Here is a 57671-nt window from a genome sequence, read left to right on the forward strand (position 1 = left end):
TAGAAGGCGTCAAAGCTATGGTCACACTCACTGAATCAGGACGCACCGCATTAATGACCTCAAGGCTCAATTCCGTATTCCCGATTTTTGCGATGTCTGCCAACCAAGCAACCCTTAATCGCTGTGCGTTATTGCGTGGAGTCATCCCTTTCTACTTCGATACCAAACAGGCCAGCGGCCTGGAAGCTGCGATTGCAGCATTAGATGCCCTCAAAGAGCGAAACCTACTCGAAGAAGGTGACCTAGTCATCATTACCCAAGGCGATATTATGGGAGTCGAAGGCTCCACCAACTGTATGCGCATCTTACCTGTGTATTAGTCATAGCAAGAAGAAGGCTACATAGCCTTCTTCTCTTTACCTCACATCCGATTGTGGGGTAGAGCTTTACGGAAAGTCTCAGCTTCACTATACGCTTTTAAAAAGCGGTAGCCCGCTTTCAGTCCCAGTTCATAGTCATATTGCAGCGCCTCTGGTGAACTCAATAACGAATTCGAGTGCAACGGCTCACTTGGCATAATTTGCGCGATAAATGTATCGTCATGATGTGCGTCAAGAAACTCAGAAGTCAGCGTATAGGTTTGATAGTGGACCATTAATAAATCCGCCAGTCCCGCATCAAACTTGCTACCCAATAAATGACTGAGCCGATAAATATCATCAGCCCCAAATAACCAGCGCCCACCATTCAGGGCATCCAGATGCTTCTGCTCTTTTTTCTGCTCTTTTGCACGCAGCTTTTGTTGTTGCAGGAATTCATTCCACTCTTGACGCCATCCTGACCACTTATGCTGCAATTGGTGCTGAAAGTGGCTCAGTGGCTCACGCAACCACAGTGGTAATTCTGTCGCTGAGGGAGATGGCATTTCTTCCTCCTTCGGCATAAATTCGGTTCGGATCACCGTGATAAAGCGAGCCTCTTTACGCCATGCTTCTTGCACCGGAACTGATGCTGAAACCCCCCCATCAATATATTGCTTACCTGCAAGCGTAACAGGCTCAGGATAAAGGCCTGGGATCGCACAGGTTGCCAAAAGTACTTGCTGCCAATCTGCGTCTAACATAGGGAAATAAGCATCTTTTAAGTCATCTGCGGATGTGACTGCCGCATAAGCTTTGCGCTTACCTAAAGCCTGACGCGCCATGTCCAAATCTAAGCGATAAGGGTATTCACCGATCCGATCCAGCGCCCACTGCATATTCATATATTGTTTACGTCGGATGTAGCTAAATAGATGGAAAAACTCTGCGCGAGTGGTCAGCTCTAAGATAAAGGCTTTACTTAACCCGGTTTGGCGAGATAAAAAGGCGCACAAATTCAAGGCACCTGCTGAGGTACCATAAAATTCATGGTAAGGATCAAAATTAGATAATAAAAAAGCGTCCAGTACACCAGCAGTAAAGATGCCTCTTTGGCCGCCCCCTTGAGCAACCAGCGCATGTTTACCATCAATGTATTTGGCTAGACGCTGAGTATCGAGCTCAGTCCTTGCATCAGAAACAACGCCACCACTCTTCATTTGCAGGACCACCCAAGACTAGTGTGTAATTGCAATTACTCCGAAGCCGATCAACACAGCAAAGGTGATCGCAACAATCGCTAACGCAAACTTCAGGTCTTGTTCCATAGAAACCTCCTTGGTTATACAACAAAGTAATAACATCGGTGTGAAGTATCTTCAAGATTTGCTGATTTTTCGTGCACGATTATGCAGTTACTATCACAATACCTTGGTCGTCAAACACTTGGCTAGGATCTGCATATGCGTCAAATAAATCTATTTATTCTCAACACGTTATTTCTGCTCTTTGCGCCACTTTCTGCCGCAGAGTGGATGGTGACACCTTCCGTCGGTTACACTTTAGGAGGAAGAGTTCTCAATCAAGCTGGCCATCAATATGATCTTGAGAACTCCAGCAGCTATGCTTTCGCAATTGAAACAACCTACGACAAAGGCCGAATTGGCTTGTTTTATTCTACGCAACCTACCGAAGTCCAGACCTTAGTCAGTCAAGATGCCTCTATTCATTATCTGCATTTTCAAAGTAGCATTTACTATCCATTAGCAGAAAAGCTCTCTTCCTTCATTGGCCTGGGTATTGGTGGAGCTTATACCGATGTAACGTGGGCAGATAAGAAGTTCGGTTTTTCTGCCAGCGCATTTGGTGGTGTTGAATACAGTATTGCCTCCAACGTCGCACTGAATGCTCAGTTACGTTGGCTAGGCACTATGGTTGATAATGATTCAAGCGCGATATGCACCCTGCCTTCGTCAGAAAACTGCGTGATAAAATTTAAGTCAGATTGGCTTAATCAAGCCTCAGCGAATGTTGGGATAACCATTCGCTTCTAATGACCGCTTTTTAGTCCCCAATTTTAACAAACTCGCAAAACTGGGCATATCCTCTAAGGAGTGGCTGTTTTTTAGACAGACACTCTTTCTTTTATATTAGATAGTTCTATCAGTTCAATTTGCCGAACTCAGTGAGATTCACTAACTCTCATCAATCAAACACCATAATCCTCGACAAAGTCACTAAAACCCAAAGAACACAACCTACAATTAACAAATGAATAACCTATATGATCTATTGCCACCTACAAAATAAAACGGTAGTCTCGTACCATTGCGTAGCTGATTATTTCAGATTTCGCAAACACACATCGCGTAACTAAGAATGAAATTCTAGGTTTTCGAGCAGCAACCAATATATATAACTAACTTTTTGCAGAATCATGGATGATAGAGCAAAAGTTAGCCGCGCAAATGTTGCACGGATAACTTTGTTTCCTTTTCCCCAGATTCAGCGACTGCTGACGAAAAGCTTCATACCCTAGATATGACAAGGAGTTGTTTATGAAGCGAGAACAATGGGGATCCCGTGTGGGATTCATATTAGCCGCAGTAGGGTCAGCAATTGGCCTTGGTAATATTTGGCGTTTTCCTTATATGGCCTACGAGAATGGTGGAGGCGCGTTTTTTATCCCTTATCTCTTCGCCATGATCACTGCAGGCATTCCATTTATGATCCTAGAGTTCAGTATGGGTCAGAAGCATCGTGGTTCAGCACCGACGACACTTTCCAAAATTCATTCGAAATTTGAGTGGTTAGGCTGGTTCCAAGTCGGTATTGCAGCAGTGATTGCCGTTTATTATGTCGCGGTGATTGGCTGGGCGATTTCCTACTTTGGTATGTCTTTTAACCAAAGTTGGGGCACTGATACTAACGCTTATTTCTTTAGTGAATACCTGAAGTTAGGGGATAATTCACCCACTAATTTAGGCAACATTCAGTGGCACATCGCGTTTGCTATGTTAATCGCGTGGGCAATCACCTATGCAGCAATCTTTGGCGGAGTCAAAAAAGGCATTGAGCGCGCTTCAAAAATTATGATGCCTGTATTACTGGTAATGGTTCTTATCTTGATCGGCCGGATGATTTTCCTTCCTGGAGCATTAAATGGCGTCAACTACATGTTTGAACCTGACTTCAGTAAAATTTGGGATGTTAAGGTATGGGCAGCCGCCTACGGTCAGGTGTTTTTTACCCTGAGTATTGGTTTTGCCATCATGCTTGCCTATTCAAGTTATCTACCTGAAAAGTCAGATATTACCAATAACGCATTTATGACAGTGTTACTTGATTGCGGCTTTTCCATTTTAGCTGGGATCATGATCTTTTCAGTGCTTGGTTATATGGCTCAGGAACAAGGCGTCGCCTTAACTGAGGTCGTTTCTGCAGGGGTTGGGTTGGCTTTTGTTACTTTACCTGCGGCAATTAATCTACTGCCTATTCCATATATCCTTGGTCCTCTTTTCTTCCTTGCTTTAGTGGTTGCTGGCCTAAGTTCGCATATCTCAATCATTGAAGCCGTCACTTCAGCGTTGATGGACAAGTTGTCTTGGAGCCGGAAAAAAGCCGCGAATATTGTGATCGGTACTGGCGTTATCGTATCAATGGCATTTGCGACCAATGGCGGTCTATTGCTACTCGACCTTGTAGATCATTTTGCCAATAATGTCGGGATTATGGTCAGTTGCTTTATCGAGCTACTTTTAATGACTTGGTTAGTAAAAATCTCTGATGTTCGCAAATACGTGAATGCCACTTCAGATTTTTCAATCGGTGCTTGGTTCGATATTTGTCTACGCTTTGTTTCACCAGTAATTCTAGCCATTATTGTTGCAACAAAATTTTTATCTTTATTCACTGATGGCTATGGCGGCTATGACCTAACTTTAGGTTGGATCATGATTCTCACTCTGCTGGTTATTGGTATCATTATTAACGTTAAAACTCACAGGGAAGCGTAATTATGACTCTTAGCGCAATTATCATCATGGTCATCGGTTTGTGTATAACATGGGGTGGCGCTGCCATCTGCATAAAGAAAGCGATGGATAAGGCTTCATCCTAAGTATTTATACCCAAATCATTTGGAGTTACAGGTAGACGGAAAGTGAGTGGCCATGTTGCACAGCCTTGGGCTGGCCTTTGGTGAGAACCAAGGATGGCGCTCATTATTCCCATAGGCATACACAAAACATGCTATTGGGGGTCACTTCCACTGTAGAAGACTTTCATCTCTTAGGGCACGCCATATTCGGCGTGTGATAAAAACAATGCCGCTCATTGAGCGGCATTATAATTTTTGAGACTGAGTTAAAACAGCTTGTGACGCCCCAACAGCGAATGAGATAAGGTCGTGCCATCCACCAACTCAAGTTCGCCGCCCACGGGAACACCATGTGCAATGCGGCTTGCGGTGACTCGATGTTCACGACACAACTCGGCAATGTATTGCGCGGTCGCCTCACCTTCCACCGTCGGGTTAGTGGCGAGGATCACCTCACTGATATCACCGCGTTGCAAGCGATAATCCAGCGTATCGAGGCCAATATCGCTCGGACCAATACCATCCAGCGGTGATAAGTGCCCCATCAACACAAAATAGCGACCAGAAAATTGACCGGTAGCTTCTAGCGCCGCAATATCTGCTGGGCTTTCAACCACACACAACTGACCATTTTCTTTACGTTTTGGGTTGCTACAGATGTGGCAAACATCCTGCTCAGTAAAAGTTCGGCACTCCTGACAATGGCCGATTTCGACCATCGCCTGACTCAGTGCCTCAGCCAGTTGTAAACCACCTTTACGATCGCGCTGTAACAGATGGAATGCCATACGCTGCGCTGATTTTGGGCCAACACCCGGCAAGCAGCGTAATGCTTCCATCAAATGTTCCAGCATATGACTGGTACGCATAAATTCAGCTCAGATTAAAATGGCATTTTCATGCCCGGAGGCAGTTGCATTCCACCGGTGATTGAAGCCATTTTTTCTTTTTGCGTCTCTTCGATACGACGAGCGGCATCATTGAATGCGGCAGCAATCAAATCTTCCAACATCTCTTTGTCATCTTCCATCAGACTTTCATCGATGTTGACACGGCGCACGCTGTGGCTGCCCGTTACGGTCACTTTCACAAGGCCAGCACCGGATTCACCGGTCACTTCCATGTTTGCGATCTCTTCTTGCAGCTTTTGCATACGCTCTTGCATTTGTTGGGCTTGCTTCATCAGGTTGCCCATTCCGCCTTTACCAAACATCTTTATCTCTCTGGTTATCGTTGAATGTTTCACATAGTGTGGGGGTGAGACACTTAGGTTTCAACCCCAGTTAAATGGGTCGTACGCTGTCGCTATCGAGCTGCGCATTAAATCGACGCTCAATAAACTGCACGTTGGGATCAGTTTGTAAACTGTGCAGCGCGGACGTGAGTTTCTGTTGGTAGAGCCGTTCACGCAGCTCAAGGGGGGTTTCACCCTCTTGCCCCACGGTAATGTTCAATGAACAAGCTTCACCAAGCACATGATTCAATGCCTGTTCTAACTCTTGCTGCGCTTTTTCGTTGTGCAGATGGGCATGACTTGGACGCAGCGTTAGAGAAATCTGATCGCCTTGACGAACAAAAGCGGAATTCAGCGCCAATTGCTCAACCATTTTGGCAGTCTCTAGCCGTTGAACCAATGCCGACCACGCGTCTTGCGCGACCGTTTCTTCAATCAACTTCGCTACCATTTCCGGCGTTTTTTCATGCTCTAACGCTTTTTTCAGTTGCGTTGGCGTGACTTCACTTTTTACCGCCACTTCGATAGGTTGCATTGGGCGCCATTGATAGATTTCCTCTTCGGGCTCCAACTCATCTTCATCATTGCGTTCTGGCGACACCTGCACTTGCTGTGCTCTCTGCGCAATACGCTCTAGCGCCGATGCTGGAGTAGCAGATGTCGCGTCAGACTTTTTTCCATCCGCGCCTTTGTTTTGTACTTCTTGTCGCTTAGAGCGCAGTTGATGACGCAACCCTGCTAGGGCTGGCATGCTGGCTTGACTCTGCGTGTCGGTATTGGTGACAACAGAGACTTCTGGAGCGTTTATCGAGTGTGATGCTTCTCGCTGAGTGACTGACACCGCGCTTTCTACCACAGGCTGTGCTGCCATCATTGGCGGTGCGACAGGGTAAGGCATCGCTTGCGAGGCAGGTTGCGATACGTTTGACTGAGCAACGGGTTGTGGTTGCGGTGCTGAAGCCGCCATTTGAGAAGTCGGTGCCGTGATTGTTGAGGTAGTCACTGCCGTATTGGGTGGAACAATCACACTCGCCAAGGAGACATGAGATGGACGAAACGCCATCATACGCAGCATCAACATTTCAATGCCAATTCTAGCCGTGGGTGACAGTGGTAAATCTTGTCGACCTTTGAGCGCAATTTGGTAGTAAAGCTGCACATCTTGCGGCGCTAAGGTTTTGGCCAACGACTCAATACGCGATGCCTCTGGCAGCGATTTATCCAAGGTGGCAGGCAGCGCTTGGTACATAGCAATTCGATGCAGTTGAGTCGAAAGCTGTTGCAGTAATCCATCCCACTCTACGCCATTTTGGGCAAGCATTTCGATGCAATCCATAACCGCTTGTGGCGTTTGCAGGCTGATGGCTTGTAAGAGATGCAGGGCATGATCCGTGTCTAGCGTGCCGAGCATGTGCGCGACGATGTCACTTTTCACTACGCCATTGCCCAAAGCAATCGCTTGATCGGTCAAACTAAGAGCATCGCGCATACTGCCATCCGCAGCATGGGCGAGCAGATTGAGTGCTTTGCTGTCGCTTGAGATCTGTTCGGCGTGCAGCACGTTATCGAGCTGCTGCTGGATATTTTCTACACTGATCGGTTTGAGATGGAACTGCAAACAGCGCGACAAGATGGTCACAGGCAGCTTTTGTGGATCAGTGGTTGCCAGCAAAAACTTCACATACTCAGGCGGCTCTTCAAGCGTTTTGAGCAGTGCATTGAAGCTGTGACGCGAGAGCATATGCACTTCGTCAATCAGGTAAACTTTGAAACGTCCACGCGCAGGTTTGTACTGCACGTTGTCGAGCAATTCGCGCGTATCTTCCACTTTGGTGCGTGATGCCGCGTCAATCTCGAGCAGATCCACAAAGCGTCCCTGATCAATTTCTTGACAGGTTGCACACTGGCCGCAAGGCGTAGCCGTTATGCCCGTCTCGCAGTTGAGCCCCTTCGCAAACAAACGACCTATGGTGGTCTTACCCACGCCTCGAGTGCCACTAAACAAGTACGCATGGTGCAAACGGTTTTGCGCCAAAGCGTTCTCTAAAGCGGTTAAAACATGGGATTGTCCGACCACTTCGCTAAATCGTGTCGGACGCCATTTGCGTGCTAAAGCAAGATAACTCATTCCAATATCCGTTGTCGGTTAGTGACCTTCAAATTCACAGATGCTGTAAACCTGCAAGCCTAACCCTTCAAGGCGCTTATCACCACCAATTTCTGGCAAGTTGATCACGAAGGCAGCGTGCTCGACTTCTCCACCCAATTGACGGATGAGCTTAGTAGTCGCTTCAATCGTTCCACCAGTCGCCAGCAGGTCATCCACCACCAGTACTTTGTCGCCCGGTTTGATCGCATCCACATGAATTTCCAGCGTATCAGTACCGTATTCCAGCTCATAAGATTGAGCGACGGTTTGACGCGGCAATTTACCCGGCTTACGCACAGGCACAAAGCCGACACCCAGTTCTAGTGCCAGAGGAGCACCAAACAAGAAACCACGCGCTTCTGTGCCCACAACCTTGGTAAAACCCATGTCTTTGTACTTTTCAACCAGAAGTTGAATGGTCGCTTGATACGCTTTGGCATCTTCCAGCAAGCTGGTCACATCACGAAACAGAATGCCTTTTTTCGGGTAGTCAGGAATACTTTTGATGCTGGATTTGATCAGTGAAAGAGTTTCAGTTGTCATAGTTACTTTAACTTCAGTTGCTTCATCACCTTAGGTGATGACAGAACAATTTCGGAGCCGTCTGCCACAAGGGAACGACAGCACTGAAAAAACAAAGCCCACTCGAAGAGTGGGCACACTTCCCGCTAATGCTAGTGATTTTCTTGTTGGTTAGCAACCAGCTCATGGGTTGGTAAACGGATAAACCAAGTGATCAAAAGCACAAGCCAGATAAACAGCGCAACCTTGAGCCACAGCCAAGGAACCATCCAGATCGAAAAGGCAAAACTCAGCACGATAAAGAGTGTGGCGCGCTTTTTCACCGCTTTACTGACCGCGCCATGTTGCTGCCAGTTTTGAATCATAGGCCCAAATGTCGCATGTTGGTTTAACCAGCGATAAAATCGAGGGCTACTGCGCAAAAAACAAGCACTAGACAGTAAGATAAAGGGAGTGGTAGGCAGAAGAGGAAGAAAAATGCCCAGTATCCCTAGGCATAGACTGATTATTCCAATAACACTGAACAAAAAGCGTGATAAGGATGAACGCATTAAAAACCAGCGTAACCGTTAAATACACGAATCCAAGTCAGTGTCGCAGGCAAAGTTGGGATCAGCAGTACTGCAACCATGCCTAGAAAGTAATAGATATTAAAGGGTTCTTTGAACTCTTGGTTTGCCATTGTAATCTTCTCTTCGGGGTGACTTTAGAACGGGCAACTCTAGGGTAGCCTCATTGATTTTGTGCTCCGAACTATAGCGAAACCGAGCTACAACAAACACTGACAATATATAAGGTTATTAGCCCCTCGATGCAAAGTTACAATCACACTCACATTTTAGTCGGTAAAATCACCCCAAGGCTCCTTGATAAAGATCCAAAGTAAAACTGTAGGCACTGGGTTTACTTAAACTGATTTGACAAGCCGAACGGATCGGCAAATCTTTGGTGATGAAATTGCGTAAGCTGTTATCACCTAGCTGAACGCCAGAAGTAATCCGATTGCTTACATAGCCGTTTGACCACTGACAATTTAACCCTGTGGGCAATAGGGATAACGTACCATTAGCTAAATCTGCCACCCCAAATAGTGCAGAGATTTTACCAATACAATCGGAACAGCGCAGGCCTCGTTCAACAATTTCAACCAGATCTTTCAGCTCAACCCGAAAAGTGCGCAAGTTGCGTACATAATCGTGGAACAAGGCACGCACAAGCAATGTGGATGCGGCACCACACTCACGATGACTGGCTGCATCAACCATATAGAACACAAATTGACCATTCATGAGCCAAGCGTAGTCAAAAACCAGTGGCATCAATTCGGCGGACTGTAGTAATCGATAGCTGCATTTCCAGTTCCCAAGCTGAGAATCTTTTTCTGGTAATAATGCTTCGAGTAACTCTTTGGCAGCATTAGGGTTGTCTTTTAAATATTGTAAATGCCAATGTAATTCTTGCTCTTCAGGAATGCTTCCTTGACGATCAGCGCCATACCAACAACTTGCAAAATCCCGTTGATGGTCATCATCATTGGCCAACACATTTTCTATTGCGCTGGCAAGGTGCGAATGATTGGTGATCGGTTTGGGTAGAAAATCTTTAATCCCAAAACGCAGCGCTTTGGCCACATCGGCGATTTCCTCGGTGGCTGAAACAACAACCAGAGGCAAAGAAGGATAGGACGAACTGACCTCTTCAACGAACTCAATCCCGTTAAGTACAGGCATGGACAAATCACACAGAATCAAGTCTGGACCATGGTCACGTAATTTTCGCAAGCCATCTAAGCCATTTTCAGCTTCGATCACTTGATAGCCATATTTCTGAAGATAACCTTTGGTCATGCGTCGGAAAACAGGGTCATCATCCACCAGCAAAATCAGTTTTGCTGCCGTTAGCTGCGCTTCTTCTTCGCAGTCTTCCGGTATGTGAGATTTATACATAAACATCGACCTCACTCATAAAGTCTACCGCACAAGTTACCAATAGCTTGCGACGGAAAAGTTGAATTATTGATTAATTAAAAAGTAGCTGTGAACTGTGTATTACACAAACAGTAGGGCCTGAAATTTAATCAATCACAAGATGTATGGTTTTCAATAAATCGTCTTACAAGTTGACATCACGCAAAATTTATCGGCTTATATGTGTATAAATTAGCGATAGTTGCAACATAATGTGTCAGAAACGATGAAACTAGATGACCTAAACCTCTTTCGACTGGTTGTCGAAAATGGAAGCTATACCTCAACTTCAAAAAAAACCATGATCCCTGTGGCAACGATCACAAGACGGATCCAAGCCTTGGAGGATTCCCTAAACCTTAGGTTGCTCAATCGTCACGCTCGTAAACTAACTCTGACCGAAGCAGGAGAACGATTCTATAAAGATTGCTCCCCTCTTTTAGAGCGCCTTGCTGCAATGACAGAGGAAATCACCGATGAGTGCCGTGGAGCCGCTGGGCGCATCCGTATCTCAGCGCCAACCAATCTGACGAAACGCATGATGATGCCGGTGTTTAACGATTTTATGACCCGCTACCCCGACATCGACATAGAATTAATGATGGATCATCAAGCCGACGAGTTGGACCCTACCGAATGGGATGTGATTTTCCGAGTTGGTCCGCAGCGTGATTCCAGTTTGATCGCTCGTAAAATCGGTGAAGTGAAAGATATTTTGGTTGCCAGCCCTCAATATTTAGCGAGCAATCCGCAACCGACTCACGCAGAAGAGTTACACCAACATCAACTACTCAAAGGCTATCCATTGCTCAAATGGCAGTTAACCAACAGCCAAGGTGAAACCATAGTCAATACCGACCGCGGCCGATTTCAAGCCAGTGCACTGAATGTGGTACGCAGTGCTTGCTCACAAGGATTAGGGATTACGTTGATGCCGGACGTGATGCTGCGTGAGTTTCTTGAAGATGGGAGCTTGGTACAAATATTGGCTGATTGGAGTTCAAATCCGCGGGATATCTATATGCTGTATAATCACAAAGATCACCAGCCAGAAAAAGTTCGGCTATTTATAGACTTTGTGATTGGCTACCATTTGCAATAGTCACGAGGATTTTTATCGCACATTGGATCAGAAAAAGAGCTTCGTGCTCTTTTTCTTTAGCGTAAGACGAAACGACAGCGTTTAAAGATACTCAACAAACTTACTCAGATCGCGCTCAGGCACTTTCATCGCACTGCATCCCGGGGTTCCGAGATAAAGAAATCCAACAATTTGATCCTCTCCTTGCACATTGAAAGCACTACGCACAACCGGATGGAACATCCAACTTCCAGAGCGCCAAATCCCCTGAAACCCTTGTGCTACGGCCGCCATTTGCATGGCTTGTACTGCACAACCGGCAGATAAATGCTGTTCAAACACAGGAATTTTGTCACTGTGAGACACTTTTGCAATCACAGTAATGACCATAGGTGCACGAAAAGGCGCATTCTTGGCTCTACTGATCACCGCTTCATCACTGCCATTGGTCATCTCAGCTTGTTCTAAAATCGCCGCCAGCTTTGCCAAACCATCACCATGCGCAACCACAAAACGCCATGGAGTCAAAGCACCATGATCTGGAGCGCGTAAACCCGCACGCAGTATATTTTCTAATGCCTCACCTTGTGGTGCCGGCGCATCCAGTTTGGCGATTGAACGACGGTTGAGCAATAAATCGAGGGCTTCCATTTTGAATTCCTTGTTACTTCTTGATTTTATGTTTCATCCTAGCACATTTTTTTGAGAATCCCTCGCAATAAGAAAGAGGCACTAGGCCTCTTTCTGTCGCTGATCATTGGATGTTGCCGTCTGATATTAGGAATAGAACTTCTCACCCAACCCAGCTCTGGTCAACAAACCATCGCATGGAGCAAACCGCTCTCCATACTTCTCAGTATGTTGATTCATCATTTCCACCAGTTTGGTTAAACCAAGCGTGTCCATGTAACGGAAAGGTCCACCTAAGAATGGCGGGAAACCGATGCCAAAAATCGCGCCCATATCGCCATCACGTGCACAGCGAATGATACCTTCATCGAGACAACGAACCGCCTCATTGAGCATAGGCAACAAACAACGCATCGCGATTTCTTTGTCGTTTAGCTTAGATTCCGGGGTTAATTTCAGCAGTTTATAGACGGATTTATCGACCCCTTCCTTCTTGCTACCTTTGTAGGTGTAGAAACCTTTACCACTTTTCCGGCCTTTACGGTTATCTTTCAACAGCACATCGAAGACATCAGGTCCTTGGAAACGCGGCCCAAGTTCTTTAACCAAAATTGGCATGATCTTGGCTCCGATATCGACCCCGACTTCATCAAGCAAGGTGATAGGCCCCACTGGAAAACCAAAATCCAGTAACGCAGCATCGAGTTTTTCGATAGGTTCACCCGTCATCAGCACTTGCGCGGCTTCATTCATATAAGGCGCTAAAATGCGGTTGACATAAAAACCAGCACAGTCTTTAACAACAATCGGCGTTTTGCCCTGCTTACGTGCCAATGTCACCACGGTCGCAATGGTTTCATCCGAGGTGGTCGCGTGAGGAATCACTTCCACCAACGGCATTTTTTCAACTGGGCTGAAATAATGTAAACCCACAATATTTTGCGGACGCTGCGCTTGGCTCGCGATCTGATGGATCGGCAGCGAGGATGTGTTGGTCGCAAAAATCGTTGTCGGTTTGGCATTCGCTTCAATATCCGCCACCATTTGTTGCTTAAGTTTCAGGTCTTCAAACACAGCCTCAATCACCACATCACAGCGATCAAAACCCACAAAGCCAGTCCCACCCGAGAGCTGCGACATCTGCGCTTGCAGCTGTGCTTTAGTCAAAATCTTGCGCTGTCTCTGCTTATCAAACAGCTTGTAGTTGTAATTGAGGGCATTGAGCACACCATCATTCGCCACATCTTTGATGCGCACCGATGTTTTGGCTTTCGCCACAGTAACGTGACTGATGCCAGCCCCCATCAAACCACCACCGAGCACGCCTACTGCCGCTACAGGTAAAGGTTTGGCATCCGCACCGAGATCTTTTTTCATCTCAGTGGTTGCAAAGAAAATGGAGCGCAGTGCTTTCGATTCTCGGGTCATCACCAATTCAGCGAAACGCTTGGCTTCATATTCCAAGCCGGCATGCATCCCTTTTTCTAGGCCATATTGAATGACCTCTAAAATGGCTTGCGCTGCGGGGTAGTTACCACGCGTTTTCTGCTGCGTTTTCTTGGCCGCTTGGTCAAAAATCAACTTACGCCCCAAGCCGGTATTGGCGAGCAGTTTTTCTTTGATCGGTAGCGTAACTTGAGCGCGCTTTTTGTGCCCTTTTTCTTCTAGAAGACGTTTGGCCACATCCAACAGTACTGAATGCGGAACACATGCATCAACCACACCCAATTTTTTGGCTTTTTTGGCACGCAATTGTTTGCCCGTTAAGATGAGATCCAGCGCAGGCAGTAAACCAATCAAACGTGGTAAACGCTGCGTACCGCCAGAGCCCGGAAGCAAACCCAACATCACTTCTGGTAAGCCTAGACGTGTTACCTCATCTTCAGTACAGACACGATAATCACACGCCAGAGCCAATTCTAAACCACCGCCTAAGCAAGGGCCGTGAATCGCCGCGACCACAGGGAAAGGCAAATCGGCAAGCTGCTGGAACATCTGTTGCCCCTGCGAGGCTAACGCTTGTGCTTCATGTACCGATTGGCAAGCTTCCAACATGCGGACATCCGCACCCGCAATAAAGTTATCCGGCTTAAGAGAGTGGATAATCAGCCCTTTGATCTGTCCTCGCTTTTCATTGAGCGTTGCAAAAACGGCTTGCATCTCTTCTGCAAATGCCGCTTGCAGGGTATTCATTTTTTCGCCCGGGACATCAATCGCCAGCCAAGCGTAATGCTGCTCATCAAACGAGAGCTGAAATGCATTGTTGTTATCCATTATTCCACCTCCAGAATCATAGCAGCCCCTAAGCCACCCGCAGCACAAGCCGTATTTAAGGCTAAACCACCGCCACGGCGTTTTAATTCACGCAAAGTTTGAGTGATCATACGCGCACCTGTCGCCGCGAATGGGTGACCATAAGCCAATGAGCCACCCAGCACGTTAAATTTACTCATGTCCACTTCACCAATCGCTTGTGCGCGACCTAGCTGCTCTTGAGCAAACTTGTCACTGGCGAACATCTTCAAGTTCGCTAAGGTTTGCGCGGCAAAGGCTTCGTGCATATCAATCAAGGTGAGATCATTTAAGGTGATGCCTGCGCGATCCAAGGCTATCGGAGTGGCGTAAGAAGGCCCCATCAGCATATCTTTTTCTACGCCAATCGCGGCAAACGCATAAGAGCGGATATACCCCATGATCTCAAGACCAAGCTCTTTCGCTTTACCTTCACGCATCAACATAATCGCGGCGGCGCCATCCGTCAGTGGGGTTGAGTTTGCTGCGGTCACCGTACCGTATTGACGGTCAAAGGCAGGACGCAACTTCGCATAGCTCTCTAGCTTGGAGTCCATGCGAATGTTGTTATCCATATCCAGCCATTTTTTGTATGGCTCAGGAAAAGCCGTCATCACTTCATCGCGAATTTTGCCCTCTGCCCATGCTTGAGCCGCTAAAGTATGTGAACGATGTGCTAACGCATCTTGCTCAGCGCGCGAGATCGTATAGCTTTTGGCCATCTGCTCAGCAGTTTGCCCCATCGAAAGACCCGTTGAATATTCCGCGACCGCAGGAGGTACGGGCATCAAGTCTTTAAAAGAGAGGTTACTGAGCAGTTTAAGTTTCTGCCCGACCGTCTTGGTTTTACTCAAGGCTAATAAAGAAGCTGCCAGTTTTTTAGAAACACCAATCGGCAGAACAGAAGAAGAATCCGCACCACCTGCAATACCAATATCTATGCTGCCAGCCATGATACTTTCGGCCACATTGACGGCGGCTTGAAAACTAGTGGCGCAAGCGCGAGTAACGCTGTAGGCATCCGTGTTAATCGACATTCCGGTACCTAGTACAATTTCTCGAGCAATATTCGGCGCTTCCGGCATTTGTACCACTTGGCCAAACACCACTTGCTCAATTAATTTGGGATCGATAGCGGTACGAGCCATCATCTCTTGTACTACCATTTTGCCGAGATCGACTGCGGGTACTTGACCAAACTCGGTGCTTTGACGCGCAAAAGGCGTACGTAGCCCGGCCACAATCGCCACTCGTTCTCCAGAACGAGTCCTGACTTCCTGTTTGCCCATGATTTCTCCTTCGAATAAGAGGTCTGACCTGGCGCATTGTAACGAGAATGTTAAACAAATCAAACGGCCGTTTAAATAATCGTGATTTAAACAATCCTTTCGAGATGAAAAACACTGGCAAACCGGTGTTGGTAGGATTTTTTGCAAAAAAAAACCACACAGAACTGTGTGGTCGGAATGGGTAAAGCAATTAACTTACGCCAATTGAAAAATCAGTTTCCTGATTAGGAGAAAGTAAAGTCAGCCTTCAAAAGGAAGTGTCATCTTTGCTCAACAATGTCAGTCGTAATGACTAACGAGATGACAGGAGCTACTATAACGGCTTCAGAGTATGAGATTTTGAATTAGATCAAGTTTAATGCGATTAAACGACTTGTTGAGGTAGAGAGCCATAACACGCTGAAACTTCATAAGTCGTGAACTCCTTCGCATAATTTCTGTCCTATCACCATCTTCGAGTCAAACCGCATAACGCAACAGGAGTTTGGCAAAATGAATTGGAATAACACGACGCATACAGGGAGTCCTTGGTGTCGATATTGAATCTGTTTGGAAAGAAAGTTTCCCAACGTCCGGTCAATAATGACATGGACAGACAAAGAAAATACGAAGCACTGGTGCGAGCTTATCATCGCGACCTTTACCGATACGCCTATTGGTTGTGTAAAGATCGCTCGATTGCCGAAGACTTGGTGCAAGAAACCTGCTTGAGAGCGTGGAAATCGCTCGATAGCCTGCTGGATGAAAAAGCAGCCAAAGCTTGGCTAATTACGATTTTGCGCCGAGAAAATGCTCGCCGTTTTGAGCGTAAACAGTTTGACTTAGTCGACATCGACGATCACGACTACGAAGCCAAATATAGCGATGATGAGCACCATCAAAATGAGTGGCTGCAAAGGCAAATTTTGAAGTTGGATGTCGAATATCGCGAGCCCCTCTTTTTACAAGTGGTGGGCGGATTCAGTGGTGAGGAGATCGCAGACATCCTTTCACTGAATAAAAATACGGTGATGACCCGTTTGTTTAGAGCACGTAACCAACTTAAAGAGATGATGGATGGTTCAGAACACTACCCGGAGCAGCAAAATGGATGAATTGGAATTTCGCCGCAAAGTCATGTCTGATCCTAAACAGCGCGATAACGACACACTGGATATGATGACCTCAAGTGAGGCTAACGCTAAGTTTGTCGATGATGTACTTCAGCTCGATAAACAGATCGCTCAGGCCTTCAAAGTCGATGTGCCGGATGATTTGGCCGATAAAATTTTATTCAAACAAACGACTTTAGTGGAAGATGAGAAAGTCATCCGCCCGCAGTTTGTTCGAAAAGCTATGGCGATCGCGGCATCGGTTGCCTTTACTGCTGGGCTGCTTGTTGGACAAATCCAGTGGGGCAACCTTTTGATCTCTCCCGCGCAAGCCAGCCTGTCTGACATGGCGGTGCAGCATGTCATTCATGAAGAAGGGTTTGTCAACCGATTGGATGAGCAAGCGAACATGCAGCAAATCAATGCCAAGATGCAGCCTTTTGCCTACAAAATGGAAGGCGATTTTCCTTATCACGTCTATTACCTCAACCATTGTGGTTTTGGTAAAGACAATGCCGTACATATGGTATTTCAAGGTGAAAAAGGCAAAGTAACCCTGTTTTTTACGCCCATCCACAGCGCGCAAAGCAGCCTATTTAAGCAAGATGGGATGGCAGGCATCATTAAACCCGTCGGGAATGCCAGTTTGATCTTGGTCGGCGAGAAGGATGAAAACCTGACCAACATTGCCAATAAGCTCATGCCCATGATCCAATCATCCATCTAATTTTTGCATACTCAACATGACACTAACGCATTGTTGTGAATAGTTAAAATAGAGCGAAAACTCTAAGTTTTAGAGTTTTCGCCTAAATTCCTGCCAAATAGCCATCATTTCAGTAATTTTCTCGCTCAATTAGACAATGGTCGGATTTCTATCTCCTATACTAGCGTCTAGGATCAGCCACCACTGAGCAATTGCTCAAATCAAGCAAAAGCTCATACAACAACGCCCATAAGAGGCGAAACCAAAAAGGAAAAGTCTAATGAACAACATGCGTCTGTTTAAAAAATCTCTGCTTGCCGTGACGGTAACGCTAGCCACACAACAAGCGTTTGCAGCAGGTTTCCAGCTCAACGCACAATCTGCTACCGGCCTAGGTCGCGCTTTTGCGGGTGATGCCGTTATCGCCGATAACGCAGCCGTAATGTCTCGCAACCCAGCGGCGATGGCACTGTTTGATGAGATGGCGCTCTCTCTTGGTTTTGAAACCATCATTACTGATATTAAAGTCAAGGATGCCACATACAAGTCATTACCCGGAACACCATTAGAGAAATCCAGTAACGCTAATTATGACGACGCAGGTGGCACATCTGTGGCACCAAATATTCATTTAATCGTACCAGTAAACGAACAATTTGCATGGGGTGTTAACGCATACTCTAACTTTGGCACGCGTACTGATTTTGGCTCCAACTACGCTGGTGGCGAATATGGTGGAGAAACCGAAATTCTCAGCGTTAATTTAGGCGTTTCTGGTTCTTACCGCATTGATAACCAATGGAGTATTGGTGCTGGATTGGATCTAATCTATGGACAAGGTACTTTAAAACGTTCACTTAGCCCTACATTAGGTGGAAGTAAAGTAGTCGATATTAATAAAGCTGACGGATTTGGCGTCGGTTTTAATGTGGGTACTGTTTACGAATTAGATGAAAACAATCGTTTCGGTCTCTCTTATCGTTATAGCCCTGAAATCACAGCTAAAGATGGCAATAAAGAGGTTAAGTTACCATTACCTGACCTTGCTGAGTTTTCTGGTTATCACCACATTGAAAACACTGCTTTTGCTGTCCACTATAGTATTCAGTACATTGGTTGGAGCGCTTTCGACAAACTTGAATTCAAAAACCAAAGTATTAATGAGAAATCTTACCAATGGCAAGATGGCTGGCACTACTCGATTGGCGGTACTTACTACTTAAATCGTGATTGGACACTGCGTGCGGGTTATATGTACGACACCAGTGCTCAAGATAAGATTACTTCAATTTCAGTACCTGATTCCGATCGTCAATGGCTATCAGCAGGCTTTACTTATCATATTGATGATAAGTCAAACATTGATCTAGGTTTAACTTACTTAATGGGTAAAGACGTTAAAGTTAATGAAAACACCAAGAATCCATTCTTTGGTGCACCAGGTCAGCCTGAATATCTATCCTCAATATCAGGTACCACTCATGCAGACGCGATTCTGTTCGGCTTACAATACAGCCGTACGTTTTAATTAAAACGTCACAACATATCATTACTAAGGGGCTGATTTATCAGCCCCTTTCTTTTGCTGACTGCCTAGTTTTGCTTAATGTCAGCGTACAAGCGTGCGATTAACCACCTCAATATCACTACATCTGTACGCTGAATCTTTAATAACCTTTGTTTAATAAATAGAAATATCATCTATAAAATATCCATTTTACAGGCTAAAACTTCAAATCATGCACTTTCATTGATTTGAAGTTTTAAAGCAATTGCTCTAGCCGTAGACTTGCCGCAACAAAAACTAGCAAATTTCAGCGAACAATCCCGATGAAAACCAATAAGACTCTCCTCTCCTGTGCTGTGGCTTTCGGTTTAGCCAGCGTTTCTACTTTTACTCAAGCGGCGGGCTTCCAGCTTGCTGAGTATTCAGCAACAGGTCTTGGCCGTGCTTACGCCGGTGAAGCCGCGATGGCAGACAATGCCAGCGCACAATGGCGCAACCCTGCAATGCTGACCTATTTAGAAGGCACTCAAGTTTCTGCAGGCGCAATTTACGTGAATCCAAACGTAGATGTGGATGGAACCGTCAATCAAAAACTCCCAGCGTATTCAAAAGATTTTGCACACGATGCTGTGATTCCGAATTTCTACCTGTCACACCAGTTAAACGAACAAGTGGCACTGGGTTTTGCTCTTGGTACTAACTACGGTATGGAAACCGATCTGGGTACTGAGTTTGCGGCCTCTCACTTTGGCAACCAAGCGAGCGTGATCAGCAAAGAAGCCAACCTCAACATTGCTTACCAAGTTTTGCCTCAATTGAGTATTGGTGGGGGTGTACGTTATGTGATGGGTGAAGGTCATTTCGGTGCAACTGCGCCAGCTAAGAACGCTCTAAAACTTCCTCAAGGCACGACTTTGAAATATATGGAAGGCGAAGATAACTCTTGGGGTTGGCAAGTAGGCAGTGCATGGCAAATCAATCAAGATCACCGCTTAGGTTTCGCCTATAAATCGGAAGTGGTGATGGATTTTGAAGGCCATGCAGAAGGTGTCAGTTACGGTAGTTATAAACCCGGCATGATGTCTGTGACTCTACCAGCAACGGCTGAACTGGCAAGCTTCCACCAACTCAATGACCAATGGGCGATTCACGCTAGCATTAACTGGACAGATTGGAGTTCATTCAAAGAGTTGACGGCTGTGTTCCCAGAAAAATCTGACCTCATCAAATCAGAAAACTGGGAAGACAACTACCGCTTTGCTTTGGGCACAACGTATCAATACGACGCTAAACTCACTCTGCGTGCAGGCGTCGCATACGACACATCAGCGGTAGATGATAAAAACCGTACAGCAACCATCCCAGAAACAGACCGTACTTGGGTAAGTGTCGGCGGTAGTTATATTGCAACGCCACAACTGACTCTCGATGCCGGTTTTACCTATATCTTTGCGAAAGATGCCACCATCAACGAACCTCGTGACGCTTCAGACCAAACTGCAGCCGCAATCGGTGGTGCATTTACAGGCAATGTATCAGGCAATGTATGGCTAATTGGTGTTCAAGCGAACTACCGCTTCTAAGGTCATTCTACTTTATCGAGGCCAGCTTAACGCTGGCCTTGTTGTTGTAGTTTCAGTAAAAACTGCTCTGCCGCGTCTTCAACCAAATCGAGCACCAGCTCAAAACCGCGTTCGCCACCATAGTAAGGGTCCGGAATCTCTTGGTATTCCGAGTCACTGTGGCTGAGCATCAATGACAGCTTATGTTGATGGGATTGAGGGCAGCGAGCTTTCAGCTCAGCTAAATTCTCTTGGTCTGCGGCTAAAATCCAATCAAATTTCACAAAATCTTCATCACGGATCTTTCGCGCTTTGATGCCAGAAAATGAGTATCCCCGCTTCTCTCCTGCCGCTTTTGATCGTGCATCCGGTGGATTCCCTTGGTGATACCCCATCGTGCCTGCTGAATCGACTTCCACATCAACCTTGAGTTGTGCTGCCTTAGCACGCAATACCGCTTCCGCGGTCGGAGAACGGCAAATATTGCCCATGCACACCACAAGTACCTTATGCATCTTATATCCCTATTTTTGTTTGGTGTTTGCCACTGACGAGTTGGGCTATCATAGCGACAAGTTTCAGATTGAAAAAGGATTTGCCATGTCCGGCGATGAAATCAAACAAGAGCGTCACAAAGCTCGTCAACAAAAAGTCAAAGAGCAAGTGGATGCCAAAATTGCCGCTGCTCAAGAAGAAAAAGGGTTACTGCTGATTATTACTGGCAATGGTAAAGGAAAATCGACCTCAGGTTTTGGCACCATTGCGCGCGCGGTAGGTCACGGTAAACAGTGTGCGGTGGCTCAGTTTATCAAAGGCACTTGGGAGAATGGCGAGCGTAATCTTTTAGAAAAACTCGGCGTTGAATTTCAAGTCATGTCGACTGGCTTTACTTGGGAAACCCAAAACCGCGACAGCGATACCGCAGCGGCACAAGAAGTATGGCAACACTGCAAACGCATGTTGCAGGATGAATCGCTGGATGTGGTGCTGTTTGATGAACTCACTTATATGGTGAGCTACGGTTACATCGAACTTGAGGAAGTGGTCGAAGCACTCAATCAGCGTCCGAAAATGCAATCGGTGATCATCACTGGGCGCGGCGCACACCGCACTTTGATTGAGATGGCCGATACGGTTTCTGAAGTGAAAAATATCAAGCATGCTTTCGAAGCTGGCGTGAAAGCCCTTAAAGGGGTCGATTGGTAAAACACCTAAAAAAATCAATAAGAAAGGGCTGAAATTCAGCCCTTTTTAGTTACATCAATGATGTATATACCCAAACTACTTTAAGTAGGAAGGGCATATCCATGTTATTTAAATAGGCCTTTCAACAACCCATCCACCGCTTTTTTGGTGTCTTCATCTTTGATTTTGTCGGTCAGCTTTTCCACACCGCGATCCACTTCTTTCTTGGCTTTTTGTTTGAGTACATCATCAAACACCAAGCGGAATTTCGGATCGCTCCACGCACCAGAGATATTGATCGGAATGGTGACATTGCGTAATTCATCCAAATCCTTACCGCCCTGTCCTTTTAGAGTGCCAACTACTGAGGTCCTTACCAAGAAATCGACCGTTTCTTGCAGATAATTGGCTTTACCTTCGCCATGCACACGTAACAAAGGTGATTGAAGGTTCAAATCATTGGTCGTCACTTCACCCTTATTGAGTTTCAGCGTCGTCGTCATGGCGCTAAAGTCGGTTTTCTTGACCACATCTGCTTCTTCGACACTTTGGCCTTTGATCTTGGCGAAGTTGGTACGAATCAGGTGCGCCACGTTAATACCCTTCACCGCACCATCGGCAAAGTTAATCGCCACAGTACCGACCAGATTTTTCTGGATGCCGCTTGGTGTTAAACTCTGGCCTTGCACATTCACATCAATATTGCCTGTGCCTTCCAGCATTTCGTTGTTCAGCACTTCTTTTAGTAAAGGCTTAACCTGTACCCCTTTGATCTGCTTCTTCACACTGTAAGTCGCGGGCGTTTTACGCGCATCCACTTGCCCGTTAGCTTGCACGGATCCTTGATACAGATTCGCGGTGAAGGATTTCAGATCCACCACGCCACGATTGACCGCAAAATTCGCTTTTACATTTTGCAGATGGGCGTTGCTGGCTTTGAATTTATCGATGCTGATCTCACCCGCCACATCCAAGGTGTTGAGTGCCGACAAGTCTGGCTCCACTTCTGCTAGGGCATTTGCCGCGGGAGCTGACGCTGAGGATGCCGCTGCTTCCTTGGCTGGCGCAGGTTGCGACTCTTGAGCTTTCGTGCCTAAGAAGGCATCCAAGTCAATCTCAGGGCTGTGCAGGTTAAAACGCACTTTCGGAATATCTGCGAGGGTGACATCCGCTTTGCCATCGAAACTCAGCGCATTAGCCGTCAGTTTGTTGAGCAGCACACTGAGATGGTTTTGTGTCAAATCGAAAGCAATTTGCGAGTCTAAACTTAACTTCATCGGTGATTGCGGTAACGCAGCCCCTTCCAATTCGGCTTGCAGTTTCAAATCATTCAAACCGAATTTACTGATTGCCTGATTGACCACCAGTGACGCAGAACCTTGCGCATTAAGCTTCATGTCTGCCGCTTTACCCGCCACGGAGAAGGTCAGCGCATTGGCTTTATCAAACTCAAAGGTGTCGAGTTTCAGTTTGACTGAATCGATTCGGTTACTCGAATCACTAAAGCTCGCATCGAGATTAATGTTACGTAGTGCATACTGCTTGAAATCCGCCGATAGGCGCACTTCAGCTTCACCTTGCGCGGCAAACTTTTGCTGATCTTTATCGCCTTTCGCGGCAAAGGTTGCTTTCGTCCAGCTGTCTGGCACAAACTCAGCAACGCTCAGTTGAACGTCATACAGCTTGGTATGCGAACCCGCTTTTTTATCCGTTATTTCCAACACCGCATTCGAGACAGAAACGCCACCTAATTCAATACTCCACGCCGCCGCTGGCTCGCTTGAACTTGGCTGAGAAGCGGGTACAGAGTCAGTTGTCGCTGGCGCGGGTTTAGATTGCGCTTGCGTCAAGGCATCCAAATTGGAGCGACCATCTTTAAGCGTTTCCAGATGGAATTCTGCGCCATCCAAACGGATGTTGCCGATTTTGAGCTGTTTATCGAGCAGTGGCATCACTGAGACATCAATACCCACACTCTCAACTTTAAACAGGTTTGGGCTAGCAAAACCTTGCGGGTTTTTCAGCTCGGTCTTGCCTAACTCAAAACCGATAGATGGGAAAAATTGCCAGCCAATATCGCCTTCAATCACCAAATCTAAGCCAGTTTGTTTTTTGGCTTGCTCTACGATTAAAGGTTTAAATTGGTTGGGGTTAACCAACAACACTAAGGCCAGCAGTGCGCCAACAATCAGCACAACTAAACCGAGAAGAGAAATAAACAGTTTTTTCATCTGCTTTTCCTTGCTTGACGAGAAAAAGAAAGTGGCACTTAAAGTGCCACTTCTACTTTGAAAAATAAAGCTAAGCGATGCAAAGCTCTGGTCAAAATTACGATTTTAGCAATTTTGCGATATGTGCTTTGAGTACATCAATCGCGATACGGTTTTTACCACCACGCGGCACAATGATGTCAGCGTACTGTTTAGACGGCTCAATAAATTGCATAAACATAGGGCGTACCGTCTCTTGGTACTGCTTCAGTACAGATTCCATGGTGCGACCACGCTCTTGAACATCACGCTTCACACGGCGCAGCAAGCAGATATCCAGCGGCGTATCCATAAATACGGTCGCGTGCATCAAATCACGAAGACGTGGATCAGTCAGAAGCAGGATGCCTTCCAGAATGATCACTTTCTTCGGCGTCATGGTGGTGGTTTGCTCGGTACGCGTGTGCTCAGTGTAGCTGTATTCTGGCACTTCAACCGCTTCGCCACGCGCCAGCATTTGCAAATGTTGGCAAAGGAGATCGTGGTCTAGCGCACTTGGGTGGTCGTAGTTGGTTTTAACACGTTCTTCCATGCTCAGATGGCTCTGATCTTTGTAGTAGCAATCTTCCGTAATCACACCGATTTGATGGTCACCCACTTTGGCGCGTAGCTCATTATAAATCGTGCTCGCAATGAGACTCTTACCAGAAGCAGAAGCGCCAGCAATACCGACGATGACACATTGATTATTCTCAGACATGGTTATGCACCCGAACATGGTTGTGAGGAATGAAGGTAAACCGCCTGATTATAGGGAGAATGTGACCGAGATACCAGTTTGCATTAGGCAAAAACGGCCACATAAATGTCGGATGGATAAGATTAAACCAGAGCAAACGATTACATTTGAACTGGCAGTTAGAGCAGGATGCTACTTTAATTAACCCACTGGATTTGAATGCTCTCTGGTTTTGCTTTGCCTTGCCAGAACAGCGAAGCACACACACGCTGGGCCAACGCTAAATAGCGTTCGGTATGCTCGCTATTGGGACGCGCCACCACAGTCGGAACTCCCGCGTCAATATCCTCTCGCATTTCAATATGCAGCGGAATTTGCGCCAGCAGGGATAAGCCAAATTCAGCGGCAAGAGTTTGCGCTCCGCCAACCCCAAAAATATGCTCTTTTTCGCCGCAATGACTACAGATGTGGTAACTCATGTTTTCCACCAGCCCAATCACGGGCACGTCCACTTTGGCAAACATCGCCGCGCCTTTGCGGGCATCAGCTAAGGCTAAATCTTGCGGTGTGGTCACAATCACTGCGCCGGTCACCGGAATTTGCTGCGCGAGGGTGAGTTGGATATCCCCCGTGCCCGGCGGCATATCGATCACCAGATAATCCAGATCCGGCCACTCGGTTTCATTGAGTAACTGTGCCAGCGCCTTAGAAGCCATTGGTCCACGCCAAATCGCCGCATCCGCCTCATCCACCAAATAACCAATCGAATGCGTGGCAATGCCGTGCGCCTCAATTGGCTGCATCCATTTATTATCACGCACTACTGGTTTAGCTTTGGTTTTACCCAGCATGAGCGGGACGGAAGGACCATAAATATCAGCATCCAATAGACCGACTTTGCCTCCTGACTTCGCAATCGCGAGTGCAAGATTCACCGCCGTCGTGGATTTACCCACACCACCTTTGCCTGACGTCACTGCAATAATGTTTTTCACCCCTTTGACTGCCGCACTCACACGGGTTTCCAGAGCTTGAGGTTTCACTTGAATGTCAAAGGTTACTGGCGCAATCGTGCCACTTGCCTGCTGCTTGGCAATCCAGTCACTCAATTCATTGATAAGAGTGTTCGCAGCAAACGGCAGTTGAATCGTGACTTGCTGATTGGGCGTGATGGTGACGATAGAAGGTGACATCGCCCAATCACTGATTAAATCGGGATGCGAAAATTGGCTCAGCCAGCGGCAGAGATCCTGTTTGGATTGAATAGATTGCATAACTTCCCCTTTTTTGCCCATGCTACCACCGCTCAAAGAGCAACTGAACCCCGAAAAAGATAGGGGAATCAACTGTTGCGCGCCTTGGCGTGACTGCGTGCTTAGGGTAGTATTATCGCTTCAATTTGGTCCCTATCAAGAAAAGCGAATATTAAGTATGGCAAACGATCCAAGAAAACTTCTGGTAACTTGTGCCCTGCCTTACGCGAACGGTTCAATCCACCTTGGTCATATGCTTGAGCATATCCAAGCTGACATTTGGGTTCGTTATCAGCGTCTGCGTGGCAATACAGTCAACTTTATCTGTGCGGATGATGCGCACGGCACACCTATCATGCTGAAAGCACAGCAAATGGGTATGACACCAGAAGCGATGATCGAGATGGTGAGCGAAGAGCACCAACGCGACTTTGCTGGCTTCGATATTAGCTTTGATAACTACCACAGCACGCACAGTGATGAAAACCGCGAGCTGGCTTCACACATCTATCTGCAACTGAAAAAGAACGGCTTTATTTCAAGCCGCACCATTTCTCAGCTGTTCGATCCTGAAAAAGAGATGTTCTTGCCGGATCGTTTCGTAAAAGGCACTTGCCCGAAATGTAAATCAGAAGACCAGTACGGCGACAACTGTGACGCGTGTGGTGAGACTTACAGCCCGACTGAGCTGATCAATCCAAAATCCGCCGTCTCTGGCGCGACGCCAGTGATGAAAGATTCTGAGCACTTCTTCTTCGACCTGCCTCAGTTTGAGAGCATGCTTAAAGAGTGGACACGTTCAGGTTCTTTGCAATCAGAAACCGCCAACAAAATGCAAGAGTGGTTTGAAGGCGGCTTGCAACAGTGGGATATTTCCCGTGATGCACCGTACTTCGGTTTTGAAATCCCGGGCGAGAAAGACAAATTCTTCTACGTATGGCTAGATGCTCCGATTGGTTACATGGGTTCATTCAAAAACCTGTGCGACAAGCGTGGCGATTTAGACTTTAACGAATATTGGAATAAAGACAGCAAAACCGAGCTTTACCATTTCATCGGTAAAGACATCGTTTATTTCCACAGCTTGTTCTGGCCTGCCATGCTCGATGGCTCTGGTTTCCGTAAACCGACCAACGTGTTTGTGCATGGTTATGTGACCGTCAATGGCGCGAAAATGTCTAAGTCGAAAGGTACGTTTGTGAAAGCCAGCACTTACCTGAATCACTTGGATCCAGAGTGTCTGCGTTACTACTACGCGGCAAAACTGAATAACCGCATTGATGATCTCGATTTGAACCTCGAAGACTTCACCCAACGGGTGAATGCTGACGTGGTGAACAAGATCGTTAACCTTGCGTCACGTAATGCAGGTTTCATCACTAAACGTTTTGATGGCAAGCTGTCTGCACACTTTGCGGAGCCTGAGCTGTACGCTGAATTTGCTGGCGCAGCCGATCGTATTGCTGAGCTGTTTGAAGCGCGTGAGTTTGGTCGTGCTATCCGTGAAATCACCGCATTGGCCGATAAAGCCAACCAGTATGTGGATGAAAAAGCCCCTTGGGTTGTCGCGAAACAAGAAGGCCAAGACCAAGCACTGCAAGACATCTGTACGGTAGGCATTAACCTATTCCGCGTACTGATGACTTACCTCAAGCCAGTGATGCCTGCGTTGGCAGAGCGTACTGAAGCTTTCCTTAACCAAGAATTGACTTGGGAAGGCGTGGCAACTCCGCTAACGGATCATGCGGTTACGCCATTCAAAGCACTGTTCAACCGTATCGATCCGAAACAGGTTGAAGCTATGATTGAGGCGTCGAAAGCCGAGGCGGCAGCCGAAAAAGCCGCAGCAGATGCCGCAAAACCAAAGAGCGCAGAAACCGAGCTGAGCAAAGATCCTCTAGCCGCGGAAATTGAGTTTGATGATTTTGCGAAAGTGGATCTGCGGATTGCTAAGATTCTTTCTTGTGAAGCGGTCGAGAAATCGGACAAGCTGCTCAAGTTTGAACTCGATATCGGCGGTGAAACTCGTCAAGTCTTCTCTGGCATTAAATCTGCTTACCAACCAGAAGATCTGATTGGCAAATACACTGTCGTGGTAGCAAACCTCAAACCGCGTAAGATGAAGTTTGGTATGTCTGAAGGCATGATCCTCGCTGCAGGCCCTGGTGGTAGCGACCTGTGGTTGCTTGAACCGCATCAAGGCGCTCAAGCGGGCATGCGCGTGATGTAATTATTGTGTCTTGATTAGCAAGCCAACACCTGAAAAGCCTTTGCCTCTGCAAAGGCTTTTTTGTCATCACCCACTATCTCAAGCCAAACGCTTTCCCTTCTTGTACCCCATAACTCTCTTGGCCATCGCAGGCTCTAGCTCACATTTTTTGCGCATTATGCCCCATAAATGTGCATACCCAATTAATCAAAAATAATAAACCATTGATTTTTAATCATTAATTTTTTGGCATTCAAACTGCAATACCTCTCTGTACCCTTCCACACTGGAATGGGATGGTCAAACACCAACACGGAGGTGGCTATGTTTGTGACAATTTCTCTGGTTCTGTCTTTAGCAATTCTCGGCTTTATCTATACGCTCTCTCAGCGGAAACATTCGACACAACAGCGTAAATTTGAACTGCTGATCTGTTTGCGCGAAGTGTTGGCGCTGTGTCGCCAGCACCGCAGTCTCACTCATCAAACACTCAGCCAACAAGAGACGCATTCGCAAACTGAGCACGACCTATCCAAGCTGCAAAAACGTTTGTTAGAAAAGTCGGAGCAACTGATCCAGATTGCCCACTTTGACAACAAACCCTCCTATCGAATTTTGCAAAACTCGTTGAAAACGGTGTTAAACGAATGGGAGCAAGCCAATGTGGGGAAAAATCAACGCTTACACGGTAAGTTGATACGCCACTGCATGTATTTGATGGATGATGTGGTCATCGCTTGGCTTGCGGAATCAGGACGAGAAGAATTGAGTGATGAGTACCACATGAACTGGCAACAAATTTTTGATGCGATGGAGACACTCACCCAATTGCGCTTGTGCATTGATGACTCTCGAAATGAAAATAATGAGTTACGGATTCGCCACTATTGTGAGCTGATGCAGCGTAAGCTCAATCAGTTAGCGCTGATCAGTCCTTTAACACTGGGATCACCGGTCTGCTCATCCGCGATGCGCCAATTGAACGAAATCACCGACAGCAGTGGCTTAATGCCAGAAAGCCATGAACTCTATCAGTTAAGCACTGAGCTTTCGGCCACCATTGCGCAGGTATACGACCATATGCTCAATGATTTGTTGGAAAGCCTCTATCACCCGTTACCACAGCTTGTTGTGGCTTAAACAGGCAGGTAAAGGATTTAGGAAATAGAAAGCGCCACATCAAGTGGCGCTTTTTAATTCAGTGAAGAAGATCTGACGCTTATTTCAGCATCTTACGCGCAGCTTCCACCACAACCTTGATAGAACGCGCTTCGGTTTCTTTCAACGTTGCGTGATCTGGGATCTCTTTTTGAGCACGGTTGATAATGACACCTGCCACACAACCCGCTTTCAAACCAGAGCTCGCGCACATGGTCAGCAGAGTTGCCGATTCCATTTCAAAGTTGAGCACGCCCATCTCTTGCCACTCTTTCATCGAGCCTTGGAAACGACGCACTACGCGACCAGTGAAAGTGTCGTAACGCTCTTGGCCTGGGTAGAAGGTATCGGAGGACGCTGTCACACCCATGTGAACTGTTGCACCACTTTCTTGTGCTGCCGCTTTCATTGCGGTCGCCACATCAAAATCCGGTACCGCTGGGAATTCCATCGGCGCAAAGTGCAGACTTGCACCATCCAAACGCACAGAACCGGTTGTGACAATCATATCACCAACATTCACATGAGGCTGGATCGCACCAGTCGTGCCAACGCGCAAGAAAGTACGCACGCCTAATTGTGCTAACTCTTCAACCGCAATCGATGTTGAAGGTCCACCGATACCGGTTGAACACACCACCACAGACTGGCCATCCAGCTCTGCGCGGTATACGGTATATTCACGATGGCTTGCGAGGAAAACAGGGTTATCCATCAGCTCCGCGATTTTCTGCACACGAGCAGGGTCGCCCGGAATAATAGCGAGAGTGGCACCGTTTAAATCTGCTTCAGTCACACCAAGGTGGAATACGGTTTTGGTCATAGGAGGCTCCTTCAATTGCGTCTATTCAGCGCACTTATCATTTAGGGTACGGAGTTACTTTACCCGATAGCTTCGCGCAAATAAGTGACAACAATCACACCAAAGACAGCAATAAACATCAAACTTTCATAATTAATCGATTTGCATCACAAACAAATGTATCTGTAATGCAAGTCGATTCCTATTACAGAGAGATACCTCTATCCCCTTCCTACTTGAAGCTGCAGCGATGTTGGCTACGTTCGCTCACCCCAATCACAGTGTTTATCTATGCTCATGGGGATTATGAGAGCCATCCTTGGTTCTCACCAAAGGCCAGCCGATGGCTGTGCAAATTTGTTCCAGACAAATTTGTCACTCTCTTGCCGCCTACCTGCAACTCCAAGTAGTTTTGGTATAGTCGTTGAGACTTGAAATACATACGGAAAAACTAGGAGGCGAACCTCCTAGTTAAACGACCTTATTCCGAAGTCGAAGAGCGGAATTTAAGCAGACGCAGTGCATTGAGCGTGACCAGTGCGGTTGCACCGCTGTCGGCCAACACCGCCATCCATAATCCGGTAATGCCAAGTAAACTGGTGACTAAGAACACCGCTTTAAGTCCCAAGGCTAAGACCACATTTTGGCGAATGATGGCCAACGTAGCACGAGACAGCTCAATCATCCCCGCCAACTCAATCAAGCGATTGTGAGTCAGTGCTGCATCGGCGGTTTCTAGCGCGACGTCGGTACCGCCGCCCATTGCGATACCAATACTCGCCTCTTTCATGGCTGGGGCATCGTTAATGCCATCACCCACCATGGCGACACGTTGATGTTGTGCCAACTGCTGAATGTAGCCGACTTTATCTTGCGGCAATAAACCTGCCCGAAAATCCATCTTCAGTTGCTGGCTCATTGCGGCCGCGCTGCGTTCGTTGTCTCCCGTCAACATCAAGGCGTTAATCCCGAGTTGATGTAAGGCGGCGACCGCTTGACGTGCATCACTGCGCAGCGTGTCTTGCCAAGCAATCACACCAACCACCGCGTCACTTGCCAGCATCACAACTACGGTTTTACTTTCAGCTTCAAGCATTTCGACATGCTGTTTCACCACGTCGGGCAATTTGGTTTCGACCCGATTTGGCGCAAGCAGACGATACTGAACACCATCAATCTGGCCGCTAATGCCTCGCCCAACCAAGGCGGTACGCTCTTGCGCTTGTGGGATGGTCAGTTGCTCCGCCTGCGCTTTTGCCACCAGCGAGGTCGCTAAGGGATGATGTGAGCCCATCTCAATCGCAGCAGCCCGAGCTAACAAGGTCGCGCTATCCCAACCTTGCAGCGGGATAAGGTCTGTGACTTGCGGCTTGCCTTCGGTCAAGGTGCCTGTCTTATCAAAGGCAATGGTCTCGATTTTTCCCAATTGCTCTAATGCCGCACCACCTTTAATTAAAGCCCCACGACGCGCCGCCGCCGCTAAACCCGAAGTGATCGCCGCAGGTGTAGATATCACTAGCGCACAAGGACAAGCGATGAGCAGCAAAGCAAGGCCACGGTAAATCCAAGTCTGCCAATCGGCATCAAACACTAATGGCGGAACCACAATCACGGCGAGCGCGACCAGCATCATCAGCGGGGTATACCAACGACTGAATTTATCTAAAAAACGCTCCAGGGGTGCTTTGCGCGATTCCGCCTCTTCAATCATATGCAAAATACGGTCGATGGCGTTTTCACCTTGTTTCGAGGTAATTTCAATCTGCACCACCTTATCCACGACCACACAACCTGCAGAAACCCGCTCCCCTGCCGTTAATTCGACAGGTAAGGATTCGCCCGTTAACGCACTGTTATCCAGACTGGCGGCGGCAAGTAAGCGCCCATCCGCTGGTAAACGACCTCCGGGAGCCACTTCAATGACATCGCCCGGTTGCAACTGCGCGGCAGGAACGGTGACACGCTCTCCATGTTGTATACGAATCGTCGTTTCTGGCACCAGCGCCATCAAGGCTTGTACGCCCGTTCGCGCCCGAGAAGCGGCATAAGCCTCCAAGCGCTCACCAATCAAAAACAGCAGTAATACCATGGCGGCTTCTAAGGTTTCCCCCAAATAAAGCGCGCCAATTGCGGCAACCGACATTAAGGTTTCAATCGAGAAAGGAGAACCCGATTTGGTGAGACGCCAAGCTTGTTGAAGGATGGGGAACAGCCCCAATAGACAAGTCAGCGTATAAATCCAGCGGCTCATCTCGCTGGAGTTGACTAAGGCACCTACTGCCATCAGCGCAGCGATACCGATAATTCGTGCGTTTTCACTCTGCCAGAAGGGCTGCTTGGATTGGGATGGTGTTGCCGCTGAACTGGCGGCTGGGTTTAGACTAAAACCGCTGTCGCGTACCGCTTGTTCGATAAGCGGCGCGGTTGAGGGTTGATTAAAGCCAACCACCAATTTCTGAGTGGCGAACATTACCTGCACTTGAGTGACATCACCCAACTGCTTAACGGCTTTTTCAATTTTTTGTGCGCAAGAAGGACAATCCATTCCTGCGATATACCAACTCTGCTGATAGTGTGATGAGTGTGGCTCGTGGCGTCGCTCGGGGTCTTCTTCCAACGTCGCACCGCCACCACCATCACTGGTACAGCAACTATCGCCGTCACAAGAAGCGCTTACACCTGCCGCACGAATGGCGACAATTTTGGGGCTTCCGTCACAGCTCGTTTGGTGGCTGTGCATAGGTTGAGTTAACGATTTTGAACGACAAGCATGGTGTTTAGTACACATATTTCCATCTCCTTTTTGTGTGCTGTGATCAGCTTACACCTTGGAGTCAACTTCAAGGTCAAGCGCATTCAAGCACAAAAGCATAAAAAGTTGGACATGCTCATCGGTCACATTAAACCGGATGTTGAAAACTGTTGGTTAAGGTTTTGCTCAGGGCTCGTAGTACATCACGCCGCGTGATCACACCGACCAATTTGCCATCACTCACCACAGGATACATTTTCGGTTTTCCGACCTTCATCATCGCCGCAAGCTCAATAATGGAGGTTTCTGGCGCAACCGAGAGCACCTCTTTGTGCATACAATCACTCACCAAATGGGCATCTTGGCAGTGATAACTGGCATGCACCAGCTTATCCAACAAATCCTGTTCGGATAAAAAACCAATCACATGCCGCTGCGCATCAATCACAGGGCCGCCCATGTTGTCTGAACGCACCACTTTTTCGAGCGCCGCACTGAGCGACATATCTGGACTGAATGATACTGCTTGTAGGGTCATATAATCGCTGACTTTCAGTGAGTCCATCCTGTTCTCCTTTACTAAACCCATCTCACGCTGATTGAGTTAAGTGTTGTTCAAAATGAGCCATTTATCCTGTTTCATTTTGTGGTTGCACCACACAATTTCCAAAAATTCATCCTTTTTTATGAACATGAGCTTTTGAGAATGAATGTCACGGCCTACCCGTATCCGTTCTGAGTAAGATCATCTATAAATAGAGTAATAAGCGATCACTCATTAGGAATCAGGTCGGTGACTTCTATTTTTTCCGCGACGATTATTGCCAATCCTGAAATTCTGCAGTTTATTTTTCAATCACTGCCTGAGCCCACTTTTCTCATCAATAAGCAAGGGGTGTATATCGAAGCATGGGGAGGTACGGACAGTGAACGCCATCACAACCCCTCTTATCTGGTCGGTTTAAACCAGTATGATGTGTTACCGGCAGCACAGGCTGCTTGGTTTACTGACGTCATCCAACAGGCGATCGAGCAGGGCTGTGCCAAAGAGTTGGAATATGCAATTGATCCAACCCAGTTGCCCTGTTTTGACAATGTCCCAGGACCAAGCCAAAAGCAGTATTTCTCCGCATTAGTCATCCCTCTTCCCAACACAGACATGGTGTTGTGGACCGTGCGTAACATCTCAGACTACAAGCACACGGTTGAAAAACTCGCGCAGCATCAGCTGGAACTTGAGCACCTGACTCATATGGATCATCTGACCCAAGTGTATAACCGTTATGCAATGGATTCGTTGCTGCCGCAAGCACTGGACATCGCCAGACTCGATCGGGTCAGCAGCGCATTATTAATGATCGATATTGACTGTTTTAAAGAGTACAACGACGGATATGGTCATATTCAAGGCGATGATGTCCTGTGCAAGGTCAGCCAAACGCTGCGTCAATGGAAATCGAATCTAGACCTTTGCTTTCGCTACGGCGGGGATGAATTTTTGATTTTTATGACCAGAGTCGATGCAAAGCAGTGCCAGCAACGAGCCGAAAAACTGATGGCGATGATTCATGAGCTGAACATCCCGCACCTGAGTTCTCGAGTGGCAGATCATGTGACGATTACCATAGGCATTCGCCATTGTGATCAAATAGAGAAAGAAATGACCGCAGAAAAGCTTGTGTTAGTGGCCGATAAAGCGCTGTTTCATGCCAAACATGAGCAACGTGGCACCATCCATATGTTTAGTAGTACCACTTGGCATGAATAGCCTTGTTACTCCCCTTGTTCCCAGCGCTGCGCGGCTTGATGATCACTGTCGCGTGAATCAATCCAGCGACTCGCTTCGGTCGTCAGCTCTTTTTTCCAAAATGGCGCGCGGGTTTTCAAGTAATCCATGATGAACTCGCACGCCGCAAACGCAGCATTGCGGTGCGCACTGCTGACACCAACCAACACGATTTGATCGCCGCTGAGCATATCGCCGATGCGATGAATAACGCGAACGCGTTGTAGAGGCCAACGCTCCTGAGCCATATCGCAAATCTCCAGCAAGGATTTTTCCGTCATGCCCGGATAGTGTTCAAGGTGTAAGCCCACGACATTATCGCCCAAGTTCATATCCCGAACTTTGCCGACAAAAGTCACCACAGCCCCCGCTTGGGAGCCTTGCGCTAACGCTTCATATTCTTGAGCAACAGAGAAATCTTCCGTCTGCACCGATACGCGATGGTCCATACTAGCCTCCGGTCACTGGTGGGAAAAAGGCCACTTCATCGCCATCTTGTAGCTCTGTATCGAATGGCACAATCGATTGATTAACGGCCGCCAATAGCTTACCCGGTTCAAGTGCCATATCCCACTTACCAGGCTGCTGCGCTAAATGTTGGCGCAAGGCTTCTACCGTCGCAAAAGCGTGGTCAACCACCAGACTATCGCACTCCACCAACTCTCGAGTTTGGGCAAAAAACAGCACTTTAATCATGCATCCACCTTAAAGTGTCCTGATTTTCCGCCCGATTTTTCAAGCAATCGCACGTTCTCAATCACGATGTCTTTCTGAACCGCTTTGCACATGTCGTAAATGGTCAGTGCCGCCACCGATGCCGCCGTCAGCGCTTCCATTTCCACTCCGGTTTTACCACTGAGTTTACACAGAGATTCAATGCGTACGCTGTTTTGTTCTGGCAAGGCTTCAAGCTGTACTTCCACCTTGGAAAGCAGCAACGGGTGACAGAGCGGAATTAGCTCCCACGTACGTTTCGCGGCTTGAATGCCCGCAATTCGCGCCGTGGCAAACACATCCCCTTTATGGTGCTGGCCAGAGAGGATGAGTTGCAGCGTTTCGGGTGCCATGCGCACATAGGCCTCGGCACGAGCTTCACGGACGGTATCGGCTTTATTCGACACATCCACCATATTGGCTTCACCCGAAGCATTAATGTGAGTGAGTTGGCTCATCAAACCTCCCTTATACCGTTAGGTGCGGCATAAAGTTACATGGGCGATGGGAAGCATCCAATTGCTGTTTAATGATTTTTGTCCAACCGGTGCGGCATGCGCCAGTCGAGCCCGGCATAGCAAAAATCACCGTGTGGTTAGCAAACCCCGCAACCGCGCGCGATTGAATGGTCGAGGTGCCAATCTCTTCAAAAGAGACCATGCGAAACAGCTCGCCAAAACCTTCCACTTCTTTATCAAACAGAGGCTTAAGTGCTTCAGGTGTGCTGTCACGAGAAGTAAACCCTGTGCCACCGGTGATCAGAATCGCTTGGATGGTTTCATCCGCAATCCACTGTGAAACCACTGCACGGATTTTGTACATATCGTCAATCACGATCTGTTTATCTGCCAGTGTATGGCCTGCTTCTTGAAGCTGCTCAGCCAAGTAACGGCCTGAGGTATCGTTTTCTTCCGTACGCGTATCTGACACGGTTAAAACGGCGATATTTGCTGCTTGAAATTTGCTTTCTGCGTGACCCATTTGTTCACCTTTTCAAAATGGTTAAACCTCAATGGTGAGGTCAGATTATCGGTAGAAACTCAGCCGCCAATCGAGGCTAAATGCGGCGTCATACCCGAATTTCCATCATGCAGGAAGTGGGTTTCCGCCTTGTTTTGCAACTGAGTTTGAATTCGTTCAATCAATGCGTTTTCTTGGTGATCGTCTTGCAAAAGATCGCGTAGCTCGATGCCTTGTTCGCCAAATAAGCACAGATGCAGTTTGCCAAGTGCTGACACCCGAAGGCGGTTACAGCTGCGACAAAAATCTTTCTCATAAGGCATGATAAGGCCAATCTCGCCTTGGAAATCCGGATGGATAAACACCTGTGCAGGGCCATCGTTATCGGCTCTGGCTTTGAGTAACCAGCCGTTACCGAAGAGATAGTCGCGGATCGAAATGCCAGAAACATGATGGCGAGCAAACAGCGCGTCCATTTCTCCGGTTTGCATCAACTCAATAAAACGCAGTTGGATGGGGCGAGTTTTAATCCACGCCATAAATTTGGGCAGTTCAAGGTGGTTAAGATTTTTCATCAGTACCACGTTGACTTTGACTTGCTCGAATCCAACTTCAAAGGCGCGATCAATGCCGGACATCACTTGCTGAAAGCGGTTTTCACCGGTGATTTGCGCAAACATACGTGGATCTAAGCTATCTACGCTGACATTCAGTTGAGTCAACCCCGCTTCGCGCCACTCAGCAATATGTTTGGCTAAACGGTAGCCATTGGTGGTCGTCGCAACTTTTTGAATGCCGGGAGTTTGCGCTATGGCATGAATAATCTCGCCAAAATCTTTGCGCAGTGAAGGTTCACCGCCGGTAATTCTGACCTTGGAAGTGCCACAATGGGCAAACGCACTCACCACTCGGCGAATCTCATTCACCGTCAGAAAAGAGGCAGGGCGATCCGCTGATGGCTTGTAACCATCAGGTAAGCAATACGTACATTTGAAATTACAAACGTCGGTTATGGATAGACGTAAATAGTAAAATTTACGCTGAAATCTGTCTTCGAATTGTTGCGCCACAGAACACCTTTCCAAATACGGGAGGCAAAATCATTTCCAATTCTGCCCTTGTGACAAGCGGTCACTGGCTTACAACGCATATTTAAAGGTTTAAACTTAGCGCGATAAGCTCGGAGTTAAGGCCAAGCACTATGATGTTGCCATCTCTTTAGCTCAGGCTGCTGGTAAAATACTTAATAATTGTACGTGATTCTAGCCTTAACCAGAAAAAAATGGTTACCTTGCAGAAATTAGCCCTAAATGGGTACTCATTATGAACCAAGTTCGCTAAATTGCTGCGAGTTATGAAAAAATAAGAAAAAACTTATGTCTCTATACGAAAACAAAAAAGTGGTTGCGATTGGCGGCGGCCACGGTCTTGGGCGAATGCTGGCAGCGCTCAAAGTGTTTGGTTCCAATGCCACTGGCATAGTCACCACCACAGACAACGGCGGTTCCACAGGACGCATTCGTCACTGCCAAGGTGGGATTGCTTGGGGAGATACCCGTAACTGCATCAACCAGTTGATTACCGAGCCGTCGATCAGTTCAATGATGTTTGAATACCGCTTTAAAGGCGCAGGGGAGCTCAACGGCCACAACTTGGGCAACCTAATGCTCACCGCATTAGATAACCTTTCGGTGCGCCCATTGGATGCGATCAATCTTATTCGCAACATGCTCAAAGTCGATGTCAATATCCTACCCATGTCTGAACACCCATCCGATCTGGCAGCCCTCGCTATGGATGGCAAATGGGTCACCGGTGAAACCAGCGTCGATGAGATGACTCAAGATTTGCGAAGACTTGACCTTGCGCCTGAAGTCCCGGCCACCAAAGAAGCGGTAACCGCCATTCAAGACGCAGACTGCGTGATTCTGGGCCCCGGAAGCTTTTTAACCAGCGTCATGCCTCCTCTTCTGCTGCCAGAATTGGGCAAGGCGATTGCTCGTAATCAAACTGCGAAAGTGATTTTTGTCGAGAACCTATCGCCAGAATATGGACCTGCAGGACGAATGAGCTTAGAGCAAAAATTGGAATGGTGTGAACGCGCCTGCCAAGGGCGCAAAATTGATGTGGTATTGGGCCATCACCCTCATCCAGAGTTAGAACAGCGTTGGAATTTTGTTACCCGAGATTTGGCTTCCGCCAACCGCGACTGGCGTCATGATCGGCAGAAGCTGAGACAAGCTATCGAAGAGCAGTTAATGAACTAAATCGGAGTAGCATTGATGCGTCTGCTTCAGTAACTCAAGCATGTGTTCCACCTCTAGCGAGATGTCCATCATCTCGCCAGATTTGGCGCGACTATCTAACTCCACCGCTTTGGCGCACAAGCGATCAGCCCCAAAACTGGCCGCACTGCTTTTCAGCGCATGGCTGATTTCCTTGAGATAGCCGAGTTTGTCCGCGACCGTATCACTGACTAACTTACTTTGGTAATCATTGAGTTCACCAAGAAAAATGTTGACCAAGATCGGCACGTTTTCTTCACCGATCTCCTTCGCCAGTAAGTCGATTTTGCTTTGGTTGATCCATTCTCTCATCGCTTACCGTTCCTTCTCTTTTTCTTTCACTTTTTCATTCCAAGTTTGTAGCTTGCGATAGATGGTTGATGGGCTGACATCCAGATAGGTCGCGGCGCGAGGAATGTTACCATCACACGCTTCGATGGCTTGTTCAATGGCTTGTTTTTCAGTCATCCACAGCGGAAAAATCTCATGCACGGATACTTTATTCTCATGCGCAAGCGGTAAAGCCCGATTGATCGGCGCGGACATTTGATTAAGAGGAGGAGGCAGCATATCTAGGGTGATTTCACGACCTTCATTGAGCACAACCACGTTGCGCAAAACGTTTTGCAATTGACGCACGTTGCCCGGCCACTCGTATTGACGAAAACGCTCCACCACTTCAGCCGACAAACGGACAAAATCTTTGCCCTCTTCCTTGGACATAAAGCCAAGCAGTGAATAAGCAATCTCGATCACATCATCACCGCGCGCACGCAATGGTGGTAAATGCAGCGGGATCACATACAAGCGGTAGTACAGATCTTCACGAAAACGTCCTTCTTGCACTTCCTTCCACGGATCGCGGTTCGTTGCACACACAAAACGCACATCCACGCTTTTCATTTTGGAAGAGCCGACTTTTTGGAATGTCCCTGTCTGAATAAAGCGCAGAAGTTTGGTCTGCAGATCCAGATCCATTTCGCACAATTCATCCAAAAAGAGGGTTCCCCCATCAGCCGCTTCTGCCGCGCCTTGACGCTCAGTCGCCGCTCCGGTAAAAGCCCCTTTAACGTGACCAAACAACTCACTTTCAATCAGATCTTTCGGAATGGCCGCACAGTTGATGGCGATAAATGGCTTATCTCCGCGCTTGCTCGCGGCATGAATCGCTTCCGCGCACACTTCTTTACCGGTACCACTTTCGCCGGTAATAAAAATACTGGCTTTGCTGCTCGCCGCAGAGTCAATGGTGCGGTACACCGCCTGCATGGTTTGACTGCTACCAATAAAGCCTTGATAGTTTTGATTTTTATTATCAATATCGTTTTTGAGTTTCGAGGCTTTGCGAATCGCATTATTCACAGTGACCCGCAGTCGGTCAGCTTCACACGGCTTGATCAAAAAGTCTTGCGCACCATGACGCATGGCTTCAACCGCCGTATCAATCGAACCATGCGCGGTCATAAACACGATAGGCACATCCGGTGATTTCTCTTTCACTGCATAGAGTACGTCCATCCCAGTCATATCTGGCAAACGTAAATCCAGCAGGATTAAGTCCGGCTCGCGACGACCAATACTCTCGATAGCATCGCGTCCGGTACCCACGATATTGATATCAATATCCAGCGGTGTGAGGTAAGAACGATACAGCGCCGCCACCGACGCCGTGTCTTCTACCATGAGGAGATATTTTGTTTTCTGCAAAGATTGATTATGTTGCATAGCCTAGCCATATTATTTTGCATTTTGCTGTAATAATTGCATTTGGAATTGCATTTTGCAAATTTGAATTGAAATTTCTTGATAAATGATGCCAAACATCACACATCTAGACCGATTTGAGTTGGCACGATATGTGCTTGATTACTACTGACCCGCAAGGGTCACCTAGCCAACTGACGTTGTTAGTGAATAATCAATGTTCACAAATAACAGCCAATAGACTCATTCTATTGGCTATTTTTTTATCTGCGTGTTTGAAATCGGTGTTTTTCTCTTCCTAAACACTTGCTCAGTGGCACCTGATTTATCCCTAATTCACATAAAGATACCTATGATTGGCGAACACTGTCGTGTTATCGCGCAGCTTCCTAAAAAATGAAAGCAAGGCTAACTATTGGCGATAAACTGCTGACGCAACTGATGAATTTCATCACGTTTTTGCGCCGCTAGCTCAAACTCTAAGTTCTGCGCATGCTGATACATTGCGGCTTCTAATTTACTGATCTCTTTTTCAAGCTGCTGAGGGGTCAACACTTGGTAAGCCGCCGATTCTTCAGCCACTTTCGCCAATGGCACCACTTTGCTGTTCTTCTGTTTACGCGATTTCGCAATATCGCCCAGTTCCATGATGTCTTTAACGCTGCGTTTTAAAGGCTGCGGCGTGATACCGCGCTGCTCATTATAAGCCAGCTGCTTCTCACGGCGACGCTCGGTTTCATCGATCGCTTTACGCATGGATTTGGTGATCGAGTCTGCATACAAAATTGCTTTACCATTCACGTTACGTGCTGCACGACCCATGGTCTGGATGAGTGAACGCTCGGAACGCAAAAAGCCTTCTTTATCAGCATCCAAAATCGCCACTAAAGCGACCTCTGGCATGTCCAGACCTTCACGTAGCAAGTTGATCCCCACCAACACATCAAATACGCCTAATCGTAAATCACGAATAATTTCTACCCGTTCGACGGTATCAATGTCCGAGTGTAAATAGCGAACTTTCACACCATGCTCATGCAGATATTCGGTTAAATCCTCGGCCATGCGTTTGGTTAAGGTAGTCACCAAAATCCGCTCATCATTGGCCGCGCGAATGCGCGCTTCAGAAAGCAGATCATCCACCTGAGTGGCGACCGGACGTACTTCAATGATCGGGTCTAACAAACCGGTTGGACGCACCACCTGCTCCGCCACTTCACCACCCGATTTAGTGAGCTCATATTCACTCGGTGTTGCTGACACAAAGATGGTTTGCGGTGCTAATGCTTCAAATTCATCAAACTTAAGTGGACGGTTATCCAAGGCTGACGGCAGACGAAAACCGAACTCCACCAGCGTTTCTTTTCGCGAACGATCGCCTTTAAACATCGCGCCAATTTGCGGCACGGTGACGTGTGATTCATCGATGATCAGCAAGCCATCGTGAGGCAAGTAATCAAAGAGCGTTGGAGGCGGCTCGCCTTCTGCACGACCACTTAGGTAACGTGAGTAGTTTTCGATCCCTGAGCAGAATCCCAATTCGTTCATCATCTCAATATCAAACTGAGTTCGCTGAGCAATCCGCTGCTCTTCCAGCAATTTATTGTTATCCAGCAGATATTGGCGACGGACCTGTAACTCGCTCTTAATCTGCTCTATCGCCTCAAGAATGCGCTCGCGTGGGGTGACATAGTGAGTTTTGGGGTAAATCGTAAACCGAGCTAAATCGCGTGACGTAATCACGCCGGTCAGCGGGTCAAATAAGCTGATGCATTCGACTTCATCATCAAACATTTCCACTCGAACAGCTTCTTGATCCGATTCGGCAGGGAAAATATCAATCACTTCTCCGCGTACCCGGAACTGACCGCGCTCAAATGCCATATCATTGCGTGAATATTGCAGCTCCGCCAAACGACGCAACATGTCACGTTGATTAATCACATCACCACGACGTAAATGGAGCATCATTTTTAGATAAGAATCCGGATCGCCCAGACCATAGATGGCAGAAACCGAAGCGACAATCACTGCATCTTTGCGCTCAAGCAAGGCTTTAGTGGCCGATAAGCGCATCTGTTCAATATGAGCGTTCACGGACGCGTCTTTTTCTATAAAAGTATCCGTGGTCGGCACATAGGCTTCTGGTTGATAGTAGTCGTAGTAAGAAACGAAATACTCCACCGCATTGTTGGGAAAAAAGGCTTTCATTTCGCCGTACAATTGAGCCGCCAGTGTCTTATTAGGCGCAAGTATAATGGTGGGACGCTGCGCGGTAGCAATCACATTCGCTAACGTAAAGGTTTTACCCGAACCCGTTACCCCAAGCAGAGTTTGATGAGCCAAGCCCGCTTCCAACCCCTCCAGCAATTGCTTAATCGCGGTAGGCTGATCACCAGCAGGTTGATAGTCTGAAACCAATTCAAATGCTTTGCTCATTGCATCCTCGTCACGCTTTTGTATTGAGCGCTATTGTGGCGGGATGCTGACCGGATGATCAAGCACTTCTTCTCTCGCTTTTCATCACGTACAACGTGGTGTAAACAGATTTCGTAGTTCCTGTGGGGCAGCTCTTAATCTTTGTAAAAATATCCCTAGCTTCATCAATAGAGGTTTGCTAATATCCTCAGCCCTACATCGGCCTAGCGCCATTCTCGCCCTCAAAAATAATCCACCTGTTTTCCCCAGATTTTCCTCTGAGCGTTTTTTTGTGTCCGCAATTCATAAACTTACCGCGCAGGATTAGCATTGTGGAAAACCAATAAATTTAAAATAAAAACAAACGGTTACCACAAAAATCCCTCAGAAATCAAACTGAGCATTTACTCAAGACTTATTCGCTCAAACATTAACTCAAGATCCATCAACACACTTATCCACAATTTTGGTGGATAAGTGAATACAGCTCAATTGCGGTAAGGGATACAAAAAAGTAAACCCTTTACCACATAAAAAAGTGCGCTTTTTTTCATTAAAAATCATTGACACCCACTAGCTGGGTCGTTAACATCGGCGCCGAAACTATTCCTCCTTAGTTCAGTCGGTAGAACGGCGGACTGTTAATCCGTATGTCGCAGGTTCGAGTCCCGCAGGAGGAGCCAAATTTAGAGCCCAGTCAGTAAAGACTGGGCTTTTTTATTGATGTTTTTCTCTGCAAGATTCCCGTCAAGATCTCTTATCAATCCCTGCCATTCGCATCCTATTTGCCACTTATTGCGTATAATTTATCTCCATCTACCTAAAACCTTATCTTTCCTTGGTTGTTATTGCTTTGGCAAAGCAGGATAATGCTGGGATCGGAAGCAAACATTTATATAACTATGACCGAATATCTTTTGTTGTTAATCGGCACTGTGCTGGTCAATAACTTTGTACTGGTGAAGTTCTTGGGCTTATGTCCTTTTATGGGCGTATCAAAAAAACTAGAGACCGCCATTGGCATGGGGTTGGCGACGACTTTCGTCCTCACCTTAGCTTCGGTGTGCGCTTATCTGGTGGAAAGTTACGTGTTACGTCCGCTCGGCATTGAGTATCTGCGCACCATGAGCTTTATTTTGGTGATCGCTGTCGTAGTACAGTTCACCGAAATGGTGGTGCACAAAACCAGTCCGACACTCTATCGCCTGCTGGGCATTTTCCTGCCACTCATCACCACTAACTGTGCGGTATTAGGGGTTGCGCTGCTCAACATCAACGAAAACCACAACTTTATTCAATCGATCATTTATGGTTTTGGTGCTGCGGTTGGTTTCTCGCTGGTGCTCATCTTGTTCGCTTCGATGCGTGAGCGAATCCATGTTGCCGATGTCCCCACTCCCTTTAAAGGCGCATCCATTGCGATGATCACCGCAGGTTTAATGTCTTTGGCCTTTATGGGCTTTACCGGATTGGTGAAACTGTAATGAGTACCATCGTCATCGCTGTTATTGCGCTGGCGGCATTGGCCGCCGTGTTTGGAGCCATACTCGGCTTTGCTTCGATTCGCTTTAAGGTAGAAGCCGACCCTATCGTGGACCAAATAGATGCTATCTTGCCGCAAACCCAATGTGGCCAATGCGGCTACCCCGGATGTCGCCCTTACGCCGAAGCGATTGCCAATGGTGATGCGATTAACAAATGCCCTCCGGGTGGCCAAGCGACCATTGAAAAACTTGCAGACTTGATGGGTGTCGAAGTTCAAGACTCCGCCCATGATCTGGACAACAAAGTCAAAATGGTCGCCTTTATCCATGAAGACATGTGTATCGGCTGCACCAAGTGTATTCAGGCTTGCCCGGTCGATGCGATTGTGGGCGGTAACAAAGCCGTACACACAGTGATCAAAAATGAGTGCACGGGTTGTGACCTGTGCGTCGCGCCTTGCCCGACCGACTGTATTGAAATGATCCCGGTACAAACCACGCCAGAGAGCTGGAAGTGGCAACTCAATGCCATCCCTGTGGTCAATGTGACCGATTCTGCGCCTGCTGCGCAGAAAAGTGCGAATTAAGGATGGGTATGTTGTCATTAATCGAACAAATCAAATCTGGTAAGCTTTGGGACTTCCCCGGCGGCATTCATCCGTTTGAAAATAAACACCAATCCAACCGTCAGCAGATTATCAATGCGAGCATTCCGAATGAGCTGGTACTGCCGCTCAAGCAGCACATTGGTAAGGCAGGCGATTTACTGGTGAAAGTCGGCGATCGCGTTTTAAAAGGCCAACCGCTGACGCAATATACGTCGACCTTCATGTTGCCGATTCATGCGCCGACTTCTGGCGTCATTAGCGCTATTGAGCCGCGCACTGTCGCTCACCCTTCCGGTTTGAGCGAGCTGTGTATTGTACTGACACCAGACCAACAAGAAGAGTGGTTTGATTTACAGCCGCAACCCGATTATCAACAGTTGTCCCCTGAAACACTGTTGGAGCTGATCCGTCAGGCAGGTATTTCAGGTATGGGTGGCGCAGGTTTCCCAACTGCGAAGAAACTGCAATCTGGGCTTTCGCGCACCGAAATCTTGATCATTAACGCCGCCGAGTGTGAGCCTTATATCACCGCAGATGATGTGTTAATGCGTCAATATGCCCACGAAATTATTCAGGGGATCGAGATTGTTGAACACATTCTAAAGCCAAAACTTACCATCATCGGGATTGAAGATAACAAACCGGAAGCCATTGCAGCGCTGCAACAAGCCGCGCAAGACAAACCGATGGTGATCCGCGTTATCCCAACCAAATACCCGTCTGGTGGTGAGAAACAACTCATCAAAATCCTGACTAACTTGGAAGTTCCGAAAGGTGGCATTCCTGCCGATATCGGTTTAATGGTGCAAAATGTCGGCTCATTGCAGGCAATTGCGCGCGCGATTGTACATGGTGAACCGCTGATCCGCCGTGTAGTGACACTCTCCGGTGATTGTTTCCGTAAACCACGTAACGTTTGGGCATTGCTCGGCACGCCTGTCCAAGCGCTGCTCAATGAGTTTGGCTACAAAGCTGATAAAAAACTGCCGCGTCTCATCATGGGCGGCCCGATGATGGGCTTCACTCTGCCCCATGCGCAAGTGCCGATCACCAAAACCGCTAACTGTATTCTTGCGCCTACACGCAACGAGTTAACCAGTGGTGATAATGAGATGGCGTGTATCCGCTGCGGTCAATGCGCCGAAGCCTGTCCGGTCTCTCTATTACCACAGCAGTTACAGTGGCACGCGAAAGCCGAAGAATTTGATAAGTGTGAAGAGCTCAATCTAAAAGACTGTATTGAGTGCGGCGCTTGTGCCTATGTCTGCCCGAGTGAAATTCCGTTGGTGCAGTACTATCGCCAAGCCAAAGCAGAGATTCGTACCCGCAGCTTAGAAGCGGAAGCCGCTGAACGAGCAAAAGCACGCTTCGAAGAGAAAAAAGCGCGCATGGAGCGGGATAAAGCGGAGCGTGAAAATCGCTTCAAGCAAGCGGCGGAAGATCGCCGTAAAGAGATGCAGCAGCAAGGTGGCTCCGATGCGATTGCGGCGGCCATTGAACGGGTTAAAGCCCAAAAAGCTCAGCTTGAGCCAACCGATAACAGCGTAAAACCGGCTATTGCGGCAGCGATTGCACGCGCTAAAGCTAAACAGGCAGAAGCTGCGCAAAGTGGTGCCAGTGAGCCTGATAATAGTGAAATGGCTAAACTGCGTGAAGAGCGTAAACGCCAAGCTCGGGAACGCAAGGCTCAAAAAGGTGAAGTGACTGAAGCATCAACCAATGATGATGCGGACGATAAGAAATCGGCTGTCGCTGCCGCCATTGCTCGCGCCAAAGCACGTAAAGCGGAGCAGCAGGAAACCGAAAGTACAGCTCAGCCAGCACAAGCCACGCCAAGCAGTGACGAGGCTGACCCGAAAAAAGCTGCAGTAGCCGCCGCCATTGCTCGCGCTAAAGCGCGCAAAGCGGAGCAGCAGGAAACAGAAAGCACAGCTCAGCCAGCTCAAGTCACACCAAGCAGTGACGACGCTGACCCGAAAAAAGCTGCGGTCGCCGCCGCCATTGCTCGCGCTAAAGCGCGTAAAGCGGAGCAGCAGGAAACAGAAAGCGCCGTTCAGCCAGCACAAGCCACACCAAGCAGTAACGACGCTGACCCGAAAAAAGCTGCGGTCGCCGCCGCCATTGCTCGCGCTAAAGCGCGTAAAGCGGAGCAGCAGGAAACAGAAAGCGCAGCTCAGCCAGCACAAGCCACGCCAAGCAGTGACGACGCTGACCCGAAAAAAGCTGCGGTCGCTGCGGCCATTGCTCGCGCTAAAGCGCGCAAAGCAGAGCAGCAGGAAACCGAAAGTACAGATCAGCCAGCACAAGCCACGCCAAGCAGTGACGATGCTGACCCGAAAAAAGCTGCGGTCGCTGCGGCCATTGCTCGCGCTAAAGCGCGTAAAGCAGAGCAGCAGGAAACCGAAAGCACAGCTCAGCCAACTCAAGCTACGCCAAGCAGTGACGACGCTGACCCGAAAAAAGCTGCGGTCGCTGCCGCCATTGCTCGCGCCAAAGCACGGAAAGCCGCCCAACAATCATCATCTAATTTAAACGCTGAGGAGAAAGACTAGTGGCCTTCTTTATTGCTAGCTCCCCACATTTACGCAGTAAGCGCAGCACGGCTGACGTTATGCGTTGGGTATTAGCCTGCGCACTGCCCGGCCTGATCGCTCAGACCTATTTTTTTGGCTACGGCACACTGTTCCAGTTACTGCTGGCCATCTCGGTCGCGGTGGCACTCGAAGCGGGCATTATGCTGCTGCGTAAACGATCACCAATCTCAGCACTGCGCGATTACAGCGCGGTGGTTACCGCATGGTTACTCGCGGTCGCTATCCCGCCCCTCTCACCATGGTGGGTCGTCGTGATCGGTCTGATTTTTGCGATCGTGATTGCTAAACATTTGTATGGTGGACTTGGGCAAAACCCCTTTAACCCAGCGATGATCGCCTACGTAGTGTTGTTGATCTCCTTTCCGGTTCAGATGACCAGTTGGATGGCGCCCATCAAGTTAACCGCCGAACCAAGCTCACTGGTAGACTCGTTCTCACTGATCTTCGGCGGTTTTGACAGTGATGGTCTATCGCTACAGCAAATTCGTACTGGCATCGATGGCATTACCATGGCAACCCCGCTCGATGCGATCAAAACCTCGCTCAAAGCAGGACACACCATGAGCGAAACCTTGACCCAGCCTCAGTTTAGTGGCTTTGCGGGTATCGGTTGGGAATGGGTCAATATTGCCTATCTACTCGGTGGCCTGATTCTGCTGAAACTGCGTATTATCCGTTGGCACATTCCAATGGCAATGCTGGCAGGTTTGGTTTTCACGGCATTACTGGCACAACTTTTTGCACCGGGAACAACCGCGTCCCCCATGATCCACCTACTCTCGGGCGCAACCATGCTGGGCGCATTTTTTATTGCAACCGATCCGGTCAGCGCCAGCACGACGGATAAAGGCCGCCTGATTTACGGTTTCTTCATCGGTGCAATGGTGTTTCTGATCCGTAGTTGGGGCGGCTTCCCTGATGGTGTCGCCTTTGCCGTACTGCTCGCCAACATGTGCGTACCGCTGATTGACTACTACACCAAACCGAGAACTTACGGACACTAAGAGCGCGACTTATGCTGACAGCAATTCGAAAAAATGGCCTGATTCTCGCCGTCTTTGCCTGTGTTTCAACGGGTTTGGTGGCGCTGACTTACGCCCTCACCGCAGAGCAAATTCAACAACAAGAGCAAAAGCAGCTACTGCAGGTTCTCAACCAAGTGATCCCACATAAGTATCACGATAACCCTCTGGCGCAAGCCTGTACTTTAATCAATGATGCCAAGCTCGGTACAGCCAAAACCATGCATGCTTATCTGGCGCAACGTGACGGTCAGCCCACAGCCATTGCGATTGAGACCATTGCCCCCGATGGTTATAACGGTGAAATAAAATTGATCGTCGGGATCGCCAATAACGGCACCGTGCTTGGTGTGCGTGTGCTTGCCCACCAAGAAACACCGGGGCTAGGCGATAAGATTGATTTACGGATCAGTAATTGGGTATTAGGCTTTAACGGCCAACAAGTCACCGCCGATAATCAGGATGACTGGAAAGTACGTAAAGATGGCGGTCAGTTTGACCAATTTACGGGTGCAACCATTACTCCTCGTGCTGTCGTACTGGCGGTCAAAAAAGCCGTGGAGTATGTCAACCAACATCAACAACAGCTGCACCATCAGCCGAATCCGTGTGAGGGTCAATAACATGAGTGAAAACCGAACTCTGATGTTAAATGGCATGTGGAACAACAACCCAGCCTTAGTGCAATTACTGGGATTGTGTCCGCTGCTCGCCGTTTCCTCCACCGTGACCAATGCCCTCGGATTAGGCATCGCCACGCTTCTTGTACTCGTCGGCTCGAATGTCACCGTCTCTCTCGTGCGTGATTATGTGCCGAAAGAAGTCCGAATTCCGGTGTTCGTAATGATCATCGCTTCGCTGGTGACTTGCGTACAGTTACTGATGAACGCCTACGCTTATGGGCTTTATCTCTCACTCGGCATTTTTATTCCACTGATTGTGACCAACTGCATCATCATAGGTCGTGCTGAAGCGTTTGCCTCAAAAAATGATGTACTCCCAGCCGCGTTAGACGGATTTTGGATGGGATTGGGGATGACCTCAGTACTGGTTGTGCTCGGTTCACTGCGTGAAATCATCGGCAATGGCACGCTGTTCGATGGCGCGGACCTCCTACTCGGAGAATGGGCTAAAGTTCTACGCATCGAAGTGTTTCACTTTGACAGCGCCTTTTTGCTGGCACTGTTGCCCCCCGGAGCCTTCATCGGGGTGGGCTTTTTGATCGCCGCTAAAAGTGTGATTGATAAACAGATTGCCGCTCGCCAACCAAAACAACAAAAGCAAGCCATAGAGCGTGCACGCGTGACCAATGTCTAACCTGATCAAGGAAGCCAACCCGTCTAATGAATAACGCGAAACGGATTGAAATTTTAGAACGGCTGAGGGCTAACAACCCAAAACCCGAAACCGAATTAAACTGGAACTCCCCCTTTGAGTTGCTGATTGCGGTACTGCTCTCCGCGCAAGCGACCGATGTCAGCGTCAACAAAGCCACCGATAAACTTTATGCGGTGGCCAATACGCCACAAGCCATGCTTGATCTGAGTGTGGATGGCGTCAAAGAGTATATAAAAACCATTGGTTTATTTAACTCAAAAGCCGAAAACGTCATCAAAACTTGCCGTATTTTGCTGGAAAAACATCAAGGTGAAGTGCCGGAAGATCGTGAAGCATTAGAAGCGCTGCCCGGTGTTGGGCGTAAAACCGCCAATGTCGTGTTGAATACAGCCTTTGGCTGGCCGACTATTGCGGTCGATACGCACATCTTTCGCGTCTCCAATCGCACCAAATTTGCGGTCGGCAAAAACGTCGACGAAGTAGAGCACAAGCTACTCAAAGTCGTACCTAATGAGTTTAAACTCGATGTGCACCACTGGCTGATTCTACATGGCCGCTACACCTGTGTCGCGCGCAAACCACGTTGTGGCAGTTGCATTATAGAAGATCTTTGTGAATTCAAAGATAAAGTGTACCCAGAAAGCTAATTTCCCAAAAAACCGTTATCCGGAAAGTAAGGAGCTCTTAATGTCCAACCATCGTATTTTGCACACCATGCTACGCGTCGGCGATTTGGATAAATCGATCGAATTCTATACTCAAGTAATGGGTATGAACCTGCTGCGCAAAAATGAGAATACTGAGTACAAATACACCCTCGCCTTCTTAGGTTATGGTGATGAATCCCAAGGTGCGGTCATTGAACTGACCTACAACTGGGGCGTGGCGGACTATGAGAAAGGCAACGCATACGGCCATATCGCGATTGGGGTTGATGATATTTATGCGACTTGCGATACCATCAAAGCGGCGGGAGGCATTGTAACCCGTGAACCAGGCCCAGTGAAAGGCGGGACAACTCACATCGCTTTCGTGAAAGACCCTGATGGTTACATGATTGAGCTTATCCAAAACAAGCAAGCCTATGCAGGTCTTGAAGGCTAATCGCCGATTCTGATGCATGATGCCGTCTTATGGACGGCATTTTTTTGCGTGCTGTTCTTCCACCCTTTCTCTGCAATGCGTAATTCCCACACAATTCCTGTCATTTACATGATAATAATTATCAATTAATCTGAGACAACAGATAATCAAGGAGAAGGTGTGATGAATATAAAAGAGTGGGAAAGGCATACCCTATTAGCCGATATCGCTATGCAGGAGTCAGACCACCTGCGCAGCATTCTTCACTATCAACAAGCGCTCACCGTCAGCCAACAGTTGGATGAAAGTGAAGAGATTGAGATGGAAGATCGCATGATGATCTCGGTTATCTCTTGTCACAACATGGCCAAGTTTTGGCGCACCATGGGCGATAACCAATACGAGCTTAAATACCTACAACTGGCCTCAGAGCGCGTCCTCACGCTGATCCCTCAGTGCCATAAGCCAGGCTGTGAAGCTTTTGTTGACTCTTTAGGCTGTTGTCGTAAAGCGCTGCTCGATTTTATGAAGCGCCACCCCAATCCAGAGATCGCACGCATGGTGCAACATATAGATACCGCCTCGAAATGCGAGATTATTGCTCAGTTTCGCCTCAATTAACGGTATCCCCCAACCAATGCGCTCTACCAATTCAGGTGTGACTCGCTATCACACCTGAGTGCGGCCTAGTGAAATTACCACGCGGCGGTTTTTGTCTTTACCAATCGGCGAAGCGTTATCGGCAATCGGCCGACGTTTGCCATAGCCCTGCACTTGGATACGATCTTCCGGCAACCCGATCGATTGGAAATATTCGCGCAGCACCTCAGCCCGTTGTTCCGACAAATTTTGGCTATTGTTATTGGTGTCCGTTGAATCGGTGTAGGTGGAAACCAGCACTAAATCAATATCTTGGTTATAGCGTACATACTCAGCGATCTGTGCCAAACGCTTTTGTGACGCTTTATTCAGCTCAACACTGGTGCCTTGGTCGTAGTGTAAAATAGTAAACGATATATCTTCAAAGCTGTAAGGCAATAGCTTGGAAATACAGTCACTAAATTCACTATAGGGTTGCTGAAACAGCACTGAAGAGAGCGCAACCTCAATACGTTGATCGCGGCTTTGCCAATCTTGATAACTGAAGGTCGGGTAGCGCCCCTTTTCCAGTTCACTGAGTAACGACCACGCGGTTTGCCCACCGATATAACCATCAAACTGTTTGAAAAACTGCAAGTTAGTGATGCGATCTGCGCCTTCCCCCGGCCGCCAAACCGGAGGCATAGAGACTAGGCTGACATTACGGGTATCCCCCATTGGGCGACGCATTTTTAATTCAAAGTCGAGATTGATTTTCTTGCCAGCGCGAGACGAAAACTCGGCGTCACCATAGTTGGGGATCGGGTGCACAAGGCGGCATTCCAACGGAGTATTGGTTGCCATTTGCCACGTAGACTGTTGTGGTGTTGCCACATAACGCACTTCCAACGCCGAAGCGACGGACGCTGATAAGGTGCTTATGGCAAACAAACTTGTGATAACCCATTTATTCATAAATACTTTTTCTCACTACTGATACTGCATGCTCAGGCGATAATTTGCCGCCTGCGAGACTTGGTGGAGGTGATGCAAAAATCTAGCCAGCACGATACTGGCATGACGGTTCCCAAACAACTTGGTTGCCGCAAAACAGCCTTGAATGAATCCCTTTCAACCTTATCGCTTCTCTTTATTGAACAATTAATTGCCGCGATTTAGATAAGCTAGGTTTTGCTCCACCGCAGAATCTGCAATAATGCCAGCCTTATCACACAATTTAGAACCCGCATGACTGATAAAAATGACGCGCTAACCTTGAAAAAACGCTTTCGTGGCTATTTTCCTGTGGTTATCGATGTAGAGACCGCAGGATTCAATGCGCAAACCGATGCGCTTTTAGAAATTTGTGCTGTCACCTTGAGTATGGATGAAAACGGCGATTTACACCCAGCAAGTACTATCCATTTTCATGTCGAACCCTTTGAAGGCGCGAATCTCGAAAAAGCCGCACTAGAATTTACCGGCATTTACGATCCGTTTAGCCCACTAAGGGGTGCAGTGAGTGAAGATCATGCATTAAAAGAGATTTACAAACTGGTTCGCAAAGAACAAAAAGCGGCAGATTGCAGTCGCGCCATTATTGTGGCGCATAACGCGCATTTCGATCACAGTTTCGTGATGGCCGCGAGCGAACGTTGTAAATTAAAACGTGTTCCTTTCCATCCCTTTGCCACGTTTGACACGGCAACGCTAAGTGGTCTTGCTTTCGGGCAGACCGTGCTAGCCAAAGCCTGTAAAACTGCTGGGATGGAATTTGACAATCGCGAGGCACATTCCGCCTTGTATGATACCCAAAAAACTGCAGAGCTGTTCTGCACCATTGTCAACCAGTGGAAAGCTTTAGGTGGCTGGCCATTGGTCAATGATGATGAGGACAATAACAACGATGCCGATTTAGATTGAAGCTCGTTCTACCCATGAACCGCTTTAACCAATCAGGCCCATCCCTACCCTTCTTGCTTCTTCAAGTGGGCTGGGGAAACACAACATCCCGAGAAAAAATATGAATCCAGTAGTCATTTCCGTTTGTGTCATGCTGCTGCTAGCCCTGATGCGGGTGAACGTCGTGGTTGCTTTGACGTTCAGTGCCGTGGTCGGTGGTTTAGTCGCTGGTATGAGTTTGAATGAAACCGTTGCCGCATTTGAAAGCGGTTTGGGTGGTGGCGCCACGATCGCCCTGAGTTACGCCATGCTTGGCACCTTTGCAGTGGCCATTTCGAAATCGGGGATCACCGATTTACTGGCGCAAAGCGTGATTCGTCGCATTCACGGCCAAGAAAGCCACGCAGCATCAACCGGGTTAAAATACCTCGTACTCATCTCTTTGCTGTTGATGGCGATGGCTTCACAAAACGTCATCCCCGTCCACATTGCGTTTATCCCCATTTTGATCCCGCCGCTCCTGAGTGTTTTTGCGAAGCTGAAACTCGACCGTCGCTTAGTCGCCTGCGTCCTCACTTTTGGTTTGATCACACCTTACATGGTGCTTCCCGTCGGTTTTGGCGGCATTTTCCTCAACAACATTTTGCTAAAAAACCTGCATGAGAATGGTTTGGAAAGCATCACCGCAAGCCAAGTTCCCACAGCGATGATTTTGCCCGCTGCAGGGATGATTTTTGGTCTGCTGCTGGCGGTACTTTTTAGCTATCGCAAACCTCGTGAGTATCAAGAAACCGAATTGACCGTAGTGCAACAAGAAAGCTCGTCGATCAATAAACAGCATATTGCGATTGCGGGTGTCGGTATTGTGGCTGCATTAGCGGTGCAATTGTTGACGGGGTCTATGATCATCGGCGCACTAGCAGGCTTTATGGTATTCACTTTTGGGGGCGTGATTGCGTGGAAAGAGACGCATGATGTGTTCACAAGAGGCGTGCATATGATGGCGATGATTGGCTTTATCATGATTTCTGCGGCCGGTTTTGCCGCGGTGATGAAAGCCACTGGCGGCGTTGAAACACTGGTCACTTCGCTTTCCACCAGCATTGGTGACAATAAAGCTCTAGCAGCTCTGTTGATGTTAGTCGTAGGTTTGTTGGTGACTATGGGCATCGGCTCGTCATTCTCAACCATTCCGATCATCGCGACCATCTATGTTCCGCTGTGTCTCTCGTTTGGTTTCTCACCAATGGCCACCGTTGCTCTGGTCGGTACCGCCGCTGCGTTAGGAGATGCTGGCTCTCCTGCGTCCGACTCAACCTTAGGCCCAACATCCGGCCTCAATGCGGATGGTCAGCACGAGCATATTTGGGAAACCGTTGTGCCAACCTTTATTCACTACAACCTGCCACTCATTGTCTTCGGTTGGATTGCCGCCATGGTGCTGTAACCTTGGCTAACCGAGAGTAAACCATCACCTCATCCCCTCACCAAAGCGTAGCGGTCGTGAGGGGGGATAACGAAAAAGGCTTCCCACGGGAAGCCTTTTTGATGATTATCCGATCCCGTTTTTTACTTAAGCGCCTTCATTATGCAGCTCAAGGTTTGCCAGATCTTGTTGAATTTCACGTTGTACTTTTGCGTCATCACCGCGCATTGATTCGAGGAACTCCAAGTACTGCTGATCGATGTCACCGGTCACGTATTCACCATTAAAGACCGAAGCTTCAAACTTGATGATATCAGGGTTGCCACAACGAACCGCTTCCACCAAATCCTCTAAGGTTTGGAATATCAAGGCATCGGCACCAATCTGCTTACAGATAGCATCGTTATCACGACCATGAGCAATCAGCTCATTGGCACTTGGCATATCAATACCATACACGTTCGGGAAGCGAATCTCAGGGGCAGCAGAGACGATGTAGACTTTCTTTGCCCCAGAATCACGAGCCATCTCAATGATCTGCTCTGAGGTGGTGCCACGCACGATAGAATCATCCACCAGTAGTACGTTCTTGTCTTTAAACTCTGAGCGAATCGCATTAAGTTTACGGCGTACCGATTTCTTACGCTGTTGCTGGCCAGGCATGATAAAGGTTCGGCCAACGTAGCGGTTTTTGACAAAGCCTTGGCGGTATGGCTTATCAATCGCCTGTGCAATTTGTAGGGCGATATCACAAGAGGTTTCGGGAATTGGGATCACGACATCGATATCGAGATCGCTGTAATCGTTTTTGATGCGCTCACCTAAACGCTTACCCATCTCGACACGAGCGCTATAGACGGAAATCTTGTCGATAAACGAATCTGGGCGCGCAAAGTAGACAAATTCAAAAATACATGGGTTGAGTGCTGGATTATCGGCACACTGCTTGGTGTAGAGTTCCCCGTCAAAAGTGACATAAATCGCTTCGCCGGGCGCGACATCGCGTACAAAATCGAACCCGACCGCATCCAGTGCGACCGACTCAGAGGCAACCATATATTCGTGCTGACCATTGACTTCACGCTTACCGAGGCATAGTGGGCGAATACCGTATGGGTCACGAAACGCAATCATACCGTGGCCAATGATCATCGCCGCCACTGCATAAGCACCACGGATGGTACGGTGTACATTGCTGATCGCACGGAACACATCTTCGGCAGTAACATTGCCCTTTACCGTATCGATTTCATGAGCCAGTACGTTGAGCAGCACCTCTGAATCCGAGGTGGTATTTACATGACGACGGTCTTTTTCAAACAGCTTTTGACGCACTTGATTTGCGTTGGTCAGATTACCGTTGTGAGCAAGTGTGATACCGAAAGGGGAGTTAACATAGAAAGGTTGAGCTTCTGAGGCACTAGAACTGCCTGCGGTGGGGTAACGCACATGGCCGATCCCGACGTTGCCTTGCAGGCGTTGCATGTGTTTCGCTTCAAAGACATCCCTGACTAATCCGTTTGCCTTACGCAGACGAAAACGATTGCTTTCTATGGTACAAATACCCGCGGCATCTTGGCCACGATGCTGCAAGACCGTCAAAGCGTCATAAATTGACTGGTTTACAGGCGTTGTACCCACGATTCCAACAATACCACACATGTCATAATCCTCGATTTCAACCGTCTCCGGCGCTAAATCGCGCCAGAGAGAAAACTTGATGTTGCTTTTAGGTGTTCAAAGAACGGAGCAATAACGCGACTGAATTCAGGCACTAGCTGCGAGCTTTTCCACCACTCTGTGTTTGGAAATGCGGTAAACGCATCCATGAAGAACAGACCTGCTGCGACAATCAACACCCCGCGAAGTGCACCAAACACCACACCGAGAATTCTGTCGGTTCCTGAGAGTCCTGTTTTTTCGACCAGTTGGGCAATCACGTAGTTAACAATAGCACCGACGATCAATGTCGCCACAAACAGAGCCGCAATGGCCGCTCCGTTGCGAAACATGTCATCTTTAATGTTGGTGAAATACACCGCCAGTTTGGCGTAGTACTCCGAAGCGATATAAAACGCCCCAAACCAAATCACTAAAGACAAGGCTTCTTTGGCAAAGCCGCGAACAAGACTGATCAGCGCAGACAAGCCGATCACACTTAAAATGACAATATCTAACCAGTTCATGAGTTCTTACATCTTAAGTTGGCGCGCATTTTAACAGAAAAAAACGCGACGCAAACGTTTTCTTATGGGTTTAGTGGTTTAAATTTAAGCAATCGGCCTTTGGCGCCAGTAATCTTTTCCAATTCCACGAGTTGAGTTTCAAGCTTAGATTTTGAAACATCAGGGCCAATAATCACTCTGGTAAAATCATTCTCTTGCTTGACATGCGCTTGGTAACCACGTTTTTGTAAGTCAGCCACAAGATTGCGTGCATTATCGGCATTTTTCAGTGCCACCAACTGAATGATCCATGCGGAATCTTGGTATTCATTCGTTTCTGGAACCTCAGTTACCGTGACGGACACAGGCGGTTCTGCCACTTTGACCGGAGCGGTGTTTTTGGCCACAGTCGGTATCGGTGCCGGCGTTACTGGCGCAACACTGACTTGTTCATCCTGACCAGTTTGGGTGACAGAAACCGGCGCTTCAGGTAAGGCAACATCATCTTGCACAGGCTCCAGCACTTCGAACTTTTCTACCTCACCTTCCGGCTGCGGTTTAATTGGGACGCTGGCAATCTCTTCTTTAAAATGGGTTTTCTTACCATCAAGCACATCGGGCAGCACAATCACCCCGATTGCGACCAATACTATGGTGCCAACTAAACGGCTTTGAAATTTACTGGCCATTTATTCCCCTCGTTTTTTGCCAATGTTCAAGCACTTCACCTACCGTATGGAAAGAGCCAGCGACCACAATGACATCTTGTACCCCAGCCTGTGTCAACGCGGCTTCAAATGCCAACACAGGATTGGCATATTGAGTAATATCCGCAGGTAAATACTTACAGAGCTGCGCCGCCGTAGC

The 57671-nt window shown here is 47.9% G+C and carries 58 protein-coding genes, 1 tRNA gene and 1 riboswitch (2 of these 60 running past the window's edge); of the genes, 27 read left to right on the forward strand and 32 right to left on the reverse strand.

Annotated elements, in window-relative coordinates; translation table 11 throughout:
• On the forward strand, positions 1-320 hold the 3' portion of the coding sequence (pyk, locus tag R4537_RS14055; RefSeq protein WP_000099575.1) for a pyruvate kinase. The gene continues 1126 nt to the left of window position 1, outside the view; only the last 320 of its 1446 coding nucleotides appear in the window; the start codon falls outside the window, past its left edge; it ends in the stop codon at positions 318-320.
• Positions 321-361: 41 nt separating this feature from the next.
• On the opposite strand, the gene R4537_RS14060 is transcribed toward pyk, so the two are convergent.
• Both R4537_RS14060 and cydH read right to left on the reverse strand, forming a co-directional pair.
• Entirely contained in the window at positions 362-1519 is a 1158-nt protein-coding gene (locus tag R4537_RS14060) for a patatin-like phospholipase family protein (RefSeq protein ID WP_071178502.1), read from the reverse strand.
• 18 nt (positions 1520-1537) lie between these two features.
• The gene (gene cydH, locus R4537_RS14065) at positions 1538-1627 is read right to left on the reverse strand and encodes a cytochrome bd-I oxidase subunit CydH (RefSeq protein ID WP_000434305.1); all 90 of its coding nucleotides are present in this window, start codon (positions 1625-1627) and stop codon (positions 1538-1540) included.
• A 135-nt stretch (positions 1628-1762) separates the two neighbouring features.
• On the opposite strand from cydH, the gene R4537_RS14070 reads away from it, so the two are divergent.
• The 3 genes from R4537_RS14070 (at position 1763) to R4537_RS14080 (ending at position 4419) form a co-directional block, all read left to right on the forward strand.
• Positions 1763-2353 (forward strand): porin family protein, encoded by a 591-nt coding sequence (locus tag R4537_RS14070; protein WP_071178503.1) that lies wholly within the window; start codon positions 1763-1765, stop codon positions 2351-2353.
• A gap of 504 nt (positions 2354-2857) precedes the next feature.
• Positions 2858-4315 (forward strand): sodium-dependent transporter, encoded by a 1458-nt coding sequence (locus R4537_RS14075; RefSeq protein ID WP_000817999.1) that lies wholly within the window; start codon positions 2858-2860, stop codon positions 4313-4315.
• A 2-nt stretch (positions 4316-4317) separates the two neighbouring features.
• Positions 4318-4419 carry a MetS family NSS transporter small subunit gene (locus tag R4537_RS14080; protein ID WP_108314809.1) on the forward strand — a complete coding sequence of 34 codons (102 nt, stop codon included), beginning with the start codon at positions 4318-4320 and terminating at the stop codon, positions 4417-4419.
• 245 nt (positions 4420-4664) lie between these two features.
• Here the strand turns inward: R4537_RS14080 and recR are convergent, their stop codons facing one another.
• The 7 genes from recR to R4537_RS14115 form a co-directional block, all read right to left on the reverse strand.
• Positions 4665-5267 carry a recombination mediator RecR gene (gene recR / locus R4537_RS14085; RefSeq protein ID WP_033930829.1) on the reverse strand — a complete coding sequence of 201 codons (603 nt, stop codon included), beginning with the start codon at positions 5265-5267 and terminating at the stop codon, positions 4665-4667.
• Between the two features lie 14 nt (positions 5268-5281).
• Positions 5282-5611: a YbaB/EbfC family nucleoid-associated protein gene (locus R4537_RS14090; RefSeq protein ID WP_000467102.1), complete on the reverse strand. Its 330-nt coding sequence runs from the start codon at positions 5609-5611 to the stop codon at positions 5282-5284.
• 70 nt (positions 5612-5681) lie between these two features.
• A complete protein-coding gene (gene dnaX, locus R4537_RS14095) occupies positions 5682-7760 on the reverse strand; it encodes a DNA polymerase III subunit gamma/tau (protein ID WP_071178504.1) in 2079 nt (692 codons plus the stop codon).
• 18 nt (positions 7761-7778) lie between these two features.
• A complete protein-coding gene (gene apt, locus R4537_RS14100) occupies positions 7779-8324 on the reverse strand; it encodes an adenine phosphoribosyltransferase (protein ID WP_000206217.1) in 546 nt (181 codons plus the stop codon).
• Between the two features lie 131 nt (positions 8325-8455).
• Positions 8456-8854, reverse strand: coding sequence for a YbaN family protein (locus R4537_RS14105; RefSeq protein WP_071178505.1), 399 nt, complete (start codon positions 8852-8854; stop codon positions 8456-8458).
• Entirely contained in the window at positions 8854-8985 is a 132-nt protein-coding gene (locus tag R4537_RS14110) for a hypothetical protein (protein WP_000013198.1), read from the reverse strand. The genes R4537_RS14105 and R4537_RS14110 overlap by 1 nt, the downstream gene beginning before the upstream one ends.
• 169 nt (positions 8986-9154) lie before the next feature.
• Positions 9155-10249, reverse strand: coding sequence for a response regulator (locus R4537_RS14115; protein WP_071178589.1), 1095 nt, complete (start codon positions 10247-10249; stop codon positions 9155-9157).
• A gap of 247 nt (positions 10250-10496) precedes the next feature.
• Here R4537_RS14115 and R4537_RS14120 point away from each other — a divergent pair, with 247 nt between their 5' ends.
• Positions 10497-11372, forward strand: a complete 876-nt coding sequence (locus tag R4537_RS14120; RefSeq protein ID WP_032479833.1) for a LysR family transcriptional regulator — start codon at positions 10497-10499, stop codon at positions 11370-11372.
• An 81-nt stretch (positions 11373-11453) separates the two neighbouring features.
• Here the strand turns inward: R4537_RS14120 and R4537_RS14125 are convergent, their stop codons facing one another.
• From R4537_RS14125 to fadI, 3 genes are all read right to left on the reverse strand, one after another.
• Positions 11454-12002 (reverse strand): NAD(P)H nitroreductase, encoded by a 549-nt coding sequence (locus R4537_RS14125; RefSeq protein WP_000387676.1) that lies wholly within the window; start codon positions 12000-12002, stop codon positions 11454-11456.
• Positions 12003-12128: 126 nt separating this feature from the next.
• Positions 12129-14255, reverse strand: coding sequence for a fatty acid oxidation complex subunit alpha FadJ (gene fadJ, locus R4537_RS14130; protein ID WP_071178506.1), 2127 nt, complete (start codon positions 14253-14255; stop codon positions 12129-12131).
• Positions 14255-15562: an acetyl-CoA C-acyltransferase FadI gene (gene fadI / locus R4537_RS14135; protein WP_000517926.1), complete on the reverse strand. Its 1308-nt coding sequence runs from the start codon at positions 15560-15562 to the stop codon at positions 14255-14257. The genes fadJ and fadI overlap by 1 nt, the downstream gene beginning before the upstream one ends.
• A 587-nt stretch (positions 15563-16149) precedes the next feature.
• Here fadI and R4537_RS14140 point away from each other — a divergent pair.
• The 4 genes from R4537_RS14140 (at position 16150) to R4537_RS14155 (ending at position 20449) form a co-directional block, all read left to right on the forward strand.
• Entirely contained in the window at positions 16150-16656 is a 507-nt protein-coding gene (locus R4537_RS14140; protein ID WP_000375854.1) for a sigma-70 family RNA polymerase sigma factor, read from the forward strand.
• A complete protein-coding gene (locus tag R4537_RS14145; protein WP_071178507.1) occupies positions 16649-17380 on the forward strand; it encodes a DUF3379 domain-containing protein in 732 nt (243 codons plus the stop codon). The genes R4537_RS14140 and R4537_RS14145 overlap by 8 nt, the downstream gene beginning before the upstream one ends.
• 259 nt (positions 17381-17639) lie before the next feature.
• Positions 17640-18887 carry an outer membrane protein transport protein gene (locus R4537_RS14150; RefSeq protein WP_071178508.1) on the forward strand — a complete coding sequence of 416 codons (1248 nt, stop codon included), beginning with the start codon at positions 17640-17642 and terminating at the stop codon, positions 18885-18887.
• A 302-nt stretch (positions 18888-19189) separates the two neighbouring features.
• Positions 19190-20449, forward strand: a complete 1260-nt coding sequence (locus R4537_RS14155) for an outer membrane protein transport protein (RefSeq protein WP_071178509.1) — start codon at positions 19190-19192, stop codon at positions 20447-20449.
• Positions 20450-20475: 26 nt separating this feature from the next.
• Here the strand turns inward: R4537_RS14155 and R4537_RS14160 are convergent, their stop codons facing one another.
• Positions 20476-20919 (reverse strand): low molecular weight protein-tyrosine-phosphatase, encoded by a 444-nt coding sequence (locus R4537_RS14160; RefSeq protein WP_175463843.1) that lies wholly within the window; start codon positions 20917-20919, stop codon positions 20476-20478.
• Between R4537_RS14160 and cobO the strand changes: the two genes are divergently transcribed.
• Positions 20918-21634, forward strand: a complete 717-nt coding sequence (gene cobO / locus R4537_RS14165; RefSeq protein ID WP_316245267.1) for a cob(I)yrinic acid a,c-diamide adenosyltransferase — start codon at positions 20918-20920, stop codon at positions 21632-21634. The two genes, R4537_RS14160 and cobO, sit on opposite strands and share 2 nt — an antisense overlap.
• A gap of 104 nt (positions 21635-21738) precedes the next feature.
• On the opposite strand, the gene R4537_RS14170 is transcribed toward cobO, so the two are convergent.
• From R4537_RS14170 to apbC, 3 genes are all read right to left on the reverse strand, one after another.
• Positions 21739-23844 (reverse strand): AsmA family protein, encoded by a 2106-nt coding sequence (locus R4537_RS14170; RefSeq protein ID WP_071178511.1) that lies wholly within the window; start codon positions 23842-23844, stop codon positions 21739-21741.
• Between the two features lie 97 nt (positions 23845-23941).
• A complete protein-coding gene (gene udk / locus R4537_RS14175) occupies positions 23942-24583 on the reverse strand; it encodes a uridine kinase (RefSeq protein ID WP_001293736.1) in 642 nt (213 codons plus the stop codon).
• Positions 24584-24759: 176 nt separating this feature from the next.
• The gene (gene apbC / locus R4537_RS14180) at positions 24760-25836 is read right to left on the reverse strand and encodes an iron-sulfur cluster carrier protein ApbC (RefSeq protein ID WP_071178590.1); all 1077 of its coding nucleotides are present in this window, start codon (positions 25834-25836) and stop codon (positions 24760-24762) included.
• 157 nt (positions 25837-25993) lie between these two features.
• Here apbC and metG point away from each other — a divergent pair, with 157 nt between their 5' ends.
• Both metG and R4537_RS14190 read left to right on the forward strand, forming a co-directional pair.
• A complete protein-coding gene (metG, locus tag R4537_RS14185) occupies positions 25994-28045 on the forward strand; it encodes a methionine--tRNA ligase (protein ID WP_001262543.1) in 2052 nt (683 codons plus the stop codon).
• Positions 28046-28348: 303 nt separating this feature from the next.
• Entirely contained in the window at positions 28349-29164 is an 816-nt protein-coding gene (locus R4537_RS14190; protein ID WP_000498210.1) for a hypothetical protein, read from the forward strand.
• A gap of 79 nt (positions 29165-29243) precedes the next feature.
• Here the strand turns inward: R4537_RS14190 and udp are convergent, their stop codons facing one another.
• The 3 genes from udp to R4537_RS14205 all read right to left on the reverse strand — a co-directional run bounded on the left by udp (position 29244) and on the right by R4537_RS14205 (position 33301).
• Positions 29244-30005 (reverse strand): uridine phosphorylase, encoded by a 762-nt coding sequence (udp, locus tag R4537_RS14195; RefSeq protein WP_071178512.1) that lies wholly within the window; start codon positions 30003-30005, stop codon positions 29244-29246.
• Between the two features lie 460 nt (positions 30006-30465).
• The gene (locus R4537_RS14200; RefSeq protein WP_071178513.1) at positions 30466-32772 is read right to left on the reverse strand and encodes a zinc/cadmium/mercury/lead-transporting ATPase; all 2307 of its coding nucleotides are present in this window, start codon (positions 32770-32772) and stop codon (positions 30466-30468) included.
• Positions 32773-32884: 112 nt separating this feature from the next.
• Complete coding sequence (locus R4537_RS14205; RefSeq protein ID WP_071178514.1) at positions 32885-33301, reverse strand: CBS domain-containing protein; 417 nt, start codon at positions 33299-33301, stop codon at positions 32885-32887.
• Positions 33302-33529: 228 nt separating this feature from the next.
• Here R4537_RS14205 and R4537_RS14210 point away from each other — a divergent pair, with 228 nt between their 5' ends.
• The gene (locus tag R4537_RS14210; protein WP_071178515.1) at positions 33530-34504 is read left to right on the forward strand and encodes a GGDEF domain-containing protein; all 975 of its coding nucleotides are present in this window, start codon (positions 33530-33532) and stop codon (positions 34502-34504) included.
• Between the two features lie 5 nt (positions 34505-34509).
• On the opposite strand, the gene moaE is transcribed toward R4537_RS14210, so the two are convergent.
• From moaE to moaA, 5 genes are all read right to left on the reverse strand, one after another.
• Positions 34510-34971, reverse strand: coding sequence for a molybdopterin synthase catalytic subunit MoaE (gene moaE / locus R4537_RS14215; protein ID WP_071178516.1), 462 nt, complete (start codon positions 34969-34971; stop codon positions 34510-34512).
• Between the two features lies 1 nt (position 34972).
• The gene (gene moaD, locus R4537_RS14220) at positions 34973-35218 is read right to left on the reverse strand and encodes a molybdopterin synthase sulfur carrier subunit (RefSeq protein ID WP_000598590.1); all 246 of its coding nucleotides are present in this window, start codon (positions 35216-35218) and stop codon (positions 34973-34975) included.
• Complete coding sequence (gene moaC / locus R4537_RS14225; protein ID WP_000080913.1) at positions 35215-35694, reverse strand: cyclic pyranopterin monophosphate synthase MoaC; 480 nt, start codon at positions 35692-35694, stop codon at positions 35215-35217. Before moaC ends, moaD begins: the two co-directional genes overlap by 4 nt.
• A gap of 10 nt (positions 35695-35704) precedes the next feature.
• Entirely contained in the window at positions 35705-36217 is a 513-nt protein-coding gene (gene moaB, locus R4537_RS14230; protein WP_000509705.1) for a molybdenum cofactor biosynthesis protein B, read from the reverse strand.
• Positions 36218-36276: 59 nt separating this feature from the next.
• Complete coding sequence (gene moaA / locus R4537_RS14235) at positions 36277-37266, reverse strand: GTP 3',8-cyclase MoaA (RefSeq protein ID WP_071178591.1); 990 nt, start codon at positions 37264-37266, stop codon at positions 36277-36279.
• A riboswitch (molybdenum cofactor riboswitch) is annotated at positions 37255-37394 on the reverse strand. It overlaps the preceding gene by 12 nt.
• A 178-nt stretch (positions 37395-37572) precedes the next feature.
• On the opposite strand from moaA, the gene R4537_RS14240 reads away from it, so the two are divergent.
• Positions 37573-38463 (forward strand): YvcK family protein, encoded by an 891-nt coding sequence (locus tag R4537_RS14240; protein WP_000061070.1) that lies wholly within the window; start codon positions 37573-37575, stop codon positions 38461-38463.
• Here the strand turns inward: R4537_RS14240 and luxU are convergent.
• From luxU to uvrB, 3 genes are all read right to left on the reverse strand, one after another.
• Complete coding sequence (gene luxU, locus R4537_RS14245; RefSeq protein WP_001209531.1) at positions 38452-38793, reverse strand: quorum-sensing phosphorelay protein LuxU; 342 nt, start codon at positions 38791-38793, stop codon at positions 38452-38454. The two genes, R4537_RS14240 and luxU, sit on opposite strands and share 12 nt — an antisense overlap.
• Positions 38794-38796: 3 nt before the next feature.
• A complete protein-coding gene (gene luxO / locus R4537_RS14250; protein ID WP_071178517.1) occupies positions 38797-40206 on the reverse strand; it encodes a quorum-sensing sigma-54 dependent transcriptional regulator LuxO in 1410 nt (469 codons plus the stop codon).
• Between the two features lie 387 nt (positions 40207-40593).
• Positions 40594-42624, reverse strand: coding sequence for an excinuclease ABC subunit UvrB (uvrB, locus tag R4537_RS14255; RefSeq protein WP_071178518.1), 2031 nt, complete (start codon positions 42622-42624; stop codon positions 40594-40596).
• Positions 42625-43210: 586 nt separating this feature from the next.
• On the opposite strand from uvrB, the gene R4537_RS14260 reads away from it, so the two are divergent.
• The 10 genes from R4537_RS14260 (at position 43211) to R4537_RS14305 (ending at position 51353) form a co-directional block, all read left to right on the forward strand.
• A tRNA-Asn gene (locus R4537_RS14260) sits at positions 43211-43286 on the forward strand.
• Positions 43287-43505: 219 nt separating this feature from the next.
• Positions 43506-44087, forward strand: a complete 582-nt coding sequence (rsxA, locus tag R4537_RS14265; RefSeq protein ID WP_000141551.1) for an electron transport complex subunit RsxA — start codon at positions 43506-43508, stop codon at positions 44085-44087.
• The gene (gene rsxB, locus R4537_RS14270; protein ID WP_000104488.1) at positions 44087-44674 is read left to right on the forward strand and encodes an electron transport complex subunit RsxB; all 588 of its coding nucleotides are present in this window, start codon (positions 44087-44089) and stop codon (positions 44672-44674) included. Before rsxA ends, rsxB begins: the two co-directional genes overlap by 1 nt.
• Before the next feature lie 8 nt (positions 44675-44682).
• The gene (gene rsxC, locus R4537_RS14275) at positions 44683-47247 is read left to right on the forward strand and encodes an electron transport complex subunit RsxC (protein ID WP_338953381.1); all 2565 of its coding nucleotides are present in this window, start codon (positions 44683-44685) and stop codon (positions 47245-47247) included.
• The gene (rsxD, locus tag R4537_RS14280) at positions 47247-48293 is read left to right on the forward strand and encodes an electron transport complex subunit RsxD (RefSeq protein ID WP_071178520.1); all 1047 of its coding nucleotides are present in this window, start codon (positions 47247-47249) and stop codon (positions 48291-48293) included. Before rsxC ends, rsxD begins: the two co-directional genes overlap by 1 nt.
• 11 nt (positions 48294-48304) lie before the next feature.
• Positions 48305-48934 (forward strand): electron transport complex subunit RsxG, encoded by a 630-nt coding sequence (gene rsxG / locus R4537_RS14285; protein ID WP_071178521.1) that lies wholly within the window; start codon positions 48305-48307, stop codon positions 48932-48934.
• 1 nt (position 48935) lies between these two features.
• Positions 48936-49628, forward strand: coding sequence for an electron transport complex subunit E (locus tag R4537_RS14290; protein ID WP_001293888.1), 693 nt, complete (start codon positions 48936-48938; stop codon positions 49626-49628).
• Positions 49629-49654: 26 nt separating this feature from the next.
• A complete protein-coding gene (gene nth, locus R4537_RS14295; protein ID WP_071178522.1) occupies positions 49655-50296 on the forward strand; it encodes an endonuclease III in 642 nt (213 codons plus the stop codon).
• 40 nt (positions 50297-50336) lie between these two features.
• Positions 50337-50753: a lactoylglutathione lyase gene (gene gloA, locus R4537_RS14300; protein WP_071178523.1), complete on the forward strand. Its 417-nt coding sequence runs from the start codon at positions 50337-50339 to the stop codon at positions 50751-50753.
• A gap of 162 nt (positions 50754-50915) precedes the next feature.
• Positions 50916-51353, forward strand: coding sequence for a DUF2753 domain-containing protein (locus R4537_RS14305; protein ID WP_071178524.1), 438 nt, complete (start codon positions 50916-50918; stop codon positions 51351-51353).
• A gap of 48 nt (positions 51354-51401) precedes the next feature.
• On the opposite strand, the gene motY is transcribed toward R4537_RS14305, so the two are convergent.
• Positions 51402-52286, reverse strand: a complete 885-nt coding sequence (motY, locus tag R4537_RS14310; RefSeq protein ID WP_001045950.1) for a flagellar protein MotY — start codon at positions 52284-52286, stop codon at positions 51402-51404.
• A 72-nt stretch (positions 52287-52358) separates the two neighbouring features.
• Between motY and R4537_RS14315 the strand changes: the two genes are divergently transcribed.
• The 3 genes from R4537_RS14315 (at position 52359) to R4537_RS14325 (ending at position 54660) form a co-directional block, all read left to right on the forward strand.
• Positions 52359-52490: a hypothetical protein gene (locus R4537_RS14315; protein ID WP_001172782.1), complete on the forward strand. Its 132-nt coding sequence runs from the start codon at positions 52359-52361 to the stop codon at positions 52488-52490.
• A 69-nt stretch (positions 52491-52559) separates the two neighbouring features.
• Positions 52560-53234: a ribonuclease T gene (gene rnt / locus R4537_RS14320; RefSeq protein WP_000130223.1), complete on the forward strand. Its 675-nt coding sequence runs from the start codon at positions 52560-52562 to the stop codon at positions 53232-53234.
• Between the two features lie 100 nt (positions 53235-53334).
• Positions 53335-54660, forward strand: a complete 1326-nt coding sequence (locus R4537_RS14325) for a Na+/H+ antiporter family protein (RefSeq protein WP_001880817.1) — start codon at positions 53335-53337, stop codon at positions 54658-54660.
• 126 nt (positions 54661-54786) lie between these two features.
• On the opposite strand, the gene purF is transcribed toward R4537_RS14325, so the two are convergent.
• The 4 genes from purF to folC all read right to left on the reverse strand — a co-directional run.
• Entirely contained in the window at positions 54787-56301 is a 1515-nt protein-coding gene (purF, locus tag R4537_RS14330; protein WP_000334238.1) for an amidophosphoribosyltransferase, read from the reverse strand.
• Between the two features lie 32 nt (positions 56302-56333).
• Positions 56334-56825, reverse strand: a complete 492-nt coding sequence (locus tag R4537_RS14335) for a CvpA family protein (protein ID WP_001104251.1) — start codon at positions 56823-56825, stop codon at positions 56334-56336.
• 62 nt (positions 56826-56887) lie between these two features.
• Entirely contained in the window at positions 56888-57493 is a 606-nt protein-coding gene (locus R4537_RS14340) for an SPOR domain-containing protein (protein ID WP_071178525.1), read from the reverse strand.
• Positions 57483-57671: the 3' portion of a bifunctional tetrahydrofolate synthase/dihydrofolate synthase gene (gene folC / locus R4537_RS14345; protein WP_071178526.1), read on the reverse strand. 1089 nt of this gene lie beyond the right edge of the window; the window shows 189 of its 1278 coding nt (coding positions 1090-1278); the start codon falls outside the window, past its right edge — the gene reads right to left on this strand; the stop codon is at positions 57483-57485. The genes R4537_RS14340 and folC overlap by 11 nt, the downstream gene beginning before the upstream one ends.

It is taken from the genome of Vibrio paracholerae, assembly GCF_037672085.1.
Classification (GTDB): domain Bacteria; phylum Pseudomonadota; class Gammaproteobacteria; order Enterobacterales; family Vibrionaceae; genus Vibrio; species Vibrio cholerae.

Excerpts from the sequence above, each read along its gene's own strand:
- recR (WP_033930829.1), bottom strand. The coding sequence starts at position 5,267 with ATGCGTACCAGTCATATGCTGGAACATTTGATGGAAGCATTACGCTGC.
- R4537_RS14145 (WP_071178507.1), top strand. The coding sequence starts at position 16,649 with ATGGATGAATTGGAATTTCGCCGCAAAGTCATGTCTGATCCTAAACAG.
- rnt (WP_000130223.1), top strand. The coding sequence starts at position 52,560 with ATGACTGATAAAAATGACGCGCTAACCTTGAAAAAACGCTTTCGTGGC.
- R4537_RS14115 (WP_071178589.1), bottom strand. The coding sequence starts at position 10,249 with ATGTATAAATCTCACATACCGGAAGACTGCGAAGAAGAAGCGCAGCTA.
- R4537_RS14200 (WP_071178513.1), bottom strand. The coding sequence starts at position 32,772 with ATGTGTACTAAACACCATGCTTGTCGTTCAAAATCGTTAACTCAACCT.
- udk (WP_001293736.1), bottom strand. The coding sequence starts at position 24,583 with ATGTCTGAGAATAATCAATGTGTCATCGTCGGTATTGCTGGCGCTTCT.
- R4537_RS14140 (WP_000375854.1), top strand. The coding sequence starts at position 16,150 with ATGGACAGACAAAGAAAATACGAAGCACTGGTGCGAGCTTATCATCGC.
- R4537_RS14080 (WP_108314809.1), top strand. The coding sequence starts at position 4,318 with ATGACTCTTAGCGCAATTATCATCATGGTCATCGGTTTGTGTATAACA.
- R4537_RS14315 (WP_001172782.1), top strand. The coding sequence starts at position 52,359 with ATGCAAAAATCTAGCCAGCACGATACTGGCATGACGGTTCCCAAACAA.
- luxO (WP_071178517.1), bottom strand. The coding sequence starts at position 40,206 with ATGCAACATAATCAATCTTTGCAGAAAACAAAATATCTCCTCATGGTA.
- fadJ (WP_071178506.1), bottom strand. The coding sequence starts at position 14,255 with ATGGATAACAACAATGCATTTCAGCTCTCGTTTGATGAGCAGCATTAC.
- R4537_RS14305 (WP_071178524.1), top strand. The coding sequence starts at position 50,916 with ATGAATATAAAAGAGTGGGAAAGGCATACCCTATTAGCCGATATCGCT.
- R4537_RS14340 (WP_071178525.1), bottom strand. The coding sequence starts at position 57,493 with ATGGCCAGTAAATTTCAAAGCCGTTTAGTTGGCACCATAGTATTGGTC.
- purF (WP_000334238.1), bottom strand. The coding sequence starts at position 56,301 with ATGTGTGGTATTGTTGGAATCGTGGGTACAACGCCTGTAAACCAGTCA.
- R4537_RS14205 (WP_071178514.1), bottom strand. The coding sequence starts at position 33,301 with ATGGACTCACTGAAAGTCAGCGATTATATGACCCTACAAGCAGTATCA.
- uvrB (WP_071178518.1), bottom strand. The coding sequence starts at position 42,624 with ATGAGCAAAGCATTTGAATTGGTTTCAGACTATCAACCTGCTGGTGAT.
- R4537_RS14105 (WP_071178505.1), bottom strand. The coding sequence starts at position 8,854 with ATGCGTTCATCCTTATCACGCTTTTTGTTCAGTGTTATTGGAATAATC.
- R4537_RS14125 (WP_000387676.1), bottom strand. The coding sequence starts at position 12,002 with ATGGAAGCCCTCGATTTATTGCTCAACCGTCGTTCAATCGCCAAACTG.
- apt (WP_000206217.1), bottom strand. The coding sequence starts at position 8,324 with ATGACAACTGAAACTCTTTCACTGATCAAATCCAGCATCAAAAGTATT.
- R4537_RS14150 (WP_071178508.1), top strand. The coding sequence starts at position 17,640 with ATGAACAACATGCGTCTGTTTAAAAAATCTCTGCTTGCCGTGACGGTA.
- udp (WP_071178512.1), bottom strand. The coding sequence starts at position 30,005 with ATGACCAAAACCGTATTCCACCTTGGTGTGACTGAAGCAGATTTAAAC.
- R4537_RS14120 (WP_032479833.1), top strand. The coding sequence starts at position 10,497 with ATGAAACTAGATGACCTAAACCTCTTTCGACTGGTTGTCGAAAATGGA.
- R4537_RS14160 (WP_175463843.1), bottom strand. The coding sequence starts at position 20,919 with ATGGGCAATATTTGCCGTTCTCCGACCGCGGAAGCGGTATTGCGTGCT.
- R4537_RS14090 (WP_000467102.1), bottom strand. The coding sequence starts at position 5,611 with ATGTTTGGTAAAGGCGGAATGGGCAACCTGATGAAGCAAGCCCAACAA.
- R4537_RS14075 (WP_000817999.1), top strand. The coding sequence starts at position 2,858 with ATGAAGCGAGAACAATGGGGATCCCGTGTGGGATTCATATTAGCCGCA.
- R4537_RS14155 (WP_071178509.1), top strand. The coding sequence starts at position 19,190 with ATGAAAACCAATAAGACTCTCCTCTCCTGTGCTGTGGCTTTCGGTTTA.
- motY (WP_001045950.1), bottom strand. The coding sequence starts at position 52,286 with ATGAATAAATGGGTTATCACAAGTTTGTTTGCCATAAGCACCTTATCA.
- rsxA (WP_000141551.1), top strand. The coding sequence starts at position 43,506 with ATGACCGAATATCTTTTGTTGTTAATCGGCACTGTGCTGGTCAATAAC.
- luxU (WP_001209531.1), bottom strand. The coding sequence starts at position 38,793 with ATGAGAGAATGGATCAACCAAAGCAAAATCGACTTACTGGCGAAGGAG.
- moaC (WP_000080913.1), bottom strand. The coding sequence starts at position 35,694 with ATGAGCCAACTCACTCACATTAATGCTTCGGGTGAAGCCAATATGGTG.
- metG (WP_001262543.1), top strand. The coding sequence starts at position 25,994 with ATGGCAAACGATCCAAGAAAACTTCTGGTAACTTGTGCCCTGCCTTAC.
- apbC (WP_071178590.1), bottom strand. The coding sequence starts at position 25,836 with ATGCAATCTATTCAATCCAAACAGGATCTCTGCCGCTGGCTGAGCCAA.
- R4537_RS14240 (WP_000061070.1), top strand. The coding sequence starts at position 37,573 with ATGTCTCTATACGAAAACAAAAAAGTGGTTGCGATTGGCGGCGGCCAC.
- fadI (WP_000517926.1), bottom strand. The coding sequence starts at position 15,562 with ATGGGCAAACAGGAAGTCAGGACTCGTTCTGGAGAACGAGTGGCGATT.
- gloA (WP_071178523.1), top strand. The coding sequence starts at position 50,337 with ATGTCCAACCATCGTATTTTGCACACCATGCTACGCGTCGGCGATTTG.
- R4537_RS14170 (WP_071178511.1), bottom strand. The coding sequence starts at position 23,844 with ATGAAAAAACTGTTTATTTCTCTTCTCGGTTTAGTTGTGCTGATTGTT.
- cydH (WP_000434305.1), bottom strand. The coding sequence starts at position 1,627 with ATGGAACAAGACCTGAAGTTTGCGTTAGCGATTGTTGCGATCACCTTT.
- rsxC (WP_338953381.1), top strand. The coding sequence starts at position 44,683 with ATGTTGTCATTAATCGAACAAATCAAATCTGGTAAGCTTTGGGACTTC.
- R4537_RS14110 (WP_000013198.1), bottom strand. The coding sequence starts at position 8,985 with ATGGCAAACCAAGAGTTCAAAGAACCCTTTAATATCTATTACTTTCTA.
- rsxG (WP_071178521.1), top strand. The coding sequence starts at position 48,305 with ATGCTGACAGCAATTCGAAAAAATGGCCTGATTCTCGCCGTCTTTGCC.
- R4537_RS14190 (WP_000498210.1), top strand. The coding sequence starts at position 28,349 with ATGTTTGTGACAATTTCTCTGGTTCTGTCTTTAGCAATTCTCGGCTTT.
- moaE (WP_071178516.1), bottom strand. The coding sequence starts at position 34,971 with ATGGACCATCGCGTATCGGTGCAGACGGAAGATTTCTCTGTTGCTCAA.
- dnaX (WP_071178504.1), bottom strand. The coding sequence starts at position 7,760 with ATGAGTTATCTTGCTTTAGCACGCAAATGGCGTCCGACACGATTTAGC.
- cobO (WP_316245267.1), top strand. The coding sequence starts at position 20,918 with ATGCACACCACAAGTACCTTATGCATCTTATATCCCTATTTTTGTTTG.
- moaD (WP_000598590.1), bottom strand. The coding sequence starts at position 35,218 with ATGATTAAAGTGCTGTTTTTTGCCCAAACTCGAGAGTTGGTGGAGTGC.
- R4537_RS14335 (WP_001104251.1), bottom strand. The coding sequence starts at position 56,825 with ATGAACTGGTTAGATATTGTCATTTTAAGTGTGATCGGCTTGTCTGCG.
- moaB (WP_000509705.1), bottom strand. The coding sequence starts at position 36,217 with ATGGGTCACGCAGAAAGCAAATTTCAAGCAGCAAATATCGCCGTTTTA.
- R4537_RS14060 (WP_071178502.1), bottom strand. The coding sequence starts at position 1,519 with ATGAAGAGTGGTGGCGTTGTTTCTGATGCAAGGACTGAGCTCGATACT.
- R4537_RS14070 (WP_071178503.1), top strand. The coding sequence starts at position 1,763 with ATGCGTCAAATAAATCTATTTATTCTCAACACGTTATTTCTGCTCTTT.
- rsxB (WP_000104488.1), top strand. The coding sequence starts at position 44,087 with ATGAGTACCATCGTCATCGCTGTTATTGCGCTGGCGGCATTGGCCGCC.
- nth (WP_071178522.1), top strand. The coding sequence starts at position 49,655 with ATGAATAACGCGAAACGGATTGAAATTTTAGAACGGCTGAGGGCTAAC.
- R4537_RS14325 (WP_001880817.1), top strand. The coding sequence starts at position 53,335 with ATGAATCCAGTAGTCATTTCCGTTTGTGTCATGCTGCTGCTAGCCCTG.
- R4537_RS14290 (WP_001293888.1), top strand. The coding sequence starts at position 48,936 with ATGAGTGAAAACCGAACTCTGATGTTAAATGGCATGTGGAACAACAAC.